Below are 57,671 nucleotides of genomic sequence, written 5' to 3'. Positions count from 1 at the left end.
CCAAACTTTAATGGAAGCTTCTAACCTGATTGAAGGTGAAAAAGTATCTATAGTTAACGTCAACAATGGCGAACGTTTTGACACTTATGTTATACCGGGAGCTAAAAATTCAGGTGATATTACACTCAATGGTCCGGCCGCCAGAAGAGTACACAAAGGCGACATCATCATCATCATGTCGTATGCTTTAATGGATTTCGAAGAAGCCAAAACCTTCAAACCTTGGTTGGTTTTTCCCAATGAAAAAGACAATTCTTTGACCTAAATCACTTGAAAAATCAAATTCGTAAATGGCTGACTATTCTTATTCCTCTTTTCATAGGAGTCGCTATTATTTACTATCAATACACCACGTTAAAACCTGACGAAATTGACAAAATAAAAGAGAGTTTTCAGAAAGCGAATTACTCTTATATTTTTCTGTCATTATTGGTTGCCTGTGTTGGCTACTGGTCAAGAGCTTATCGCTGGAAATTTGCCTTGAATCATTTGGGCTACCACACCAAATTTTACAACAATTTCTTTACCGTAAGTGTTTCTTATTTGGTCAACTTAACGGTACCGCGTTCAGGCGAAATCTCTCGTGCCGCTCTTTTGAAAAAATATGAAAATGTACCTTTTGACAAAGCTTTTGGAACCATTGTTGCCGAGAGAATTGTTGATTTGTTGATTTTCTTATTGTTTGTCTTTATTGGATTTGTTTCTCAGTTTGACGAAATTTATAAGTTCCTATTAAGTAAAAATGTCTCATTACAATCGTTAATCTATTACGGTGTTGCGGCTGTAATTTTAGGCATCATTTTTTTGCTGATTTGGATTTATGCTGAATGGCCAATCATCCTAAAACTAAAGAAGAAACTATCGGGATTGATTGAAGGCATGACAACTGTGGTGAAAATGAAATCAAAATGGGAATACCTTTTTCACTCTTTTTTTATCTGGATTTCCTACCTGACGATGTTCTACATTGCCATATTTGCTTTACCCGAAACTTCTGAAATCAGCTTTGACATCGTTATTATGGGCTTCATTTTTGGGAGTTTGGCTGTTGGTTTTTCCAATGGTGGATTAGGTGCTTATCCTTTTTCTATCGCTTTAATTTTCTCGCTTTACGGTATTTCAAATGATATTGGAATTGCCTTTGGTTGGCTGGTTTGGACCTCGCAAACTATCTTAGCCATTCTTCTCGGACTGATTTCCTATGTTTTGCTTCCGGTGTTCAATAGAAAAAAATAATTTACTATCTTGCTAATCATTTTAGCAACGATTTCTATTCAACCAAAAAAACCATTTTCATGAAACAACTGTTTTTTCTATTACTGTTTGTTTGTTCGGGCAATTTATTTGCACAAAGAACAATCACAGACACCATAACTTCCCAAAAATTAAACGAAGACCGCGAAATAAAAATCGGACTTCCACCATCTTATGACCAAAACAAAACGCAAAAATATCCTTTGCTAATCCTTTTTGACGGTGAATTTCTTTTTGATGCCTTTCAAGGTGCTTTGAGTTATGGCTACTATTGGGATGATTTGCCTGAAGTGATTGTTGTTGCTATTAGCCAAAACAAAAATAACGAACGCGAAACCGATTGTACTTTCGATGAAACTACCGGGTTGCCTTCTGAAAAAGGAGCTGATTTCTTTGAATTTGTCGGGATGGAATTGATTCCGAGTATCCAAAAAAACTTCCGCACTGCGCCATTCAGAATCGTAGCCGGTTTAGACACGACGGCAGCCTTTTTGAATTGTTATTTATACAAAGACCAACCCATATTTAACGCTTACATCTCTATGAGCCCTGAACTTCCGGCCGGAATGGAAGAACAAATTCCGGAACGATTGGCAGCGATGCAACAAACGACTTTCTTTTACCACTGTACAGCCGAAGGTGATATGAAAAAAATGAAAACCCGTATTCAAGCTTTAGATGCTGCGGCCAAATTGGTAAAGAATCCAAAACTAAATTATCTTTATGAAGAGTTCAAAGGCGCTTCGCATTACTCTTTAGTTTTGCATGCCATTCCGAGTGCTTTGTACCAAATTTTTGCGGTTTACCAACCGATTTCTACGGTTGAATTTCAGGAGAAAATTGCCGTATTACCTTCGGGTTATGTCAAATATTTAGCTGACAAATATGCGGTTTTGGAACAATCTTTAGGTCTAAAATTACAAATCAGGATCAATGATTTCAAAGCCATTGAAGCGGCTATTTTAAAAAACAAAGCGTATGTCGAGTTTGATGAATTGGCTCAATTGGCCCGAAAAAATTACCCGAAATCGATGTTAGCGGATTACCATTTGGCACAACAATATGAAAAAACGGGCGATTCCAAAAGAGCGATAAAAAGTTACCAAGCCGCTTTCCAAAAAGAAGAAATCGGTGATTTGACCAAAGACATGATGCTAGAAAGAGCCGATGCTTTGAAAGGCGCTTTGAAAAACAAAAAAGAAGAAGTAATTGAAGAAACTCCTCCAACAGAAGAAGTGCCAACAGATGCTCCGGCAGAAACACCAACCGAAGAGAAAAAATCAGAATAAATATAGCCTAAATGTCGAAACTCAAAACTACATTTTTTTGTCAAAATTGTGGTACCCAATACGCCAAATGGCAAGGCCAATGCAATTCCTGTAAAGAATGGAATACCATAGCCGAAGAGATTATTCAAAAAGAAGAAAAATCGAGCTGGAAACCCGATACTTCCGACTCAAAAAGAGTTTCAAAACCGCTTAGAATCAAAGAAATCGATTCGACGCAAGAAGTGCGAATGGACACGACTGACGGCGAATTAAATCGCGTACTCGGTGGCGGCATTGTTCCGGGTTCGTTGATCCTTTTAGGTGGTGAACCGGGCATCGGAAAAAGCACATTACTGCTTCAAATTTCTCTAAAACTACCTTATAAAACTTTATATGTTTCGGGCGAAGAAAGTCAGAAGCAAATCAAAATGCGTGCGGAAAGAATCAATCCGAACAGTGACAATTGCTACATCTTAACCGAAACCAAAACCCAAAATATATTCCGTCACATCGTAGAAACCGAACCCGATATTGTCATCATCGATTCAATTCAAACCTTGCACACGGATTATATTGAATCGACCGCCGGAAGTATTTCTCAAATCAGAGAAACTACTGCTGAACTGATAAAATTCGCCAAAGAAACCAATATTCCGGTGATCTTAATTGGTCACATTACCAAAGACGGCAACATCGCCGGACCCAAGATTTTGGAACACATGGTTGACACCGTTTTACAATTTGAAGGCGACAGAAATCACGTGTACCGAATATTACGTTCGCTCAAAAACCGATTTGGTTCTACAGCTGAATTGGGTATTTATGAAATGCAAGGTTCCGGTTTAAGAGAAGTTTCCAATCCATCAGAGATTTTAATTTCGCACCGAGAAGAAGAACTGTCCGGAACCGCGATTGCTTCTACTTTGGAAGGCATGCGACCGTTAATGATAGAAATTCAAGCCTTGGTTTCTACAGCAGTGTATGGAACGCCACAACGAAGTACGACAGGTTACAATGCCAAACGATTAAACATGATTTTGGCCGTATTGGAAAAGCGCGCCGGGTTCCGATTAGGCACTAAAGATGTTTTCCTAAATGTTACCGGTGGCATTTCTGTCGATGATCCTGCGATAGATTTAGCGGTTGTAGCGGCAATTTTATCTTCCAATGAAGATATCGCTGTGGGCAAGGATGTTTGCTTTGCGGGAGAAGTGGGTTTGTCGGGCGAAATTCGTCCGGTGAATCGTGTTGAACAACGCATTCAAGAAGCGGAAAAATTAGGCTTTTCGACCATTTTTGTGTCTAAATACAATAAAATTGCCACTAAATTTCCGGGAATCAAAGTGGTTTTAGTCTCTAAAATTGAAGAAGTCGTTGAGCAGTTGTTTGGGTAATTAATTATTCAAAATTATACTAAAATAATAGAAAACACGTTTATAAGTAAAGTAATCTATCGCTTATGAAAACCAAACTTTTACTCTTCTGTTTTCTATTTGTTATGTTAATATCTTGTGAACCATCAGGCATTTACAGTAAATTTTACAAATCAGCGGAAAACAACCGATGGCCTCAATCCGAGACTAAGACTTACGAATTTACCGTTGACAACGATACCCTTTTGTATGATATAAAATTTCATTTTAGTCATGTGTATGATTATCAATTTGCCAATGTTCCCATTAATTTCAGTATTGAAAGTCCGGATGGAAAAAAGGAAAATATCGCTATCGATTTGGCTATCAAAAATGACAAAGGAGAACAATTGGCGAATTGTAGCGGTGATATTTGCGACTTGATTTATAAGATTAAAGAAAAGATAAAACTCCTAAAAGGAAACTATAAAATTACTGTTTCGAACCGTTTTAAAGGCCCTTATTTGCCGAATGTCCTTGGTGTTGGTTTAGAAGTTGACAAAGCTGAGTAATGAAAACAAAAAAACAAAAAGTATTCCTTTTTCTTAAAATATGTGGTATTCTTATACTGCTTGGAATTGCTTTGGTTTTTGCTTTTCGAAATACCCTTTTAGAGAAAGTCATTCATCGCATTGATGCTAAAATGGAACGCGATTATCAATGCCGTTTAAACATTGCCAAAGCCGAATTTCACGGTTTAACGAATCTCGAATTCCAACGAATTACTTTAGTGCCAAAAGACGCAGACACTTTGGTTCGCATAGACGAATTGAAAACGAGTGTTAGTTTTTGGAAATTATTGGTCGGCGATATTCAGCTGGGCAAACTCGAAATCAATAAAGGGTATGTTCAATTGGTGAAAACCAAAAACGGTAGCAACTTTGACGCTTTTCTGCGTTCCAAAAAAGAGAAAAGTGTCAATTCGGAAATCAATTATGCCAAACTTTTAAACAGAATATCCTCTAATTTAATGGATTTGGTGCCAACGGACATGCATGTTAAAGGATTTGCTTTTAAGATTGATGATAAGGGCAATAAAGTAATTTTTGATTTCAATCAATTGGCTTTAGCCGATAAAAAACTCAACACTTTGATTCAAGTGACTTCTGATGGTTTTTCACAACAATGGGCGATTAACGGTTTTGCCGATCCGAGAGACCGAAAAGCCGATTTAGCGTTTTTCAATCCAAAAAGTGACACGATACGCATTCCTTATTTAGACAAAAAATTCAACCTGAAAGCCGGTTTTAAATCGATTCATTTCAACTTGGAAAATCTTTCAATGGACAGTGGTGAGTTACACATTGACGGTTATTCCTCTATCCAGAATTTGATGGTCAATCATCCCAAAATTGCCAGCAAAGATGTAGTAATTCAAAACGCACGATTTGATTATCGTTGGATTGTTGGTCCTCGATTTATGGCTTTGGATAGTACTTCGATTGTGCAATTGAACAGTATTAAATGCCAGCCTTATATTTCGTACACCAATGAAAAAGACAAAGTCTATGCGTTCAAATTGACCATTCCGAAAATGAAAGCGAATGACTTTATTACTTCTTTACCCACTGGTTTATTTCGCCATTTTGAAGGCATGGAAGCGCAAGGCAATTTCAGTTATGCACTGAATTTTGAATACAATGATCACAAACCGAACGATATCATTTTTGACAGCCGTCTAAAGCCCGAAGGTTTGAAAATTATCAAATATGGCGAAGCCGATTTAAATAAAATCAATGGCGAATTTACCTATCGTGCCATTGACAAAGGCGTGGCGCAAAGACCAATCGTTGTTGGGAACGCCAACTACAATTATACGCCGTTGTCGGCCATTTCGCCTTACCTTAGAAAATGCGTGTTGACTAGTGAAGACCCGTCTTTTTTTGAGCATCGCGGGTTCATCAATTCGGCTTTCAAACAGTCGATTGTGAAGAACATTAAAACCAAAAAATTCACCCGTGGCGCAAGTACGATTAGCATGCAATTGGTCAAAAATGTATTCCTAACTCGTGAAAAAACCTTGTCTCGAAAACTGGAAGAAATCTTATTGGTTTACATCCTGGAAAACAACCGCATCAGTTCCAAAGAACGCATGCTTGAAGTGTATTTCAACATTATCGAATGGGGACCAAATATCTATGGCATTGGTGAAGCTTCCCGTTTTTATTTTAACAAAATGCCTCAGGATTTAAATGTGAACCAGTGCTTGTTCTTGGCCAGTATTATCCCAAAACCTAAAGGCTTCATGTCGCGTTTAGAGAATACCGAAAAACTCAAACCTTATGCCCAACAGCAAAACGATTTTCTGATGCGATTGATGTTTAAACGAAATCTTATTACGGTCAGCGATACCATTGGCAATTTTGCCTTAGATATCTCAGGACCGGCAAGAATGTACCTCAAACAAAAACCCATTGCCGTTCAAAATGATAGTTTAAGCGTAGACGATTTTGATTTTTAAAAATTACAATACTAATTCCAACCTTTTTGCGTTATAATTGCTCTCAGTAATATGACCATAATTTAATTATCATGAAAAGACTAGTCTTATTAGCCTTCTTGGTTTCTGCCGTTGGCTTTGCGCAAAACCTCAAAGAAACCGTACTTTTTGATTATGATAAATTCTTTTTAACCGATAATGCAAAGTCAAAATTGGAAGCTGTCGTTTCAAAACTGGAGGTCAGCCAATTAAAATCGGTTGAGCTAAACGGCAATACTGATGCTGATGGTCATTCGAAATACAATATCACTTTGTCGAAAAACAGAGCGAATGAAGTCTTGAATTATTTGGTATCCCAAGGTATTCCTGGGGAAAAAATCCAATTAAAATTTGACGGAGAAAACAAACCTGTAGCCGAAAATGCAAACGAAACCGGCAAACAGCAAAACCGAAGAGTGGAAATCACTTTTGTCTTCACTGAAAAAGAATACACCAATACTATTTTTAACCAATTCGAAAAGGAAAGTCAATTTTTCACAGGAAAATCGAACGAAGTCATTACGATTACCGGTAAAGAAGGTACAAAAATTACCATTCCTAAAAATTCATTAAAAAAAGCCAACGGGAAATTTGCCATTGGTAAAATCGATATTGAGCTTCAAGAATTTTACAAAAAATCGGATGCTGTAGCGGCAAATTTACATACAATGTCAAACGGTATAATGCTCGAAAGTGGCGGAATGGTTTACATCAAAGCTACTTCCAAAGGCGATGAATTGCAACTTAAAAAAGGTGCTGAAATAACCCTTGAGTTTGCTTCTAAAGACAATCCGAATGACATGCAAACATTTTATGGTTACCCCAAAGAGGACAAGACAGTTGATTGGAATACAAACGATAACTTTGTAACAACAGAAGAAGAAAATTGGTCAACTTATGCTGTTTTCTATTCGGATGGCAGAACTCAAAGAGATACTGTATATGGAGAAAGCCCTAAAAAAAAATCTTTTAATAGAGCCACAACCGACACAGAAAAAGTAAAAGCGATAAGCACAACCATTTTAACCTCAACAAAATTAGGCTGGATCAACTGCGATCGTTTCTATGAAATAAAAGACAAAACCGATTTATTGGTCGACATCGATTTAAAATACAAACCCGAAATCAGATTGGTTTTTAAAGACATTAATTCTATCATGTCGGGTTACATCGATAAAAACAACAAACTAATTTTAGGTGGAATTCCCGTTGGCAGAAAAGCCACACTCATGGCTTTTAGTTGTGTAGAAAACGAAGTGTATTTTGCCACCAAAGAAATTGTAATTGATAAAGATGCTACTATTGGTTTAGAACTCAAAAAGACATCTGTAGCAGAATTTAAAACTGTATTACAACAACTCAATTAATATTTTTCATCTTAAACGCAGTCATTTCCGGTTGCGTTTTTTTATAACCTTTTGATTGTAATGGTTTTATTTCTAACTTTACCACTCGAGACCGAAGGTCGAACTGTATGAAATAAAAAACAACCTACTATGAAAAAGCTATTCCTTTTCTTTTTTGGTCTTCTGACCATTTGTTCTTTCGCCCAAACTATAGGGCTTCAAAGTTTTGCCACAGGGTTTTCTTCACCGGTTGAAATCGCTCATCCGGCCAATGATGCTCGATTGTTTGTGGTGCAACAAGGCGGTTTAATCCGAATTATAAATGCCAATGGAACGGTTAATGCAACGCCCTTTATCAATCTATCCACTATAATAAACAGTAGCGGTTTCGAGCAAGGTTTATTAGGTTTAGCCTTTCATCCCAATTATGCTACTAATGGTTACTTTTATGTGAATTATACTCGTGCCAGTGATGGCGCTACCGTAATTGCTCGTTATACGGTTTCAACTGATCCAAACATAGCGGATGCTTCCAGTGGAACAGTTTTATTGACCATATCGCAACCATTCGGCAATCACAATGGTGGTTCTGTAAAATTTGGTTCCGACGGTTATTTATATATAGGAACGGGTGACGGCGGTAGTGGTGGCGATCCGGGAAATAGATCACAAAACATCAATGAAAATTTAGGGAAAATGTTGCGAATCGATGTCGATTCGGCTTCTCCTTATGGAATTCCGCCAACCAATCCTTATGTTGGTATTGCCGGTAACGATGAAATTTGGGCAATAGGTTTGCGCAATCCCTGGAAGTTTTCTTTTAACCGTTTGAATGGTGATTTATGGATTGCAGATGTAGGACAAAATGCCATAGAAGAAGTTAATAAAACCGCTTCACCTTTACCCAATACGGCTTTAAATTATGGATGGCGTTGTTATGAAGGCAACGTTGCATACAACAATTCAGGAAGCTGTCCGACTTATGCCAATACCGTAGCACCTATTTCAGTTTACACACATGGTTCAACCGGCAGGTGTTCGATAACCGGTGGTTATTTTTATACCGGAGCTACTTATCCGAATTTTGCCAATAAATATTTCTTTGCTGATTATTGTACTGCAGAAATAGGATGGATTGATGCTTTGGGCAACCTCACTTGGGCTTACAATGCTCCAAGTACCATTACCACTTTTGGAGAAGACATAGACGGAGAATTATATGTCGCGAATGGTGGTACCATTTACAAATTGATTGATACTTCATTAGACACGGATACCTTTACTCAAAATAATATTCGCCTTTATCCTAATCCTGCTAAAACAGATTTGTTTCTGAAAAATGATAGTACTATCGGACTAAAATCAGTAAAAATAATCGATTTATCAGGCAAAACCATTTTAAGTCAAGATCTTATTGACAGCGAAATCAATTCCATAAATATTTCAAGTATAGCCAAAGGAATGTATTTAGTGGAAGTAAAAAGTCTAAATGGAAACTATTTTCAATCTAAATTGGTAGTCGAATAAATTTGGTATGAAGAAAATATTTCTGGGCTGTTTTACAATTATGGTGCTTTGTTTTGGATATCATTTTGGACTTAAAAAGAAGGTCAGTATGACTACATCAAATCATATTAAAAGTAACCTCACTAATGAAAGATTGAAAAAACAAGTTGACAGCATCAAGGCTTTTGTTTCAAAAAACACTCAGTACAATCAGGAAGTTGCCTTCTTTATCGACATGAAAATTAATTCGGGAAAAAATCGCTTTTTTATTTATAATTTAAAAGAAAGCACGATTGTAGACCAAGGTTTGGTTGCGCATGGTTCAGGTTCAGAAACCGGAATCGAAGGTCAACTGAAATTTAGTAATGTTCCCGATTCAAATACTACTTCTTTAGGTAAATATTCCATTGGACATCATTATGTTGGAAAGTTCGGGAAGGCTTATAAATTATATGGTTTAGACAAAACCAACAGCAAGGCTTTTGACCGTTATATCGTCTTACATTACTACAGTAAAGTGCCTTATGAACAATCTTTGGAACCTATTTGTAATAGTTTAGGTTGTCCAATGGTGAATGAAAAATTCTTCAACCGACTTGAAAAAATATTGGATGGTTCAGAGAAGAAAGTTCTTTTGAGCATATATTATTAAAGAGAATTGCTTTTCGAGCAGTCATTTTTTGCTTTGCAATTCAGCAATTTTCGCCAACAATTCTTCAATTTGTTTTTCCTTTACTTTATTGTCCACTATCAAAGCATTAATTTGCTCAATTATACGTTCCGGAAAATTGTTTTGCCAATCACTATTCGATAATCCATTTTTCTTTTGATCCTCAAACTCTGATATCTCTTCCAAAAAATAATTGAATCCTACCTTGAAATAGTGGCAAACTTTATTCATCAAGATAAAATCAATCGATTTATCTTCATTGCTTTCAATATTACAAAGTTTAGTTTGTGAAATCCCCAAAACCGTTGAAAGCTCCATTTGAGAAATTTTGGCACGTTCTCTTAACCGCTTAATCTTAATTCCAATTTCCATAATTTATTCATTTTCGGTTTAAAATTATTTAAAATTAAATAGAAATTTACTACAAATATAAATAATTTTGAGTGATTTAATTTGTTAAATCATAAAATATATGTAGGTGTATTTTTTATTTTTCTTTGCATAACTTGTTATCTTATTGAAGGATACAAATCTAAAGAATGAAAAATATAAGAAATTTATTTTATTTGTAATAATTTTCTACTATATTTGAAATACAAAATTTCAATTCAGTCCTTTTAAGACGTTTACCACTTTAGTCTTATATAGATCTATCATACTTATAGATAATACGATAAGATTGTTTACTCTAAACTACAATTCATTTAATGATAGAGATTAGAATTTTGTTTAAAACAAAATCTTATCGTTTGAGTGAATGAAATCATTTCGCTCACATAAACTTATTTTGATAACAGAATAAATCATTATTAACATTTAAACAATACCTATGAAAAAATTAATAACCTTATTATTACTCACTATTGTAGCGGGATGCTCCAATGAGGATTCAAACAGTAATCCAGAATCACTATTGCCTGAAATTACCCACACAGGAGCCAATACGTTTGGATGCTTAATAGACGGCAAACTATTTATTCCGAGAGATGGCACCGGAACTTGGTCTGGAAATGATCCTGGGCTAAGTTACTTAGGAGGTTATCCTGAGGGTGCTTATAATGAAATCGATATAAGAGATTACAAGAGTGAAAAAACAACTCGTATGTTAATACACCTTCATAATTTATATCAGATTGGAGTAGCAGATTATATTATTAACGAATCAAACGGAATGAGTAATGTTGACGGATTAAATCACACTTATTTACATTGTAAAGTATTTAATAAATCAACAAATAGTTATCAATATTACCGGTCTTTTGAAAACTCAGGAACAATTAAAATCACACGATATGATTTTACAAACGGAATAGTCTCAGGCACATTCAGTTGTCGTGTTAAAAACTCTAGTAATCCGGAAGATATTATAGAAATAACCAATGGTCGATTCGATATAAATGGCTACACTTTACCAAATATAGTTTTCCCATAAAAAAAGGGTTGCTAGTGGAATAGCAACCCGAAATTAGATTAATAAAACAATTTTACTAACCCAAAAGCAAACAAAAGTATGAAAAAATTCTATTATTTTCTGCTAGCTTCATTTCTATTTCTTGAAGCTAATTCTCAAACTATTCCTGCCGGAGAAAACATAAGTTTAGACCAGCAACTGTCGAACATCAATCAAACTAGTGTAACTAGTGGTATCATTTACGAAAGAGTTATACAAATAGCTAATATTTATAACTTTAATTCTACAACAAACTTTAATACTGCAAACTTTAATTATTTCCAACAAGCGCTTGATGAAATGAATCGCGCAAGTAATGGCACAAAATTCACGACACTCGATAATTTCAAAAATCTAATTGCCACAACTACTGCCGAAAATCAAGTTGATTTATCCATATTGAATACTCAGTATCACATCTTGAATTATAATGAAGACAATCCTAGTCAAGGAGGTTTAACATTCAATACTTCAACAAACAAATTTGTCCAAATTAGTGGTAAGGTTCCTTTTTACATGCTAAACACCAGTATTATAGCGCCAACCAAAGATTATGTTTCCGGTACCTCTGTAATTTATAAAATCAGGAATGATTTATACTTCAAGAATGGAACTAAAAACATCAAAACTTTAGTGGCTAATTTTGGTGATGGCATAAATAGAACTTTAATTAGCTCTCAACTACTAACCAATCAAAACATAACGGTGAACTACACGAGTAGTGGTGAAAAAATAAGCACGTTCACTATTACCTATTCTGATAATACGACTCTCACAACATATGGTAAAATTTTCTTTCAATTTGTTGATAGTACTTCAAGAGATGCCACGGCAGGCTGTTTCGCCACTGATCCTTACAAACAAGACTTTCAATTACAAGCTGATATTCCATTTACCGGTTATGTTGCCGGAGATCCAACAATAAAGGCAAAGATTGATTATCGTGTATTTTATGGCAATACCAATACGGATAAAAAAATAAGAAAACCAATAATCATTATTGATGGTTTTGATCCCGGAGACAAACGCAAGATTGAAGACTGTGATTGTGAAAATATTCCCGATTGTGCTGCAAGAAACACTACCAATGGTGTATTTGATTCAGAGAAACATAGAGCTATGGTTGATTTAATGGAGTATTATAACGGCCCATCTAAAAAGCTCCTACTCCCTGAGTTACGCCTTTTAGGATATGACGTAATCATGGTCAATCACCCAAAATACACTACAACCAATTTACAAAATGGTCAAACAGTTTCAATTGATGGTGGAGCCTACTATATAGAAAGCAATGCAATGGCATTAGTAAAACTATTAATTCAAACAAAACAATTATTAATCAATAATGGTAGCACTAACAATATTGCTGTTATTGGTCCTAGCATGGGAGGACAAATTTCAAGATATGCATTAGCATATATGGAGAAAAACAATATCCCCCACAACACTTATTTATGGGTAAGCATTGACAGCCCACATCTTGGAGCTAACATACCTTTAGGAGATCAAGCATTATTAAATTTAGTAAAAAACAGTAGTCACGAAGCTAAAGCTTTTTATGAAAAAGATTTGTCTTCACCGGCAGCACAGCAACAATTAATCGAATTCCACAGAGAAGGATCAAGCTATCATCTGGTAAATCAGAATTTTTTAAATGCGCAAACAACTTCTCAAGGAATGCCTAACAACAGAGGGAATTCATTTTTTCAAAGACATTATAACAATCAATTTTCAAACGGTCTCACTAATTCAAATGGTTGGCCAATGAATTTGAGAAAAATATCTTTGGTTAATGGATCGCTTTCAGGATCTAAAGAAACTATCACATCTAACGGACAACCATTTTATAATTTTGCCAATGATAATGAAAAGGTTTTAAACTTAAGAGGCTTTCAAAGAGTTAACATAAGTTCGCCATTTGGTTCAATAACTTTCAGAATTCATATTGCTTCCTTGGAAGCTAACTTTCTTCCAACAAGCGGTAGCGCAGATTCAAAAATAGCAAGATTCAAAAAGCTATTTAATGATAGAACTACAAAAGCACCAAATTATAACCCAAGAGGCAATATGGATAACGTTCCTGGAGGACATTTTGGTGCTCAAAGTGAAATTGCTAATCCGACTCAGAATACAAATCCGGTCCCGGGAACTTATCCGTTGACTAATTGGTCTTTAAACAATTTATCCATCAACAATTTTATTTATAGTATCAGCCAAATGTTAGGAGGATCAGAATGGTATTTACACGAATTTAATCCAATCCATTCTTTTATACCTTCTTTTTCAGCTCTGGGTCATTTACAACCTAATCAAAATTGGGCGAACCCTTTGAATACAAACTTAAAATGTCCGACAAATAACCTAACCCCTTTTGATAGTTATTTTGGTTTAAGCAAAAATACCCAACATACCTCATTTACAAAAGAAAGTGTCAATTGGCTTCTTAAAGAATTAGCGGGTCAACCTCAAGTGCCGTATTTCCCAGTAGAGCCCAATACATTGGTTGGTTTGGACAAAATTTGTTTAAATACCACCACTACCTATAGTTTTACAAATCCTTGCGCTGTTCCGAGTGCAGTAATTAATTGGTCGATTAGTCCAAATTTAGAATTGATTAGCCAATCAGATTATAATATTGTTGTCAAAGGGACGGAGAACGGTCAAGGTACCATAACCGCTGTTTTTCAAAATGGACAAATCTTAAACAAAACAATTTGGGTTGGATCTCCAACATTCAATGAAATTGTCTATGGAACTGCCAATACCATTCAAACTCTTTGCTTAAGTCCCGGAGGCGACTACAGTTATTCAATTCCTGAATTAAACGATTCTAACAAGATTAAAGCTGTATTTGGGGGCTTAACCTCCTCGGAAATTAACACCAATTCAAATTGGGAATGGGCTCCCTTAAACAATTTAATAATGCTTACCGGAACCAAAGACTCCCGCGAAATTTGTCCTATGGGCACTGGCCAAACCGGTTTAAGATTCCGAGCAAAAAATGCTTGTGGTTGGAGCGAATGGGTTGAATTTCCTTTTGAAATCGTTGAACTTCCTTTTTATCATAAACAAGGTCAATCCGTTTACAAGATTTATCCAAATCCCTCAAAAGATATTGTAAATATCGATTTAAGAACCAAAGAGATCCAACCAGAAAATGGAGCGATAATTTCGGGGGAATTGTTTGACGTTTTAGGGATTTCAAAATCAAAAGTTGAAATCAAAGAAAATAAAGCAACCTTTTCTGTTAATGGGCTGATTAAAGGCATTTACATTTTAAAAATTTATATAAATGATCAAATAGAAAGCCATCAAATAGCAGTTGAATAATAAGACTGAAACTAAAAAATATTATTGTCCTAATAATATATTTATGCTCATGAAACAATTAAATAATCAAGGCGCCGGATCAGGAATTACCGCTTGAATTTTGTTTATACCGGCAACAACTTCAGGAGATAATTGTACTTCAAAAGAAGCAATATTCTCCTGAAGTTGTTCCATTGTTGTAGCACCAATAATTGTTGACATCACAAAATCCTGTTGGTTCACAAAAGCCAAAGCCATTTGGGTCAAAGTTAATCCGTTGTCTTGCGCTAATTCTTGATAAAGCTTCGTTGCTTTGTGACAATTTTCATTAGAATACCGACTGAATTGAGGAAACAAACCTAATCTGGAATCCGGTTGAATCCCGTTCAAATGCTTACCGGTTAAAAAGCTAAATCCCAATGGCGAGTAAGCCATCAAACCTACATTTTCACGCAAACAAATTTCAGACAAACCCACTTCAAACAACCGATTCAACAATGAATAAGGGTTTTGAATGGTAGCGATTCTTGGTAAGTTGTGTTTTTCGCTTTCACTTATAAACTTCATGACACCATACGGATTTTCATTAGAAACACCAATGTGTTTGATTTTCCCTTCTTTGATTAAACCATCATAAACACTCAAAACTCCAAATAAATTATCTTGCCATTGAGTGTCAATTTTTGAAAGACCGCGTTGACCAAACATGTTCATCACACGCTCCGGCCAGTGCATTTGATACAAATCGATATAATCCGTTTGCAGATTTTTTAAACTCAAGTCTACCGCCTCGTGAATATTTTGCTTGGAAAAATTCAATGGTTTTCGAATGTATTCCATCCCACGATTCGGTCCGGCAATTTTGGTGGCTATAACCAAATCATCACGCTTTCCTGATTTCTTTAACCAAGTGCCAATATATTTTTCTGTTAAACCAAGAGTCGCTTGACGAGCTGCAATCGGATACATTTCGGCTGTGTCTATAAAATTAATGCCTTTTTCGACAGCATAATCCAATTGAGCATGAGCATCGCTTTCACTGTTTTGCTCGCCAAAAGTCATCGTTCCTAAACATATTTTGCTGACTTTTATATCGGTATTCGGTAATGTAGTGTAATTCATTCGTATAGATTTTTCGCAGGGCAAAAGTAAAATATTAGACTCGTTAATTTGGCGCGCTTAACACATTTTTTGGAAACGTTTACAACAAAAAAAGGTTCCGAGAAAATCTCAGAACCTTAGTTTCTTAGCACTTCCGCACCTTTATTTTAAAACTCATTCAACATTTTGGAAATCTCATCCAATTTTGGTGTCAAAATAATTTCTATTCTTCTGTTTTTGGCTTTACCTTCCGGTGAATCATTTGTCATAATCGGTGCATATTCACCACGACCGGCAGCAGTTAAATTCTTCTTCTGAATTCCGGTATTTTCACCTAAAATATTCACTATCGCTGTAGCTCTTTTAGTCGATAAATCCCAATTGCTTTCGATTCCGCCACCAATGCTTCCAAGGATTTTATCATTATCGGTATGACCTTCAATCAACACGGTGATATCAGGATTTTGTGCCAATACTTTACCCACTTCAACTACTGCTCTTCTACCTTCTGAACCTACAGCCCAACTTCCGGTTTGGAACAACAATTTGTTTTCCATCGAAACATAAACCTTTCCGTTTTTCTGTTCCACCGTCAAACCTTTACCTTCAAAAGCATTCAAGGCTTTCGACAAAGTTTCCTTTAGTTTTCTCATACTGGCGTCTTTGGCGGCAATCATGCTTTCCAATTCGTTTAAGCGTTGCGTGCTGGAAGCCAATTCGTCTCTCAATTTATTCAAACGGTCTTGCTCGGCAGCCAGCGCTTTTTCTTTGGCTTCCAATTGCGCTAACAATTCACGGTTTTTGCTCATATTGGTTTCCAAAGCATCATTACTGTTTTTCTCCAACGCTGAATAAGATTCTTGCAAAGTCTTTAAATTATTAGCAGTCGCTGTACAATCTGCTTGCAATTTATCTCTATCGGCTTTGAGCTTTGTCAACTCTGCGGTCAACGATTTGTTTACCGAATCAAACTCCGCATTTGCTTTGTGCAATTCATCTACTTCATCCGCTAATGAACGATTCTCTTTCTTTAAATCGGTGTATTTGTTCTCTAAATCATTGTAGATTTTTTTGGAAACACAGGAAGACATCAAAGTCAATGCGGCTACTCCTAAAACTATTTTTTTTATCATGCTACTATTTTTAAGTCTGTTTTCTTTATTCTTAATCAATTTCTACTAAAACCGGACAATGGTCTGAATGCTTGGCTTCGGGCAATATCACGGCTCTTTTTAACCTGTCTTTCATCGGTTCGCTAGCCAAACAATAATCAATTCTCCATCCTTTGTTATTGGCTCTGGCATTGGCACGATAACTCCACCAACTGTAATGATCAGGTTCTTTATTGAAAAATCTGAAGGTGTCTATAAATCCACTTTTCATAAATTTGTCTAACCAAGCACGTTCTTCCGGTAAAAATCCGGAAACGGTTTTGTTGCGAATTGGGTCATGAATATCAATCGCTTCGTGACAAATATTGTAATCGCCACAAATAATCAAATTCGGAATCTCCTTTTTTAATTCGTCTACATAATTTTGGAAGTCATCCATGTACATGAATTTGTGATCCAATCTTTCGAAATTGGTGCCGGAAGGCAAATACAAACTCATCACCGAAAAATCATCAAAATCAACACGAAGGTTTCTACCTTCAAAATCCATGTGCGCTATACCGGTGCCGAAAACGACATTATTCGGTTTTATTTTAGATAAAATGGCCACACCGCTATAGCCTTTTTTAGTCGCAGGAAACCAGTAGTGATAAGGATATCCTGAAATTTCAAAATCTATTAACGGAATTTGTTCCGGTGTTGCTTTTATTTCTTGCAGACAAATGATGTCGGGATTGGCTTGTTGCAACCAGTTCAAAAATCCTTTTGAAATAGCTGCACGAATGCCGTTTACGTTATAAGAAATAATTCTCATTAAGCTTTACATTAGTTTTTAACTTCATTCAATTCGGCAAAAAGGCCTTGGGTCAAAAGTAGCTAAAAACACAAACATTTGAAACCCAAAAAGCATAATAAAAAATTAAAGTTTAACGGCTGTTTTCTGTTTTTTCTCGAAGCTATTTCAGCAGAATTACTATCTTTGTTTCTTACTCAAAAACGAAAGGTATACATGGGTTTAGTTACTGCTAAAGAAGTTGCAAAAGCAATAAACGCTGATAAATATGGGGTTTTCGGCACTTTTTGTGGCTGGCTACTAATGAAAGCTTTGAAGATTTCAACCTTAAACAAAATCTACGACCGAAACAAACATTTGAGCGAAGTGGAATTTTTGAATGCTATTTTGGACGAGTTCCAAATCAAGTTCGAAATTCCGGAAGATGACTTAAAAAGATTGCCTAAAGACGGTGCTTACATTACGATTTCCAATCATCCGCTTGGTGGCATTGATGGTATTTTGTTATTGAAATTAATGCTCGAAAGAGAACCGAATTTTAAAATCATCGCCAATTTCCTTTTGCATCGTATCGAACCAATGAAACCTTATATCATGCCGGTCAATCCTTTTGAAAATCACAAAGATGCTAAATCTAGTGTGATTGGAATTAAGGAAACTTTACGTCATTTGAGTGATGGAAAACCACTAGGTATGTTTCCTGCCGGAGAAGTTTCGACTTATAAAGACGGACAATTGGTGGTTGATAAAGATTGGGAAGAAGGCGCGATTAAAGTAATCAGAAAAGCTCAAGTTCCGGTAGTTCCGATCTATTTTCATGCAAAGAACAGTCGCTTCTTTTACTTCTTGTCTAAAATAAATCCGACGCTCAGAACAGCTAAATTGCCTTCAGAATTATTGACCCAAAAAGACCGTGTGATTAAAGTTCGTATCGGAAAACCGATTTCAGTAGCCGAACAAAACGAACACAAAACCATAGAAGAATATTCAGAATTTTTACGTCGAAAGACTTATATGTTGGCCAATTCTTTTAATGAAGAATCTAAATTATTGAGTTCGCAAAACTTAAATTTAAACCTGAATTTAAAAACGCCTAAGAGTCCGAAACAGATTGTAAAACCAGCCAATCACGACAAAATTTTAGAAGAAGTTGAAGTGTTGAAACAAGGTGATTATCGTTTGTTACACAGTAAAAACTACATGGTTTTCTTGGTAACCGCCGATAAAATTCCAAATATTTTACACGAAATCGGGCGTTTGCGCGAAATCACTTTTAGAGCGGTTGGTGAAGGAACCAATGAATCCATCGACTTAGACCAATACGACAATTATTACCATCACATGTTTCTTTGGGATGATGAACACCAGCAAATTGCGGGCGCGTATCGCATGGGATTGGGTTCTGAAATATTTCCTAAATATGGCATCGAAGGATTTTATCTGCAAGACTTGTTCCGTTTTGAACCGGAATTGTATGGCATGATGGAGCAATCTATCGAAATGGGAAGAGCCTTTATTGTGAATGATTACCAACAAAAACCAATGCCGCTATTCCTGCTTTGGAAAGGCATTGTACACACAACATTGCGTTATCCGGAACATAAATATTTGATTGGCGGCGTGAGTATCAGTAACCAATTTACAGAATTTTCAAAATCGTTGATGATTGAATTTATGAAGTCGCATTATTACGATCCTTATGTGGCGCAATACATTCACCCGAAGAAAGAATTTAAGGTAAAACTAAAAGATGCCGACAAAGATTTTGTCTTCAATGAAACAGAATCCGATTTAAACAAATTCGATAAAATCATTGATGAAGTAGAACCTGGAAGTTTGAGATTACCGGTTTTGATTAAGAAATATATCAAGCAAAATGCCCGAGTGGTTGCCTTTAATGTTGACCCATTATTCAACAATGCGGTTGACGGATTAATGTACATAAGAATCGCCGATTTACCCGAAAGCACGGTAAAACCGGTTATGGAAGAATTCCAAGCAGAGTTGGAGCGAAAAGAGAAGAATTATAAATAGTGATAAAAAAAGGCAACTCAATGAGTTGCCTTTTTTGTTATTCTAATCTTACCTGTTCTTGAAAAGCTTTCCAATCTTTATCAGAAAGTGTGGCTTTACTTTTAAGCTTTTTGCCTTTGATGTATTCCAAAATATACTTGGCGCGTTCTTCTGATTCCGGATGATCTGAAATCCAATACATGGCTTTGTTTACATTACTGTCCATAGCCATTTGGTACATAAAATCGGCCATGGGCTTTGGATTAATATTCGCTTTTATCATATAGTCCACACTAGTAATATCGGCTTCTTTTTCCAAAGTTCTGTCATAAGCTGAAGACGTTAAGGTTTTTAAAATTTCTCTGGCTACCGCTCCGCCTTTGGCTCCAATTAATACAGAGTAACCCAATTCTTTAGAAAGCTTTTTCATCACATGGTTTTTTTCAATGTGAGCAATTTCATGACCTAATACGCCTTGCAAAGCTTCTTGTCTTTTACAATCTTCAATCAAACCCGTATAGACTACCAAATGGTTATTGGGTAACGCAAAAGCATTGATTTCATCTTTCTTTATGATGTGAACTTTCAATGAATCGCGTTCGATGTCATTGGCTTTGCATAACGGAATAATCAAACTGTCTAATGTTTTTACGATGGTATCATTGGTCACAATCTCTTCAGTATAAGAAATCTCACTCCAAATCATATCGCCTAATTTATTCTCAAGATTTGTTGTTCTCTCTTTCACTTGGAAAAACTTCATGAAATCGAGTTGGGAAAACCCAAACCATACTCCGACAAATCCCATTACTATAATTAATCCCTGAAAAATGGTTTTCTTTATCATTATGGTCTACAAATTAAGTTAGTAATATTGCCAAAGAACAAAAACTGCACGTGTTTCCCTTTTCGGGTTTGTACAGCAGCATAAATCGTTGAAAAAATCTCCAATAAGTTAAATAGGATTACGGTAAAAATATAAGCAAAGTACTCATTGCTGGCTTTTTCATCGGAAAACAAAATAGAAACAGTCCACCAAAAGCTGGCGCTGTTAATTCCCAATAAGGCTAATTGTGACAATAAGGCTTGCGTACAATGCCAACGCACAAAATATGTACCTTTTCTATTCGCTAAAAAGAAAAAGAAAGTGGCCAACAAGTTGATTATCGGCAAAGGCAATCCGGCGATTAAAGCTACTAAAGACATCAAGTAACTATTCGATGATTTTTCGCATTCGTGTTCGCCCGGTTTATAGGCAAAAGTGGTTTCTTGTATCATAGATTTTTATATAAATTCCAAATCCAATTAAGCAATACTAGCAGCATTAAAACTATGGCAATCCATGGTTTTCTGATAATAGCTTCTGTTTTTTTATACGCTGAAAAAAAGGTTTCTTTTTTTAAAACAATATCGGTGAAGACCCAAACTGGTATAACTGTCATGATAAATGCAACAATTATTCCAAAGGGATTGAGTACTAAAGATTCCGTTATTTTACCTTCCAAAAGCAAAGTTACAGCTCGAGTGGTACCACAAGACGGACAAGCATAACCGGTCACATTTTTAATGATACACACTCCAACTGTTTCTTGTTGTTCCTTTTGAATGGAGTAAAAAAGATAAATAAATCCCGCTAAACAAGCTATAAGCAACAAAGAATATAACTTATTCCGGGTCATTTATTAATAGAATGTATTTTGGAAAGCTTCCATGTTTTTCTCACGAGTAGCACCCATGATTAAAAACCAGTCCACAATCGCCCAAATTCCCAAACCTCCACACGTTAAAAGCTTGGCCACTCCCATTCCGGTATCACCAATCATAAAACGGTCAATGCCTAATTGTCCGCCTAAAAGCGATACAATTAATGACGTAGTTGGCTCTTTAAATTGAAGTGTTTGCACTAAACCCCATTTTGATTCGTCAAGGCTTAATAATTTTTCTCTAACAGCGTTCAAATGATGGCTTTCAAAATACTTTGCGTTCATCATCATAAACATGTCCACTTTCTGTGCTTCCATAATATTGTTTTGTTGGTTATGTTAATTGATGGGTCTAATATATAAAATTCTTATAAAATAATACTATCCCTAGAAAAACTATTATAAAAAGGCGGTATCGATAGGTTCCCAAAGCTCAATCTTGTTGCCTTCAGGATCTAATATCCAGCCGAATTTTCCATAATCATAAGTCTCCATTTCGCCTACAATTGTTACACCTTCTTCTTTTAAAATTTTCAGCAAAGCCTCTAAATCATGTACACGAAAGTTCATCATGAATGGTTTTTCGCTGGGATTGAAATAGTTAGTCTTGGCCTCAAAAGGCGACCACTGCGTTGAACAATCATTCCCGTCTTTGTCTTTCCACCAAAACGTCCAGCCGTACTGGTCCGTTGGAATGCAAGATGATTTTTATACCAATCTTTGATTTCGTTTGGATTCTCACTTTTAAAGAAAAACCCACCCAAACCCGTTACTCTTTTAAAATCATCCTTACTCATTTGCTTCTCTTTTATAAAAAATAGTGACTGCTAATAAAAGTAAAATCCCTTCCACAGTAAAGAAAAACAAAGGGTTAAAAACTTCCTGCGCTATATAACTACAGCCCAGTCCAAAGGCTAAAAAGCCGATGCTCATGTACAATACTTGCAATCTTGCCACGTGTTTGCCGTCTTTTATTGGCTTTGCCAAAAAGAACAACCAAATACTGGAAAGCAACATCATAATCGAAGAATATAGCCAAATCATTTGCATCCCTTGTGCGGCAACAGGCTGAATTTCTCCTTTTTTGATGTGCTCTAAAACGGCCGGCATTCCCATAAACGCATGAGGGAAAAATTGAATGAAAGTTAGAATTCCAACAATCAACACCAAGTAATAACTAGCTTTATTCATAATCAAAAGGGATTAGTTTATTATTTTCTTTTCTTCAAAAACGAGTCGTAATTTTTAATTCGTAATTCGTAATTGAATAATTTTATCTACGATAGTTTGCGCCAATTTCTCATGGCTTTCAAAGGTCCAACCGGCGATATGTGGTGTTAATAAAACATTTTCTGCTTGTAATAAATACTCAAAAGCTTTAGGCTTTTCACTATCGATGAAAAGATTTTCAAACGACAACTTTTCGTATTCTAACACATCCAATCCGGCACCCAAAATTTTGCCTGATGCTAAAGCCGCAACCAAATCATCGGTCACTACATTTTTACCTCGTGAAGTATTGATAAACCATAAAGGCTTCGCAAAAGCATTAATGAAATTGGCATTAACGATTTTATCGGTTTCCGGCGTCCATGGAATGTGCAAACTCAAAACATCGGCTTGGGCTTGCAATTCAGAAAGGGAAACTTGCCTGGCATAGACATCTCCTACATTGGGAAGAATATCATAACATAGCACTTCTACATCAAAACCTCTTAGTTTTTTCGCAAATGATTTTCCCATATTGCCATAACCGATGAGTCCAACAGTTTTGCCTTCAAGTTCATACCCACGATTGCCTTCGCGTATCCATTTGCCTTCGCGCACTAATTTATCCGCGCGATTGAGTTTGTTCATTACAGATAAAAGCATTCCCAAAGCATGTTCGCCAACCGCATTTCGATTGCCTTCCGGAGCTGCTATCAAATTAATGTTTTTAGAAATTGCATAATCACAATCAATGCTTTCTAATCCGGCCCCAACTCTAGCTATGAATTTGAGATTAGTGGCTTTGTCTAAAAAAGCCTTGTCAATTTTAAATCGACTGCGAATGACAACGCCATGATAGTGATGAATTTTAACTTCAATTTCGGCTTTGGAAGAGGAAAAATCGGCTTCATTTTGAAAACCTGCTTGTTCCAATTGTTCCCATAATAAGGGGTGATTGCTATCGATATGAAGTATTTTAATGTCTTGGGTAAGCATGATAGTGATTTGATAAAGTAAAGATAGTATTTATGTAGAATATTTTTAAAAAGTCAACTTGTTTCTATACTTTCTGAGTGCAAATCCGCTTTTTTTTCACTCTTATCTTTAATAACTCCCTTATAAAATCATCAGAAAAAGTTTCTTCCCAACTATGACTGTAATCATAAAATTAACAGTTGTTTAATGTCGAAATTTGTTTAAGAAATTTTAATATACCTATCATGAAAAAATTATTTTTAATTCCGCTCGCTTTTTCCCTTCTAATAGCTTGTGGGAAAAAGGAAAAAGAAACAGAAGAGTATAATCCGGCAGCTGACCCAAGTGCAACTGAGACAACCGCTACTGACCCATCAACTTATGACCCAAAAAGAGGCGAGGGTAAATTTACAACTGTAGAACTAGGCACTGCATTAGATGGGGCTATGGCTACCAAAGGTGAAGAAGTTGCCGGAGTTAAATGTACTTCTTGTCACAAAATGACCGATGAAAGATTAGTTGGTCCGGGATGGAAAGGGGTAACCGAAAGAAGAAAACCGGAATGGATTATGAACTTTATTACCAATCCTGACCCAATGATTGACAAAGATCCTGAAGTTCAGGCGCAATTAGAAATCTGTTTGGTCCGTATGCCAAATCAAGGACTTAGCGACGATGATGCGAGACACATCTTGGAATTCATGCGTAAAAATGATGGTGTAAAATAAACCAAAACCAAAGATTGGTTAACCCGTGAAAGTGCTGACCAATCTTATTAAAATCAATTATAATGAAAAATAAGTTTGTGAAAGCAATTTTTGCAATTGCTCTGGGAAGTGCTTTGTTAACTTCCTGTAAGCCAAAAAACTCGGGAGATGCCGTGAGTGGTGATGCTGCTCAAAAAGCCTACGTAGCGCCCGGGAAATATGATGAATTTTATAACTTCGTTTCCGGTGGCTTTAGCGGACAGCTGAGTGTCTATGGCCTTCCAAGTGGAAGATTGTTCAGAGTAATTCCGGTGTTCTCCGTTGACCCTGAAAAAGGTTGGGGATACAGCGAAGAAACCAAACCAATGTTAAATACTTCCAACGGATTTGTGCCTTGGGACGATTTACACCATACCGAAATGTCACAAACTAATGGTGAAGTTGATGGTCGTTGGGTTTTTGGTAATGCCAATAATACCCCACGCATTGCTCGTATTGATTTGAAAACATTCAAAACTGCAGAAATCATTGAGCTACCTAATAGTGCCGGAAATCACTCTTCTCCATTCATCACGGAAAACACCGAATATGTGGTAGCAGGAACTCGATTTAGTGTGCCACCGGATTATGTTAATGGAGATGTAGCTATTAATACTTACAAAGAAAACTTCAAAGGTCATATCAGTTTTGTCAAAGTGGGAAAAGAGGGCGAAATGGACTTAGCTTTCCAAATCGTAACGCCAGGGGTAAACTTTGACCTTTCTCACGCAGGGAAGGGAAAATCACATGGTTGGTTCTTCTTCTCTTGCTACAACACTGAACAAGCCAATACTTTGCTAGAAGTAAATGCTTCGCAACGTGATAAAGACTTTATTATGGCTGTAAATTGGAAAAAAGCTGAAGAATACATCAAAGCCGGAAAAGGGAAAAAACAGTCGGTAAAATATGTTCACAACAAATGGGATGATAAAACCCATACCGCTACCTCTGTAATGAAAAATGAAGTATTGGTGCTAGATGCCGCTGCCTTAAAAGATATTTGTTACATGATTCCTTGCCCGAAATCACCACACGGTTGTGACGTAGATCCAACAGGCGAATATATCGTAGGTTCCGGTAAATTGGCCGCTTTGATTCCGGTATTCAGTTTCGATAAATTGATGGGCGCCATCAAAAACAAACAATTCGAAGGTGACTATGGTGGAATTCCGGTAGTAAAATACGAAGCTGCGTTACACGGTGAAGTTCAAAAACCCGGTTTAGGACCATTACACACTGAATTTGACGGAAAAGGAAATGCTTATACTACTTTCTTTGTCTCTTCTGAAGTAGTCAAATGGGATATTAAAACACTTAAAGTTTTAGACCGAGTACCGACTTACTATTCTGTAGGACACTTGTGCATCCCTGGTGGTGACAGTAAAAAACCATTTGGAAAATACTTAATCGCTTACAACAAAATTACCAAAGACCGCTATTTACCAACTGGTCCTGAATTAGCTCAATCGGCTCAAATTTATGACATCAGTGGCGATAAGATGAAGTTAATCTTAGACTTTCCCACCATCGGTGAGCCACACTATGCACAAGCCGCACCAGCCGATTTGATTCGAAATAACGGTCAATTGAAATTCTATAAAATTGCCGACAACAACCATCCTTTTGTAGCCAAAGGTGAAAAAGAAGCCAAAGTAGTTCGCAAAGGCAACAGAGTCGATGTTTGGATGACTTCAATACGTTCTCACTTTGCACCCGACAATATTGAAGGTATTAAACTGGGTGACGAAGTGTATTTTCACGTAACCAACTTAGAACAAGACTGGGATGTCCCACACGGATTTGCCATCAAAGGAGCCGACAACGGAGAGTTGTTGATTATGCCGGGTGAGACCGCAACCCTGAAATGGATTCCTAAAAAAACGGGGATATGGCCTATGTATTGTACCGATTTCTGTAGCGCATTACACCAAGAAATGTCAGGATACATTAGGGTTTCTCCAGCCGGAAGTAATGTTCCCATCACCTATAGTGTTGGAACCAACATACCAAAGGCTACCAAATAAAATTAACCAAAGGGAACAGATTTTATTTGTTCCCTTTTTTTCTCCAATGCTATGAAAAATTTAAAAATTTCTGGTTTGTCCAAAACATTGCTTTTGATAACAGGACTATTATTTACGGGCGCATTATTTGTTCCAATGTGGCAAATCCAACTCGAAGCACCACAATATCCTGAAGGACTCGTTCTCAAATTACACGCCAATAAAATAGGCGGTGATGTAGATATCATCAACGGATTGAATCACTACATCGGCATGGCAACTTTGCACACCGAAAACTTTTTTGAGTTTAAGATTTTGCCTTACATCTTTAGTGCTTTTGCCCTTATTTCAATCTTGTTGATTTTTATAGCCAAAAGAAAAGCGGTGCTGGCTTTCCTAATTTCATACATAGTTTTTATTGCCTTAGCCGCAGTAGATTTCTACCGATGGAATTACGAGTACGGCCACAACCTCGACCCAAATGCCGCTATCAGAGTACCGGGAATGGCTTATCAACCACCACTTATTGGTTATAAACAACTGCTAAACTTCGGTGCCTACTCCATCCCCGACACAGGTGGTTGGATGCTGACCGCAGCAGGCGTTTTATTATTATTGGTAGTACTAAAAGAATATAAGTTTAATAAAAACAAAAAATCATGAAAAATATAGCCTTTGCATGTATCACATTATTAACCTTGATTTCATGCAGTTCCAATGAACCAAAGCCTATCAAAATCAATACAGATACTTGCGATTTCTGCAAGATGACGATTTCAAATGGTAAATTCGGAGCTGAATTAATCACCAAAAAAGGTAGGTATTACAAGTTTGATGACTTGACTTGCATGGTGCAATTCGCCAAATCTAATACCGTTGTTCCTTACCAGTCTTTCTTTGTCAATGATTATTTGAAAGACAACACACTCATTCCTGCCGAAACCGCTCATTTCATCATAGGCGGAAAAATTAATTCGCCCATGAGAGGTAACATAGCTGCCTTCCGTTCAGCGCAAGAACAAAACGAATTTGGCAAAAAACTCGAAGCCCAAACCACCACTTGGTCTGAAGTGTACAACGCTAATAAATGAAAAATTTAGTTTATATATTATTCTTTTTTTGCCTAATCAGTAATGCCAAAACCATTACCGTAGGGAAAACCTATCCTGTCAAAACTATCAAACAAGCTTTGGCATTGGCTAACGATGGCGACACCATCATCGTTACCCAAGGAGTTTATAAAGAAGGTAATATTATCATCACCAAAAAAATTGCTTTTTTAGGAAAAAACTATCCGACACTCGATGGACAAAACAAAGCAGAAGTCCTTTCGATTACCGCCGATAGTGTCATTGTAAAAGGATTCAAAATCATTAATTCAGGCCACGCCGCTTTAGACGACCCATGTGGGATTAAAGTCTACGACCGAAGTTTTGTTAGAATAGAAAATAATATACTTGACAACAATTTTTTTGGTATTTACCTGCAAAACTGCAAAAATAGTGTCATCAAAAACAATACAGTTAAAGCTTATGGTAAACAAGAACAACTCATTGGAAACGGCATTCATTGCTGGAAAAGTGAGCACTTGCAAATCATAGGCAACAGAATCTCTGGTCATCGCGACGGCATTTATTTTGAGTTTGTAACCCAATCCGTCATTTGGAGAAATATTGCCAACTATAACATTCGCTACGGTTTGCATTTTATGTTTTCCAATGATGATTCTTACATCACCAATGTTTTCAAAGGAAACGGTGCCGGAGTTGCCGTAATGTTTACCAAAAACGTAAAGATGTTCAATAATTATTTTGAGGAAAATTGGGGTGATTCTGCTTACGGTTTATTACTCAAAGAGATTGCCGACAGTTACATTTTCAACAATCGTTTTGCACGAAACACTTCAGGAATATACATGGAAGGTACTTCCCGAGTTAAAGTCGAAAAAAACCTCTTTGAAGCCAATGGTTGGGGCATGAAAATCCAAGCCAGTTGCATGGAAAATGAAATAGTAAACAACAATTATATTGGCAACACTTTTGACATCAGCACCAACGGAAGTTTAGTGCTCAACACCTTCAACGGCAATTATTGGGACAAATATGAAGGCTATGATTTAAACAAAGACGGAATTGGTGATGTGCCCTATCATCCGCTAAGTTTGTTTGCCGTTCTCACCGAAAACAATCCATCGGCCATGATTTTATTCCGAAGTTTTATGATTACGCTTTTAGACAAATCTGAAAAAGTTTTACCGAGCATAACCCCTGATAATTTTATAGACAATAAGCCATTAATGAAGTCACTTCCATTATGATTGACATACAAAACATCGATAAAAAATTCGGCAAGTTAGCCGTACTCCAAGACATCAACCTATCGTTTCAAAAAGGTCAATGCATTGCACTAATCGGCCCAAACGGTTGCGGAAAAACAACTTTAATCAAGGCCATTTTAGGCATGGTTTTACCCGATAACGGTTCGATAATAGTCAACGGAAAATCCATCCTCGGGGAATATTTGTACCGAGAAAATATCGGCTACATGCCGCAAATAGGACGCTATCCCGACAATATGACCATCGGTCAAATTATCGATATGATTAAAAAAGTGCGAAACACTTCTACCACATTAGACGAAGATTTAATTCACGCTTTTGAATTGGACAAAATGTTCGACAAACAAATGCGTACTCTTTCAGGCGGAACTACACAAAAGGTCAGCGCAGTTTTGGCTTTTCTCTTTAATCCAGAGGTGTTAATTCTGGATGAACCAACAGCCGGTTTAGATCCATTGGCTTCCGAAATTCTAAAAGAAAAAATCATCCGAGAAAAAGAAAAAGGAAAACTAATTCTCATCACGTCGCATTTGCTCAGCGAGTTAGACGATTTGATTACCGAAATCATTTTTATGCAAGAAGGCAAAGTACATTTCCACCAAAAAATAGAAGACTTAAAAGCTTCTACTAAAGAGGATAAAATCTCCAGAGCGATTGCTAAAATCTTAAAAAACAACCAACATGAACCGAATCATTAAAATCGTCTTACTCGACATACTGAAGAACAAAATCGTGTTGGCTTATACTTTGATTTTGGCCGCACTTTCTTGGAGTTCTTTCGCCTTAGAAGACAATGCTGCCAAAGGGTTATTGACCATACTCAACGTGATTTTATTCACCGTGCCGTTGGTTTCCATTTTGTTTTCCACCATTTACCTGTACAACTGTTCAGAATTCATCGAATTATTACTGAGCCAACCCATCAAACGCCGCAAAATTTGGACGAGTTTGTTTCTTGGTTTATCACTTTCCATGGTTTTAGCATTTGGTATTGGTGCCGGAATTCCGTTACTGGTTAATGCACCCGACAGTGTTGGACTGATGATGATTGCTATCGGCTGTTTGATTTCGGTCATTTTTGTGGCTTTGGCATTTTTAAGTTCGATACTCACACGCGACAAAGCGAAAGGCATCGGCATTGCCATTATGACTTGGCTGTTTTTTGCCTTGCTTTTTGACGGTATTGTTTTGTTTTTGTTGTTCCAATTGGCCGATTACCCTATTGAAAATGCAATGGTAGCTATAACCGCTTTGAGTCCGATAGACTTGGCCCGAATTCAGATTTTGATGCACTTGGATGTATCGGCTATGATGGGTTACACCGGCGCGATTTTCAAAGACTTCTTCGGCACAAATGTTGGTTTGGCAGTTTCATTCTCACTGCTCTGTCTGTGGGCGATTGTTCCGTTTTTTATTTCGCTTAAAAAATTCAATAAAAAAGATTTGTAACATGAAAACCGATATCAAAAATAGAAAAGACATAGAAAAATTGGTCAACACCTTTTACGAAAAAGTAAAAACAGACGATACAATTGGCTATTTATTCAACGATGTCGCCCATGTCAATTGGGAAACCCATTTGCCCAAAATGTATAACTTTTGGGAAAATATTCTTTTCTTTACCGGAAATTATGAAGGCAATCCGATGGCGAAACACAAAGAGTTACACCAAAAAAGTGCAATGAACCCTAATCATTTCGGACATTGGAACAAATTATTTACCGAAACCGTTGACAAGCTTTTTGAAGGATCAAAAGCCGAAGAAATCAAAAACCGCGCACTAAATATTTCAGCCGCCATGATGTTTAAAACGTTGAGCTAATGCTACACCAGATTATCTTAATTTTTCACTTATTGGCTGCAACCGTTTGGGTTGGTGGACATCTATTTTTGACTATTCGGTATTTACCCGAAGCTTTGAAAAAGAAAGACGCTTCAATTTTAATTAATTTTAAAAATAAATTCGAACCCGTTGGTTTACCTTCTTTAGTGATTTTACTATTTAGCGGAATTGCAATGGCGTATCATTATGACGTTACGTTTACCCAATGGTTTTCATTTTCCAATGGCATTGAGAAAATTGTATCGCTTAAATTATTGTTGCTTTTTATTTCAGTCGGAATGGCGATTAATGCCCAACTGTTTGTCTTTCCAAAAGTCAAATCCGAACATTTGTTACCTGTGGCCGTTCAGATTGTAACGATTACCTTTATTGGTGTTGCCATGTTAGTTTTGGGCAGCTGGGTTAGAATTGGAGGTTTATAGTTTTGCCTTCTTTAAAAAAACTTCCTCTGTTTTGGGTTCGTTTCAGCGAATAAGCCACAATCGGAATACTCACTTCTATACAATTTTTCAGTTCCAAAAAATCTTTAGTGACAGAATGCTCTTGTTCTATTTTTCGACATTCATTTTTCCAAGCAAGCAACTGCTTTAAAGTATTTTTTAAATCGGTGTCATTTCGAACAATCCCGGCATTTTGTTGCATGACATTTTGCAACTTTTCTTTAATTATTTTGGTAAAATCGGACGCTAACAAATTTCCTTTTCGATAAAAAAAATCCTGGAAATCAACTTTAGTTTCTTTTAGATTAACCTCCATTTCGCTTAAATAGTTGAAAATTTGATGTGCATAAACTAACGCTTCTAAAAGTGAATTGGAAGCCAATCGATTGGCACCATGCAAACCGGTTCGGGAACATTCACCACAAGCCAATAAATTTTCGATTGAGGTTTGCCCATGACGATTTACTACAACACCGCCACACAAATAATGTTGGGTCGGAATCACCGGAATCCAATCTTTTGCTACATCAAAGCCTTCTAATAAACAGTTCTGATAAATAGTTGGGAAATGTTTTTGGAATTCAATTCTGTCTAAATGCGTACAATCCAAGTAAACACAATTGTCCGCTGATTTTTTTAATTCGGTTTCAATGCTTCTCGAGACAATATCGCGTGAAGCTAATTCGCCTCGAACGTCATAATCAAACATAAAACGATGACCATTTTTGGTTTTCAAATGTGCTCCAAAACCGCGAACCGCTTCCGATATCAAGAAAGTTGAAACCGAATTAGGCGCATACAAAGCCGTCGGATGAAATTGAATGAACTCCATATCTTTGATAATCGCTTTAGCCCGAATCGCCATCGCAATACCATCGCCGGTGGCAACTTTCGGATTGGTCGTTTGCTGGTAAACCTGACCTATACCGCCGGTAGCCAAAACGGTAAAACGAGAACGAATCGTGATAATTTCATTGCTTTTTTCGTCCAAAACATAAGCACCGTGACAAACATCAGCACGCATCATTAAATCAATCGCAAAATGAAAATCAAGAATTTCGATATTTTTTCCCTGATGGGCTTTTACCAAAATAGCTCTTTCTATCTCCAGTCCGGTTTGGTCTTTAAAATGGACCACACGATTATTGGAATGACCGCCTTCTTTGCCTAAATCAAATGTTCCTTCGGCAGTTTTATCGAATTGTGTTCCCCATTGGATTAATTCTGCTAAACGTTTTGGCCCTTCTTTTACTACCATTTCAACTATGTTTCGATCACATAAACCGTCTCCGCAAAGTAACGTATCGTTGATGTGTTTTTCAAAATCATCGGTTACGTTGTCAATCACTACGGCTATGCCACCTTGTGCATATTTAGTATTCGATTCGTCTTCATTGGATTTGGTGACAACCAACACTTTTCGATCCGGAAATTGTTCCGCCAGTTTGATGGCTACCGTCAATCCGGCTATACCCGAACCTAATATCAGATAATCAGTTGTTATCTTCATTATTTGGACAATTCAAGCATTCGTTTAATAGGAATAATGGCTTTGTCTGCAATTTTTTTGGGCACTTTAATTTCCGGAGATTCTGTGAGCAAACAATCGTAAACTTTGCGAAGCGTATTGAGTTTCATGTAGGCACATTCACTGCAAGCACATGTATTGTCCTCTATTGACGGCGCAGCAATTAGTATTTTATTCGGTACTTCATCCTGCATTTTGTATAAAATTCCGGCTTCGGTGGCGACTATGAATTTGTTTTTCGGACTTTGCTTCGCATACGCAATCATGCCTGAGGTAGAACCGATATAACTCGCCGTTTCCAAAATATGTGCTTCCGATTCCGGATGTGCAATGATGGCAGCGTCCGGATGTTCTTTGTGTAATGCAATTAATTTGTCTAAAGAAAAGGCCTCGTGAACAACACAACTTCCATCCCAAAGCAACATTTTTCTGCCTGTTTTTTTATTGATATAGTTCCCTAAGTTTTTATCCGGCGCAAAGATTATAGGAATGTTTTCGGGAACTGAATTCACAATTTTTTCCGCATTGGAAGAAGTACAAACCAAATGACTTAAGGCTTTAATTTCGACCGAACAATTTACATATGTAATTACAATATGATTGGGATGTGCTTCGATAAATTTTTTAAAAATCTCCGGTGGACAAGATTCCGCCAAAGAACAACCTGCTTCTAAATCGGGTAATAAAACCTTTTTCTTTGGATTAAGTAGCTTGGCGGTTTCAGCCATAAAATGAACTCCGGCAAATACGATAATATTAGCATTTACCTTTTCGGCTTCTTGCGATAATCCTAAGCTGTCTCCAACATAATCGGCGATTTCCTGTATCTCGGGTTGTTGGTAATAATGAGCCAAAATCACGGCGTTCTTCTCCTTTTTTAGTTGGAGAATCTTCTCTTTTAAATTTTCCATGCCTTTTACTTAAGTAACCACAAAATAAGGACTGAAAAAGTAAATTTTCTATGACTTTAATCATATGTCAGTACCCAATTATGGTCTTACTTTTGAGAAACCTTAATTTTTAAAATTAAACTTAAAACATAACGAATATGAATACTTTAGAACAAATAACCATAGGAGAATTTGTTGCAGACGATTTCAGAACGGCTGCCGTTTTTTCCAAATATGGTATCGATTTTTGCTGTAAAGGCAACCGAACTTTAGAGGAAGTCTGCGAAAAAAAAGGGTTAGATCCAGCCGATATCCAAGAGGAACTAAATGCCGTTTTAGAATCAAAATCAGATAACAATATCGACTTCAAATCATGGCCAACCGACCTACTTATCGACTACATCGAAAAAACGCACCACCGTTATGTGGAAGAAAAATCAACTGCTCTTCTTTTCTATCTTGATAAACTTTGTAAAGTACACGGAGAAAGACATCCGGAGTTGTTTGAAATTGCGCTTCACTTTAAAATTTGCGCAGGAGAATTAGCCCAACACATGAAAAAAGAAGAGTTGATTTTGTTCCCATTCGTCAAAAAAATGTATTACGCACTAAGAGACAACACTTCGATTGAACAACCTCATTTCGGAACCGTAGACAATCCAATTGCTATGATGCAGGAAGAACACGAAAATGAAGGCGAACGCTTCCTAAAAATAGCGCAATTGACCAATGATTACAATCCGCCGGCAGATGCTTGTGAAACATACAAAGTCACTTTTGCGATGCTGAAAGAATTCGAACAAGATTTGCACAAACACATCCATCTCGAAAACAACATCGTGTTTCCAAAAGCCAAAGCCATGGAAGCCAAATTCAATATTTCATAATCAATGCTAACCTAAAAACCACGCTCATCATGGAAAAATATGTCATCAAAAGAAATGGCGAATACAAACCTTTTGAACCTTTTAAAATAAGGGATGCCATAGTCAAGAGTTTTAATAGTGTCTCGCTTCCGTTTGATGAGCGTGTTTTTGAAAAAGTTATATTGGCGATAAATGCCAAAGAAACTTGGGCTGTTGAGGAAATTCAGGACATTATTGAGCAAACGCTTTTTGAAAACCGGTATTTCACCACAATGCGTTCTTTTATGTTGTTCCGGCATACGCGAAAGTTACAACGGGAACATATCCAAGGATTAAATGACGACACCACTTATGTTGACAGTACACAAACCATAGAAGAATACATTTCACAAACTGACTGGCGTATCAATGCCAATGCCAATACTTCTTACTCCAATGCGGGTTTGGTAAACAACGTAGCCGGAAAAATCATTGCCAATTATTGGTTGGATAAAGTGTATTCCAAAGAAGAAGGTTATGCGCACCGCAACGGAGATTTGCACATCCACGATTTAGATTGCCTAACCGGATATTGCGCCGGTTGGAGTTTGCGGGTTTTACTCAATGACGGTTTCAACGGCGTTCGAGGTCGTGTGGAAAGCAAAGCACCATCGCATTTTAGAGAAGCTTTGGGACAAATGGCTAACTTTCTGGGGATTTTGCAAAGCGAATGGGCCGGCGCACAAGCGTTCAGTTCGTTTGACACATATTTGGCGCCATATGTTTTCAAAGACAATTTGTCTTTTGACGATGTTTTAAAAGCCGTTCGCAGTTTTGTCTATAACCTGAATGTGCCCGCGCGTTGGGGACAATCACCTTTTACCAATATTACTTTGGATTGGGTAGTTCCGGCGGATTTAAAAGAACAAATTCCGACCAAAAATGACCATCATTTATTTGAAACGATTACCAACGAAAGTATTTTGTCGCGCGCCAAAGAACGTGGCGTGGATTCACTCATTGAATTGCGCTACGAACATTTCCAACCCGAAATGAATCTCATCAATAAAGCCTATTATACCGTAATGACGGAAGGCGATGCCAATGGTCAACCATTTACGTTTCCAATTCCAACAGTAAACATCACCGAAGATTTTGATTGGAACGGCGAAAATACCGAACTGTTGTTTGAAAACACAGCTAAGATTGGTTCGTCCTATTTCCAGAATTTTATTGGAAGCCAATATCTTTTGGATGAAAACGGCAATAAAGTCGAAAACCCGAATGCTTACAAACCTAATGCCGTTCGCAGCATGTGTTGTCGTTTGCAACTCGATTTAAGAGAATTATTAAAGCGAGGCAACGGTTTGTTCGGTAGTGCCGAAATGACCGGAAGCATCGGAGTTGTGACCATCAACATGGCACGTTTAGGTTATTTATACGAAGGCAATAAAGAAGAACTGTACAATCAATTAGACCGATTGATGGCATTGGCGCAATCGACTTTGGAAAAGAAACGACAATTCATCCAAGAGATGTATGACCGCGGTTTGTATCCTTACACCAAAAGATATTTGCCGCATTTCCGGAATCACTTTTCTACCATTGGTGTCAATGGAATGAATGAAATGGTACGCAATTTCACTGAAGACAAACAAGACATCTCAACAACGTTCGGACATGAATTCTCTATGGAAATTTTAAACCATATTCGCAACCGCATGAAAGAATTTCAGGAAACCACTGGTAATCTGTACAACCTGGAAGCCACTCCGGCGGAAGGCACTACTTATCGCTTCGCCAAAGAAGACAAAAAACGCTATCCAAATATCTTGCAAGCCGGCATGGAAGAAAATATTTATTATACCAACAGTTCCCAAATTCCGGTAGATTTTACCCAAGATCCGTTTGAAGCACTCTTAATGCAAGACGATTTGCAATGTCAATACACCGGCGGAACGGTACTGCATTTGTATATGAACGAAAGAATCAGCACTTCGGAAGCTTGCAAAAACTTTATCAAAACGGTCTTGTCTAAATTCAAATTGCCTTATATCACAGTCACACCGGTATTCAGTGTTTGTCCGGTTCACGGTTACCTCAACGGTGAACACGAATTCTGCCCAAAATGCGACGATGTTTTAATAGAAAACCAAAAAAATATTACATATGAAAACAAAAACTAATGAGATTTTAAAAGAAAACCAACATTTGAGAACCAAATGCCTCGTTTACACCAGAGTGATGGGATATCATCGCCCGGTAGAAAGTTTTAATATCGGTAAGAAAGGAGAGCACAAACAACGAATCCATTTTAAAGAATGTCCAAATGGTTAAACCAGTGAGTAATATAACTCCTTTTACCCTTTTGGATTATCCGGACAAAAGCGCTTGCATCCTTTGGTATGCCGGTTGCAATATGCGGTGTTTGTATTGCTATAATCCTGAGATTGTTTTCGGGAAAGGAAAATTCTCCTTTTCCGAAATGATCTCTTTTTTAGAAACGCGAAAAGGCCTGCTCGATGCAGTAGTTTTCAGTGGTGGCGAATGTTTAATTCACAAAGATATAATAGAACAAATCAGTCTTGTGAAAGCGATGGGTTTTTTGGTAAAAGTGGATACCAATGGTTCCAAACCTGAAGTCCTTAAACATCTGATAGAACAACAATTGATAGATTATGTAGCACTCGATTTTAAGTCTACCAAAGAGTCGTTTTCGTTTATCACACAATCCGATTTATTTGACCAATTTGAAAAATCCATGCAATTGCTTTTAAATGCTGATATTGCTTTTGAAGTCCGTACCACTTATCACTCCGAATTGCTGGCCAAAGATGAACTCAACGATATGATTGACTATCTGAAATACAATGAATATACCGGAACTTATTACATTCAGCATTTTAGAAACCAAGTAGAAACCATTGGAAAATTACCCAATTCTTACTGTCGTTTGGAAAACACTTTGCCTATAAATCCTGCGGTAAAAATTACACTTCGATAAGTTATACATTCTCCAAAACCGGAATAGCAATCTGATTCACTTCCGCTTTATAAAACTGCAATTGTTTTCGGATAGTATTCTTTTCCTTGGTAAAGGAATTAGTTGTTTCAAACAAATCCAAATAATAATCAATTCCCGTCAACACATTACTTTTAAAGGCATTCCATTTTTTGAGTTGGGCTGTGGTGAATTCCTCGGTATAGTTTTCCAATTCGTTTTTCAAATAATCCACATACATTTTCAGCTCTTTAACAAACATATTTGGGCGATTGATATCCGACAATACATTGGCATTGCCATAAATATGCTTTACCATTTGAGCCAAAGAAACCACTTTGTCAAAATAAGCTAAATTTGGTCCCGGACAAATCACAATACCTTGTTGTTGGCCTTTAACTTCAATATCATTTTCTATATATGAAGCATTAGCCAAGCCCACGCACAGACACGATTTTTCAAATATTTTGGCTTGCTTTTTCTGTATGTCTGATTCAGACAGATTGTCTTTCTGAACTTCTAATTCGGCTAATTTAATATCCTGGTATTTTTTAGAAGCCGTACACATGCCTTGCGGATCGTATTCTTTACTCAATGCTAACAATTTTTTCGGACAAGAACTTCCGGCTTTATTGTCGTCAATTCTTTTTTGTTTCCAAAGGTCATTACTCATCCCTTTCACCGAATTAAAGGGAACACCCAGTGGTGAAATATCACTCAAATAAAAATCAGCTTCTTGAGCTTTCGCCAAAAGTGATCTGGTTTCATTATCGACTGAAGTGGCTTCGGGAACCAATAGGAATGGTGAACCCCAACCTACGGAATCTAATTTGTAATTTTCGATTAAAAAATCATGTTCTTCTCCTGTCCCAACACCGCCTTGAGCTGTGATTTTTAAACTGAGTGGCTGAGTCGGAACAGCTAGATTTTTAGCTTCTAAAGCCTTCACCATCAATTCATGAGCTGACTGCACCAACTGTTCTTTTTTGGCTTTAAATTCTTCTAAGATTGGCCCCATCAAAAAACCGTCTGTTGCAAATGCATGTCCGCCACAATTCAATCCCGATTCGATGCGGTATTCCGAAACCCAAAGCCCTTTTTTGGCCAAAAAATTCCCTTGAATCATCGCCGAACGAAAGTCGCTCACTTTCAGAATAATTTTCTTTTGCAGTCGTCCTTTCGCATCAGGATAAAACACAGGAAATTTTTCAAAATAGCTGTACAGCCTTGGATTCATCCCTGCAGAAAGCACTACAGAAGAACTCAAACTACTCTCAGCAAAACCACGCAAAGAAGCATGAGCATCATTGAATTCAACCGGTAATTGTTCGTTTTTATTAAAATTATCTTTGTCCACTTTAGTCATGATATTCACATCGATTTCTCCGGGGAAAAAATGTTCAGCCAAGTAACTTTTAACGGATTCTTTGATTAACAATCCTTCCTCGATGAATCTTTGAAGTCCGTTTTTCAATTCGGATTTATTGGGCAACATAGCGATGTAATTTTCCAAAGCCGTTTTGTTCTCGGCCAGTTCATTTTTGAAAATTTCAAATTTGTCTTTGACTATAGTATCAACCAAATTCAGATAATGCTTAATTCGCTCCGCACGGTAATCATGGCATTTTTGCGTAATCTCATGGTAAGGCAGACTGAATTTTTTACTGTAAAAAGCCCGCATTTTTTCTATCAGTTCGTCATCGGTGATGGATATTACGGAGGAAATACCAAATTGTGCTACACGAATCGGACTGTCAATGGTATAAGCCAATCCCATTACGGGTATGTGAAAAGTATGGATATTGTTTGTAGTAGTCATGAGGTAACGTTTTTTAATAAGGGGCGAATTTTGTGAAATCATTCCATATAAAGTATGATATATGTCATACCAAGGAAGAAGAGAGATGTTTTTTGATGTTTATCAGCAGTTCAAAGACAATTAGATACAATCCTACCAAAATACCTAGGCCGAAAAACACAAATAGGACATAAAACCAGTGCATAGAATCCTGAAATTGGGCAAAAGAAATCGCTTGATTAAAGTGTGTCCTATGGGCCTTTTTTATGCCCATCAACAACAAACTGATCCAGAAAAGAAAAAACGAAATGTTGAAAATCTTGAGCCCAATTTGGATTCTCTTTACGGGAACCAAACAGTTATTCAACTCCAAAATATAAGTGACTGAAGATAACAATATCAAAGTATTAATGCCAATGGTAGTTCCCATCGAATGTGCCACCGTAATATGCGTGCCATGTGTAAATAAATTGATAGCCGGAATAGAAATCAACAGCGCCAAAATAATATTCAAAAACACCCAAAAATCAGCTAAGCGCATGAATTGATAAGCCAAAGCAAACTCGTTTTTTTTCTTCTGAGACAAATTCTTTTTCCAGTCATAAATAATCGAAAAGAGTATAATCCATTCAGTCATGCTAATGCCGTAAGCGAGATACCTTATCCATGACGCTGTCGGGATAATATAAACGTGATGCGCCCAGCCAAACATCAAATTAGTCAATCCTAAAAAGAAAAAGAAAAACGCTTTCCCTGACTTTGCATAACGCTCCTCTTTGCTGATTTTGGTCATAACATAAATCGCCGTGCCGTAAACCAACATGTTCCAAGAACCTACATAAGAACCGCCGGCCTTCCATTGCATGGCTACATTTTGTACAAAATGCGCTTTGAAATAGGGCAGTAACCACAAATGCGCTTCGGTGAAATGGTAAATCATCAACACAATACCTGTGGCCCACATCCAGTAATACACCGGCCAATTTTTGAAAGTCGGAACTAACGTTTTGAAATAAGTAAGACCAAATAGAATCCAACCTAAGACAATTGGAAAATAGAAATAGCTTGGGAATTCGAGGTATTCTTTTCCGGCAAAATTTTTAAATAAATAAGATATTGCAATTCCCAATCCGCTAAGAATAAATACCCACAAATGAGTTTTAATCAGATTTTGATTGGGTAATTTGGCTTCGTTATTTTGACCCAAATAATAGTAAACACCGCCTGTCGCCGTTAGTAAAACCCATGAAACGACAAATAAAGTATGTAATGGTCGAAGTGTCTGAAACGGTAGTGTTTCTTTGATAAATTCGGGAATAACATATTGGAAACCGCCAAGCAATCCGCAAAACAACCCCAATAGTAAAGAAATCAATCCGGAAGCAATAAAGTAAAAAGGATAATGGGTATTATTCATGCGTTTCATTTTGGTTTTGAATTTTGACCCAACCATCAGCCTCAATCTTGGCTTTGGTATTCGGATACTGTCCGGTTTGGTCTATTTCTTTGAGATACTGTAACAATTCTTCTTTTTCAGTTTCATTGAAATCAAACCTCGGCATGGTTTTAATACCACTGTTGAACATTGATTTCAAAAACTTCTCATCCCGCTTTCTAAAGGAATATACATTGGTCAAATCGGGTCCGAGATAACCGCCCAAACCATAAATTTGATGACAGGAATTACAATTGTTTTGTAGCCAAAGTTTCTCGCCCTGAAGCGCCTTTTCTGACAATCGTACATTTCCATAAGCCGACGTATCGGTATAAATAATATAATTGTAACTTGAAAATAAAGCCAACAATAGCAGCAATAAGAATAGGTATTTTCTCGGTGGAATCATAGCCGAAAGACATTGAATTTGTATTGCAAATAGAGGAAAATAAAATACCTTTGTTTATGATTTTAATCACAAAAAAGGCGTGAATGACAACTTCCACGCCTTTTCCCTTTCAAAAAAGAAAAACAAGATTTGAATTAATAATTATCCTATTTTGGAAGTAAGACGTCTCCGATTACGTGAATAATCCCGTTGGAAGTTTCAATCGAAGCTACAATTTCAGAGCCGTTTACAAAAGTTTTTTCGCCTTGCTTGGTGATTTTTACTTTGCCTCCATAAACCATGTCAAACTCTTGTCCTTCTTGCATGTATTCTACCTTCAAGGTTCCCACATAAGTGTGATAGCCTAAAATGTTTTGCAAATCGGCTTTTTTTTCCGGTTTTAATAAATCATCAACGGTTCCGGCCGGTAATTTATCAAAAGCGGCATTGGTTGGCGCAAAAACGGTAAAAGGTCCGGCATTGCTTAAAGAAGTTACTAACTCAGCCGCTTTTACAGCCGCTACTAATGTAGTGTGGTCTTTACTTCCGGAAGCCACCTGAACAATATTTGGATTGGAGGTTTCGTCTTGTACACCTTCCTGACCTACATTTTGGGTCTCTATGGCTTCGGTGGTTTCAACTGGAGTTTCGCTGTTTTGTTTGCAACCAACAGTAGCAAAAAAACAAGCTAAAAGCAAAATTTTAATGGAATTTTTCATAATATTAAATACTTGGTTTATACACACAAAGTACCTAACTATGAAACAGTTATTTTATGATTCAACTCATAAAACTGTAGGGATTTTAACTTTTTTAATCGAATAAAAAGCAGTGATACCAATGCCTGAAACAAGTATCAATGCTATACCAAAAAGCATCTCATTTACGTACGGAATTACGGTATAACTAAACGATGCAATCCCTTGAATGGCCAACAATAATTCGTTTAAAAAAACGCCGATAGAGAAAAGTGTAATCCCAAATTTGATGGATTTATGGATAAAAAAGAAATGATTGGCATAAATGTAAAACAACAAAAACAAACTGATAACCGCTAATAAAACTAAATGCAAATAGGCAATAACAATAGGTCGAAAACCAAAAGCCATTTGACTAAGTGCCGGAACAGTTGAACCCAATTGCAACAACAACTTCATACTAAAAGCCATGGCTACAAATAGGATGATGTATCGCAGAAAGAAAGGATAGTTTTCAAGAACAGTTTTTTTAGTTTTGACCAAAATAACTAAAAATGGAAACCACGCAAAAACTTGAAGAAAAGCGGAAATTACGGTTAAAATATAAATCCACAGTGGCAAATCTAACCAAAGTGTGGATAAGAAATAAGCCGGAAGACAAGCGATGAAAAACAGCCAAAACACCTTTTTAATAAAAGGCGAATCAGTGGTTTTTAAATCGAGAAAACATACCAGCAATCCCATACAGGCAAAGAAAAACCAACCGTTGTATTGAAAATGCAGGTAGTAATAAATTGAGGCTAAGTATTCATTTTGATGAATATTTTTACTAACCATCATATACGCTAAAGCAAAAGTGCCCAAGGAAGAAATAACATTAAAAAAAATCGCGCCTTTAAACCAATTAACAGAAAGCGATGTTTGGTCAACCTTTTTTAAATCTTTCCAATATTGATATGCAAAAATATACGCCACAACTATAGAAGCACTAGAAAACACGATTGACATGGCTCCATAACCTTGAATAATAAAAAAGACCAACATGCCATAAGCGCAAATCAAATTGGCTATAAAAATCTTATTATAAATCATCAACCTTATCCCTTTTCCCTCTTCCCTTATCCCCTTTTTGTCAGTCTGAGTGCTGTCGAAGAGCCTTCCTCCTCTTTTCTCCAAAAACCCAACCATCAGCACCATCAATGTATGGCTAATCCAACCGGCAAAGGCAAAATGAGAATGGGAATGTTGAAGATTTTTTTGGTTAAAGAATGGAAATTCGAAACCAATTTTATATCGCATCAAAAGCCCAAGAAACGCAACTATCAACAAGTTAATGAGAGAGAATTTTAACCAAAACTTACTATTGAAGTTCATTAGTAAAATATTTTGTGGTTGATAATGTCAACTTTTTTGGCTTTGGCCATTTTTGATAAAGCCCTGATTACGGTTTCAACTCTCAAGCCTGTAAAATTGGCTATCTCTTGTCGAGTAAAAGGCACTTGCTCTTTTTCACATCCGAGTTTTCCTTTTTTATTTGCATTTAAAAAGGCCATTATTCTGAATTCGGGTTTTTGATTGATAATGTCCTTAGAGGTAATTGTCTTTGAGTGAATGCGACGACACATCAAGTTTAAAAATTGTTTTTGTATGGATGGATATTCATCCAAGATTTTTAAAAACTTGTCCTTGGACAATTTAATTATTTTACTGTCTTGAAAAGCTACAGCGGTCGAAGGATAAATTTCATTGATAAACACAGGTGGCTCTCCAAAACTTTGACCTTCCGAAAAATAGCCTTGTGTAAACTCTTTGCCTTCGTCATTGGAATTGTACATCCTAATACTTCCTTCGATAATTTGAAAATAAAAGTTGGCCATCTCATCTTCACAAAAAATCATTTCGCCCTTTTTATATTCCTTAGCTATAGCGCCCCAAGTGAAGAGTAAATCTAAGTCTATTTGCATTTTGATTTTGAGTATTTTATGGAGCTAACTGCCTTTATGAACAGTAATCTCTACTATATGTTACAAAATTAGTTTTTATAAAAATACTAAAAATATGACCATAATCATATAAAAAGCCGCCTTTTCCTGCTTAAATTTGTCTCGTGAAAAACTTAGTAATCATAATAGCACTTGTCATGTTCCTGAAACCGATACTTCCGGTAGCAGATTACATCATTAACTATGATTACATCTCAAAAGTACTTTGTGAAAACAAAGCCAAACCTGAACTGAAGTGTAACGGAAAGTGTCAGTTGATGAAAGAATTGGCCAAAGCTTCAGAGCAAGAAAAACCCCTTTCACCCACAAAAAAAATACAACTTCACGAAACAGAAGTGTTGTTTTTTGAGGAAATCCAACCGCTTATTGCAAGACAATCTTATTGTCAGCCTAAAAACACTATTGGCGACTACTATTCCAATCTTTACTTTCACTTGAATGGGTTTGCCGTTTTTCATCCGCCAACTTTCTCGGCTTAAATTTTAAATTTTTATCAATCTTACTGAGATTGACTGGACGATTCTTGTCCAAAAACTATTGGAAGTTGTTCCAATGAAATTCTTATTATCTAAAATTTACAAAAATGAAAACCTTATTAAAATATACGCTTGCCTTCTTTTTATTGGCCATTACAATGACATTTACCGCTTGTTCTTCTGATGATGACAACACGCCAACCGATGAATTAGCCGAACTCACAAAGTTCAAAGAATTCTCTAACGAAACACACACTATTGAACTGTATTCTCATTTAGGGAGTTTGGAGCAAGGCTTCAACGAAATTTCCCTTAGAATCAAAGACAACACTAGCGGTAATTATGTTACAAATGCCGAAGTAAACTGGATGCCAATAATGCACATGGCTATGATGAGCCATTCTTGCCCGAAATCGACGGTGGAAAAAGTTACTACTAACGGCACTTTATATAACGGTTACATTGTTTTTCAAATGGCTCAAAACGCAACCGAATACTGGGATTTAAAAGTAGACTACACCATCAATGGAACGGATTTCACCGCTACTTCTGTGATTGATGTTCCGGCTTCAGTTAAAAGAAGAGTGAATACTTTTACCGGTACTGATGGTGCAAAATACATCGTGGCTTATGCCGAACCACACCACCCTAAAGTCGCTGTTAATGATGTCGTTTTTGGCGTATGGAAAATGCAAGATATGATGAACTTCCCGGTTGTAAATGGTTATACCGTAAAAATAGACCCAAGAATGCCAAGCATGGGCAACCACAGTTCACCGAATAATGTTGACGCTACTCAAAAAGCAGACGGCGGCTTATACGAAGGCAAACTTTCCTTAACCATGACCGGTTATTGGAAAATCAACTTGCAATTGTTGAATGCCGAAGCCACGGTTTTAAAAGGCGAAGCCATTACCGAAAGCGTTTTGGAAAGCAGCATTTTCTTCGAAATCGAATTCTAAATCCACTCAAAAAGGTCTTGCTGACAAACTAGTGAGACCTTTTTAAATCTAACTGTGATGAAAAAAATTATCCTATTGCTATTACTCAATGGCTTCATCTCCTATGCTCAAGAAGCAAAAGACTCTTTGTTGCCCAAAGATTTAAAAGAAGTAATTGTCATTGGCAAAAAAACCCAAATCCACGAAAAATTAACCAAATCTCTTGCTACTATCGATGAGTTTTTAGACAAAGGAAGTAAAGTCGATTTGGTCAAACGCGGCGCTTATGCTTGGGAACCCATTATCAATAGCATGGCTACTGAAAGAACCCTAATTACCATTGACGGGATGCGAATTTTTGGCGCTTGTACGGATAAAATGGATCCAATCACTTCTTATGTAGAAGTGTCGAATCTTTCTCAAGCGACTGTAAATTCAGGACAACAAGGCAGCTGTTTCGGTTCAACCATTGGAGGCGCTATTGATTTGAAACGCACCCAAAGCAAATTCGGAACACCAAATTGGAATTTCGCACTAAACACCGGTTTTGAATCTAACAATCGTCAAAAAATAATCGGTTCGTCTGTCAATTTTGCCGACAGTACTTACTATTTTGATACTGATATTATGTTTCGAGAAGCCGAGAATTATAATGCCGGAAACAATAGAGAAATATTGTATTCCCAATTCAGGAAACTCAATTTCTCCGGTACTACGGGTTTTAAATTCCGTCAAAACCAATTGATTGAAGCTTCAGTGATTTATGATAAAGCTACTGATGTTGGTTATCCGGCTTTGCCTATGGATGTTTCTTTGGCAGAAGCCTTAATCACTTCGCTGAAATATGTAATATTGCCGAAATCACCTTTGTTAAAAGACTGGGAAACCAAAATTTATTTCAACACCATAACACACCGAATGGACGATACCACTCGACCATCAGTTCCCATTCACATGGACATGCCGGGTTGGAGCGAAACTTTTGGGATGTATTCCAAAATCAGCGGTTTGAAAAACAACCATCACTTTTTAGCCAATCTGAATTCGTTTTACAACAAGTCAGTAGCAGAAATGACCATGTATCCTGCTGACCCTAATGAAAACAGCATGTTCATGTATACTTGGCCCGATGTGCGCACTTTTTTCACCGGTTTGTTTGTTGAGGACAATTGGGTATTTAATTGCCATTCCGGTTTAAAAATTTCGGTTTCTATTGGCAGTCATACCAATGAGGTTGCGAGTGATTTCGGATTGCAAAGTCTGCAAATTTTTTATCCCGAAATGGAAGCCCAAAAATCGCGTTTCTTAAAAAGCATGGCGGTCAATTACAACTACAATAAAAACAATTGGGAATATGGCTTTGGGGGTGGATATGGCGAAAGAGCACCATCGGTTTCCGAAGGCTACGGATTCTATCTTTTCAACAGCTCCGACCGCTTTGACTATATTGGCAACCCGAACTTGAAAAACGAAAAATCATTCGAAAGCAATATTTTCTTTGGTTACAAAAAAGAAAAAATCAGTACCAAAATCACTTCTTCCTATTTTCATATCACTAATTACATCATAGGAACTCCTGATGATATTTTAGTCCCGATGACCATTGGTGCCAATGGCGTAAAATTGTATACGGCTTTGGATTATGCAACCATTTTCAATGTCGATTTTAACGCGGAATGGACTTTTAGCAAAAAGTGGAAATGGAACGTAAACTTATTGTACAGCCGAGGAAAAGACAGCAATAACAATGATTTGCCACTCATCAATCCTTTGAGTTACAAAACGGCTTTGAGTTACACTCAATTGAAATTCAATGCCACTTTGGAATGTGTTGGTAATGTTACCCAAAACCAATTTGGCGCTGTTTATGGAGAAACTAAAACACCTGATTTTGCCTTGCTGAATGCTAATTTCGGGTACAAATTTTCGTTTGCAGGAAGTAAATTATATACAAAAATAGGTGCCGAAAATATATTGGATAACTATTATACGACTTACTCCGACTGGAATAAAATCCCGCGTATGGGAAGAAATATTTTCGTTAATTTAACTTTTAGCCTATAAGATAAAACTGTTATCGATTAAGAATTTGCTGTACCGTTCCTAATAAAACATTAGCACCAATCGCCAAATCTTCGTACGAAGCATATTCGAGTGGATTGTGACTGATGCCATCTTTGCAACGCACAAATATCATTCCGTAATCGCAGACATAAGACAACGCCAACGCATCGTGAAACGGGCCGCTCATCAATTCGATTTCGTCTAATTGTAGTTTTTGACATTCGGCGTGGATGATTTCTTTAATCCAATCAGCACAATATCTTGGATCGCTTTTGGTGTCTTCAGAGATTTCGTAAGTGAGTTTATGTTTAGCACAAATGAATTCTATTCTATCGCGAAGTTGCTTTTCATAACGGTTTCTTCTTTCCAAATCGATGTCGCGCAAATCAACCGTAAAAGTTACTTCCTCGGGAATAATATTTCTGGATGCCGGAAAAATATTCAGCGTTCCAACGGTTCCAACGGTTGGATTTCCGGGAACTTGATTGGCTATTTCATTAACGGCTACAATGATTTCGGCGGCACCAACCAACGCATCTTTCCGAATCGGCATCGGAACAGAACCGGTATGCCCAGCCATTCCTTTGAGCTTGACGGTCCACCAAAGCGGTCCAGAAATTCCGGAAACGACTCCGATAGGTTTATTGGCCAAATCTAAAATCGGTCCTTGCTCAATATGCAATTCTAAAAAGCAAAAAATGCTTCCGGGTTGGTATTCTGAATCTTTGAATTTGGTGATGTCGCAACCAAAAGCTACCAACGCTTGACCGCGAGTAATCCCTGCTGCATCAGCGCGTTCTAATTCACCTTCTTCGAGTTTTCCTAAAATGCCGCGCGATCCGAATAAGCCTTTGTTAAAGCGCCACCCTTCTTCATCAGCAAAAGAAATGACTTCGATACTTCTTTCCGGAACGATGCCGTTTTCATGTAAAGTTTTCACTACTTCAATCGCACAAAGCACTCCGGCAACGCCATCAAAACGACCACCGTAAGGTTGGGAATCGAGATGCGAACCCATCATCAAAACAGGTAAGTCAGGATTTTTGCCTTCGAGTCTTCCGATTAGGTTTCCGAAATTATCGATGCGAACGGTCATACCGGCTTCCTTCATCCAAGAACCGGCGATTTCAAATCCTTGTTTTTCCAACTCAGTATGCGCAGGACGACAAGTGCCGGTTTCGCCAATTTTGCCGATTAAGCTCATGGCTTCGAAGTATTGCTCTAGTCGAGCGGAATTTATTTTCATTTTATGTTGAATTTATTCCGCGGCGCTCCATACAATTCGGCTGCGCCTCGGGTTTGAATGCTAAATGTTGAATGATTTTACAGTTTTTCATTCAACATTTAAAATAATTTCTAGTGGTCATTTAACGGCAAACCTCTTTCTTGCCAATCTTTCCAATTCACATATTCGGGAGCCACTCGGTGGACTTCCATCGTGATACATTCATCAACCGGACAAACTAATTTGCACAAATTACAGCCTACACATTCCTCTTCTTTAATCGTGTAATTGTTATATGGAATACCTCTTTCGATGTTAATGGATTGGTGTGACGTGTCTTCGCAAGCGATGTAACACAAACCACAATGAATGCATTTGTCTTGGTCTATTTTGGCAATGTGGTGGTAGTTGATGTCCAAGTCTTCCCAATGGGTGATTTTTTCTACAGATTTGCCAATGAAATCGGTGGTTTTCTGATAGCCTTTTTCATCCATCCAGTTGTTTAGACCTTCGCACATGTCTTCTACTATTCGGAAACCATGCGTCATGGCTGCGGTACAAACTTGTACTGAAGTCGCGCCTAACAACATGAATTCAACCGCATCTTTCCAAGTACTAACACCACCAATTCCGGAAATCGGCACTTTGTTGGTTACTTCATCTTGCGCAACAGTCGTAAGCATTTTTAAAGCAATCGGCTTCACCGCCGGACCGCAATAACCACCAAAAACACTTTTTCCGGCTACGTAGGGATTGGGCACTAAAGTATCCAAGTCAATTCCGGTGACACTTTGTATGGTATTGATTAAACTCAGTGCGCTGGTTCCGCCTTCAACCGCTGCTCTTCCGGTTGGAACAACGGAATGCACATTGGGCGTAAGCTTAGTAATTACAGGAATCGTGGCTTTTTCCATTACCCATTCGACTACCATTTTGGCAATTTCCGGGTCTTGGCCAACGGCGGCGCCCATGCCTCTTTCGGTCATACCATGAGGACAACCAAAATTTAATTCAAAGCCCATCGCTCCGGCATCTTCACACTTCATGATTAAATCGTGCCATGATTTTCGGTCGTTATCTGCCATCAGCGAAACAATCATCGCTCGGTCGGGGAACATTTTTACGACTTGGGTGATTTCTTTGAGGTTGATTTCTAAAGGTCGGTCGCTGATCAATTCTATATTATTGAAACCCATGATGCGTTTTCTTCCATATTCCACAGAAGAGTAACGCGAAGACACATTTTTGACTTGGGAACCTAAAGTTTTCCAAACCACGCCGCCCCAACCTGCTTCAAAAGCACGGACAACATTGATTAATTTATCGGTTGGTGGCGCACTGGCTAACCAAAACGGATTTGGAGATTTTATGCCTAAAAAATCGGTTGATATATCTGCCATAATTTTATTATGTTAAATTTTGAATGTTGAATTTTGAATGTTTCTTATTGTAAAGACGTTTGACTTGTTTTTACAATCTTGGTTATGATGTTGATGATGTGCTCAATCTGTATTAAAATGTTGAATAATCTAAGGGAACCAGCTTACTTTTATCTAAAAGCCGTAACCAATATTTTGTTTCTCTGGCCTCTTTTGAAGCAATCGACATTTTCGCAATAAAATCTTTCTTAGTTTGAGCGGCATTGGCTTCTTCCACATTCGCTCCGATGCTAGTGGTGCTTCGAAGTAATTGTTTAGAAATCACACACTCTTTTTGATCTAATAAAGTTTTATACAAACCAATAATGGCAATAGAAAAATCAAAAGTTAAGGTTACTATTTTGTTCTCTGTTTTCATTCCATTCAACATTTAACATTTAGCATTCATCATAAATTTAGTTATTAAAAGTTGGTTTTAATTCGGATTCGATGATATAATCCGGACTGATGATGTATTTTAAAATAGCGGCGGCTCCGTCTTTTCCGGCTTGTACCGCATCGACCACTTCTCTTCCGCCGTTGACGCAATCGCCACCGGCAAATACACCGGCTATCTTAGCGGATGATTTTCCATCAACGACAATTTTGCCGTTGTTGTTTTCGATATTATTGTCATTCACCAAAGATTGGAAAGGCATTTGCCCGGCAGCTTTGATGACCATATCTACATCTAGCGTAAAAGTTTCTCCCGAAACTACCGGACTTCTTCTGCCGCTGGCATCGGGTTCGCCGAGTTTCATTACATCGCAAACCAGTTGAGAGACTTTACCGTTTTCGCCTCTGATTTCTTTGGGAGATGCCAACCAGATTACTTTACAACCGTCGAGTTTGGCAATGTCCAATTCTTTTTCAGTACAAGGCATTTCGGATTGTGTTCTTCGGTACACCAAAGTCACATCGGAAGCACCTAATCTCTTGGCTTGCGTAGCGGCATCGATAGCAGTCATTCCCATTCCGATTACGGCTACTTTATCGCCTACGGCAATTTTGGAATAATCATTATCGCGTAATTCGTAAATGAATTTAATCGCATCTTCAACACCTTGTAAATGTTCGCCTTCAATGTCTAATTGACGCGCCAATCCAACTCCGAACGCCATATAAACCGCATCGTAGTTTTGTTGTAATTGTTCCAAAGTGACGTCTTTGCCAAATTCTTGATTGTATTTGATGTCGATGCCACCAATGGAAGTGATGTAATTCACCTCCTCTTCGCAAAATTCAGGCGTTACTTTATAAGCGGCAATACCGTAAGTCATCAAACCACCGCCTTTGCTTTCTTTTTCATAAATGGTCACATCGATTCCTTCACGGCTCAAAGTATGCGCACAACTCAAACCCGCAGGACCGGCACCAACAATAGCGACTTTTTTGCCTTTTGATGGCTTTCTATCGAAGAGTTGCCAATTGTTTTCCATCGCTTTTTCAGTCGAATAGCGTTGGAGTTTGGCTATATTAATAGGCGTTTCGTGCATTAAATTATAGACACAAGCGCCTTCGCATAATTTTTCTACCGGACACACTTTACTGCATCCCGCGCCCATAATATTGGAAGAAAAAATGGTATGTGCTGAGCCTTTAATATTATCCGTCGTGATTTGTCTGATGAATTTGGGTACGTTGATAGACGTCGGACACGACTTCATACATGGCGGATCGTAACAAAACAAACAACGGTTGGCTTCCACCACAGCGGCATCTCTGGTTTCAAATGGCGGATGAATATCAGTGAAGTTCTCCTGGTATTCGGCCGGGGTTAATCGGTTATTTTTTATGCTCATATTTTTTCTATGTTAAATTTTGAATTTTGAATGTTAAATGCCTTTCATTCAAAATTTAGCATTTAACATTCAACATAATTATTTTCTAAGGTGCTGTAATTTCACCATAAGTTTCGGGTCTCCGGTCTCGGTAGAATTGCCATTTGGCTCTGATTTGTTCTATTAAATCCAAATCGAATTCGGCTACCAACAACTCATCTTTATCTTCAGAAGCGCAGGCGAAAATTTCACCCAACGGATTCACGAAATAAGATGTACCATAAAAGCGTCCCAAGTTCCAAGGTTTTTCAATGCCTACTCGGTTGATACAACCCATGAAATAACCATTGGCCACGGCATGTGCCGGTTGTTCGAGTTTCCATAAATTTTGGGATTGTCCAACGGTTGTGGCGGATGGATTGTAAACAATTTCGGCACCGTTCAATCCCAAACATCTGGCACCATCAGGAAAATGTCTGTCATAGCAAATGTAAACGCCGATTTTAGCGTATTTGGTTTGAAAAACAGGATAACCTAAATTTCCCGGTTTGAAGAAAAACTTCTCCCAAAAACCACCCGTTTGCGGAATGTGATTTTTGCGGTATTTACCCAAATACGTTCCATCAGCATCAATAACCGCAGCAGTGTTGTATAAAACGCCGGCTTGGTCTTTTTCATACACCGGAACAACAATCACCATGTCATATTTCTCGGCGTAAACCTGCATTCTTTCTGTCGTTGGACCGGGCACACTTTCTGCCGAAGCATACCAAGCGCTGTCTTGTCCGGGACAGAAATAAGGCGTATTAAAAATCTCCTGAAAACACAAAATCTGAACGCCTTGTCTTCCGGCTTCTTCGATATAGGGAATGTGCTTTTGCAGCATCGCTTCCATAATTTCGGAAATCGTGCCTTCGCCTTCGGTTTTGGCCAAACTCAATTGGATTAAGCCTGATTTTACTATCCTCATCTTTTATTATTTTGAATGTTGAATGTTGCATGTTGAATGCCTTTTCATTTAGCATTTAAAATTTAAAATTCAACATAATTATATCTTCCCGTCCACTTTATTTCGTTTCACAAATTGGCCGTAGCCTTTTTGCACTTTACATTCGTTATTGTCAATTACTACTTTGCCTCGCAACAAAACGGTTTTTACTTTTCCGGTCAGTTCCCAACCTTCATAACCACTGTAATCCACATTCATGTGATGCGTTTTGGCGGAAAGCGTGTGTTTTTCATGGGCATCAAATAAGACTATATCCGCATCGCTTCCTATGGCAATGGTTCCTTTTTTCGGGAACATGCCGAAGATTTTGGCTGCGTTGGTTGAAGCGACTTCTACATATTTATTCAACGTGATTCTGCCTTTGTTTACGCCTTCGCTAAATAATAACTCCATTCGGTTTTCGATTGCCGGATGGCCATTTGGGATTTTAGAGAAATCGTCCTTTCCCATTAATTTTTGTTCCCACATAAACGGACAATGGTCGGTTGCCACAACATTGACTAAACCTTGATTCAATCCGGCCCAAAGCGTTTCTTGGTCTTTCTTTTCACGCAAAGGCGGCGACATAACCCATTTAGCTCCTTCAAAATTTTGTTCATACAAACTCGCATCCAAAATCAAATATTGAATACAGGTTTCTACGAATACGTGTTGGTTTCTGCGAGTCGCAAATCGCACTGCGTTTAACGCACCTTCACAAGTTAGGTGAACAATATAACCGGGACAACCGGTGTAATCCGCCATATCGGCAAAGCGACTGCTGGCTTCCGCTTCGGTGACTTCGGGTTGGGATAAATAATGGTATAAGGGTGATAATTTGCCTTCTGATTTGTGCTTGGCAATCAAGAAATCAATCATATCGCCATTGGTGGCGTGAACGTTGATTAAGCCGCCGCGTTTTTTAACTTCTTGCATCAAGCCGACCATTTGGCGGTCATCAATCATCAATGCGCCTTTATAGGCCATAAATGTTTTGAAAGAAGTGATGCCTTCGACTTCAATAAAATGCTGGATTTCTTTTTTGGTTTCGTCATTGAAATCGGTCACCGCCATGTGAAAACTGTAATCGCCTACCGCATTGTTATCACTTCTGCCTTTCCATTCTTGTAACGCGGATTGTAGGCTTTTGCCTTGGGTTTGCAGAATGAAATCAATCACAGTTGTCGTTCCACCATACAATGCGGCTCGGGTTCCGGTTTCATAATTGTCACTGCTGTACGTTCCCATAAACGGCATATCCAAATGCACGTGAGGATCAATTCCACCCGGCATGACTAACTTTCCTGAGGCGTCGATTACTTCATCGGCTTGAACGTTAAAATTTTTACCTATGGCTGAAATTGTTTCGCCTTCTATAAAAATATCTGCCACATAATCATCGGTAGCGGTTATGATTCTTCCGTTTTTAATTAAAACACTCATTTTCTTTTTATGTTAAATGCTGAATGTTGTATGTTGAATGGGTTTTCATTTAGCCTTCAACATTTAACATTCAACATAATTTTATTTTTTTCTCATTAAAACATAATACACTAGTCCACTAATCCCAAAGCCTACAAACCAAGCATAATGATACAAGCCTGAAATCCATTCCGGGAAAACGGAGTTATCTACTACTTTGATGGTTAAGAAAAAGCCGGGAACATTAGGGAGAATTCCGAGGAGCAATGCCCAAATCGCTTTGGTGTTGAACCCTTTGGAAAAACTGTAAATGCCGTTTTTATTGTATAAATCATCCACGACCAAGGTCTGTTTTCGGATGAAATAATAATCGACTATCATGATACCACCAACCGGTCCTAGCAAACTCGAATAGCCTACCAACCAAGTAAAAATATAACCCGTTGGGTCGGCAATTAATTTCCAAGGAAAAATCATAATTCCGATAATCCCTGTGATATAACCGCCTTTTCTGAAATCGATTTTACTTGGAGATAAATTGGCGAAATCGTTCGCCGGACTGACAATATTTGCGGCAATATTGGTTGCTAAAGTTGAAATTGCTACGGCTATCATGGCAAGACTTACCAATAACTTACTATCAAACTTCCCAGCCAATATCACCGGATCCCAAATCGTTGTTCCGAAAACAATCGTCGTAGCCGAAGTCACAACAACACCAACGAAGGCGAATAGCGTCATCGACGTTGGCAACCCGTAAATCTGTCCTTTGATTTGTGCTTTTTGCGAAGTCGCGTATCTGGTAAAATCGGGAATGTTTAAAGACAATGTTGCCCAAAAACCTACCATTCCAGTCAGCGCCGGAAAAAAGAAATGGAAGAAATCAACGGAGTTGGTGAATTTAGATTGGGTTTCCAAAATCGGTCCCAAACCATTCGCAGCGCTAATCGCCCAAAACAATAAAGCTAAAGCCGCCATCGGTAAAAAGATGGCTTTGAATACCAACAATTTTCGAATGCTATCAACGCCCAAATACACCACATACATATTCAGCAACCAGAACAGCAAAAAGCATATCGCCGGTCCGGTTTGCAAACCCCAAGAATCAGGAAATATTTGCGGCAACGTTTCTATGCTTGGTATCCACAAACGCATCATTTGATAAATGGCAAAACCACCAATCCAAGTTTGGATACCGAACCAACCGCAAGCAACTATCGCTCTGAGTAATGCCGGAATATTGGCACCCATTGTTCCGAAACTCGCTCTGGCAAAGACCGGAAAAGGAATCCCATATTTGGCTCCGGCATGACCGTTTAAAATCATTGGGATTAAAACAATCGTGTTTCCTAAAAAGATAGTCAATATCGCTTGCCACCAATTCATGCCGCCTTCTATCAGCGAACTCGATAACATATAGGTCGGAATACAAAGACTCATGCTGATCCAAAGGGCAGCATAATTCCATGTGGTCCAAGTTCGCTTTTCGGCTGAAACCGGCGCCAAGTCTTCACTATACAAAGACGAATTTGTATGATTTAGGTTTTCGGACATGTTGGGTTAGAGTTTGTTTATACTAAGGCTGCGTCTGATATTTTTAAAGCTTCACTGATAATCGCTAAACCTTCATCGATTTGCGCTTCCGTGACGCACAATGGCGGTGCAATAAAAATGTAACCCCAACGTACGAAAGTGTACAAACCTAATTCGCGAACCTTGCCCGCAATAGCGTTCGTTACTTTTAAATCATCGCCTGCGGCGTTATAAGGAGCGATTAATTCGCCTGTGCTTTTATTTTTTAAGATATCTAAACAACCCAACAATCCGGTGTTTCTGAACGTTCCCATACTAGGATGTTCACTTCTCATCTCTTCGATTCTGGATTCTAAATACGCTCCCATTTTACGAGTATTCTCGATTAATCGGTCGCTTTCGTAAATGTTGATTACAGCCAAAGCAGCAGCCAAAGCTACAGGATGACCGTTATACGTTAAGCCAATCATCATGGGCGTCGTTTCAAATTTGGCGGCTATTTTATCCGAAACCATCAAACAGCCTAACGGCAAATAAGACGCGGTTAATCCTTTCGCCATACAAACCATATCAGGAACAATGTCGTGGTTTTCGAAACCAAACCATTTTCCGGTGCGGCCAAAACCGCTCATGACCTCATCGGCTACGAATAGGATTCCATATTTTTCACAAAGTGCTTTTACGCCTTTTAAATACCCTTTCGGATAATGCAAACAGCCCGAAGAACCGCTTTCGCCTTCAAAAATGAACGCTGCGATATTGGTTTTCCCTTCGAGATGAATCACTCTTTCTACGTATTCCAAACTTAAATTCAACTTGGTCGTTTCATCTAAATCTTTCATGCCAAAGAAATAATACGGGTCGTCTAAATGCACCGCATTTGGCATTTGTTGGGAATCGTTGGCTAATTTTCTTGGGTCGCCACCAACGGTCATGCCGCCAATGGAACCGCCATGAAACGCGCGATATCTTCCGATGATTTTATGTCTTCCGGTGTACAATCTTGCCAATTTAATCGCGTTGTCAATGGAGGAAGTTCCGCATAAAGTATAGAACGCCTTATTCAAATCGCCCGGACAGATTTCGGCCAACTTTCTTGACAATTTCGCTCTGATTTCCGTCGTGCAACTTGGCGTTACAAAACTTACTTTCTGCATTTGTTCTACGACTGCCTCGGTAACTCTTTGGTCACCATGACCGATATTGACCGACATCAAGCCCGAAGAAAAATCGATGATTCTATTGCCGTCGTAATCATATAAATAAACGCCTTCAGCTCTTTCTATTGCTATGGGATTGACACTTCCTTGTGCTGACCACGAGAATAAACTAAATTCTTTGCTATCGCTTATGATTTGTTCTTTGGTCAGGGTTTGTTCTTTTGTAATCATCTTTATTTTTTATTTTGAATGTTGAATGTTGAATTTTAAATGAGATTTTCTAGCCCCGATTGCAACGGAAATCCTTTTGTGCCGTTTTTCGGCATAAAAGATTGAAGTGAAAAGCGGGATTAGCTCCTAAATAATTTAACATTCAACATTTAACATAATTTTTCTAGCTCATCCAATTCACACCGGCTTCCGCATTCCATTTTATCGTGCTCTTTTTCAATTTGGTCCAAAACTCTATCGAGCTTTTTCCGGTGATGTCGCCTACGCCGAATTTACTTTCGTTCCAACCGCCAAAACTGAACGGTTCTCTTGGTACGGGAACGCCAACGTTTACGCCAATCATTCCCGCACTGGCTTTGTCGATGATGTAACGCGCCATGCCACCATTTTGGGTGAAGACACTCGCGGCATTTCCATACGGATTTTTGTTTTCAATAGCCAAAGCTTCGTCAACTGTTTTGGTTCTGATGATAGAAATTACAGGTCCGAAGATTTCTTCTGTTGCCACACTCATTTCGGGTGTTACGAAGTCGATTACCGTTGGCCCAACATAAGTGCCGTTTTCCTTTCCGGCGACTTTGGTGTTTCTGCCGTCGACTAATATTTTGGCACCGTCTTTTTCAGCTTGGGTGATATAGTTTTCGATTCTATCTTGAGATTCTTTATTAATGACCGCCCCAAGATTTTGTCCCGGAATTATTTTGCGCGCTTCGTCACATATTTTGGACACAATGGCATCCACATTGCCTACGCCAATCATAGCCGAAGCCGCCATACAACGTTGTCCGGCACACCCCGACATCGATGCTGCTACATTCTGCGCCGTCATATCCGGAATCGCATCGGGTAAGACCATTAAGTGGTTTTTGGCACCAC

At 37.8% G+C, this 57,671-nt stretch carries 55 protein-coding genes and 1 pseudogene (2 of these 56 running past the window's edge); 28 read left to right on the top strand and 28 right to left on the bottom strand.

Translation table 11 applies throughout. From position 1 onward, the window contains the following. The 9 genes from panD to C8C84_RS04395 all read left to right on the top strand — a co-directional run. Nucleotides 1-265: the 3' portion of an aspartate 1-decarboxylase gene (gene panD / locus C8C84_RS04435; RefSeq protein ID WP_121312386.1), read on the top strand. Its footprint begins 86 nt before the window's first position; only the last 265 of its 351 coding nucleotides appear in the window; its start codon lies beyond the left edge, outside the window; its stop codon occupies nt 263-265. A gap of 5 nt (nt 266-270) precedes the next feature. Beyond that, nucleotides 271-1,236, top strand: coding sequence for a lysylphosphatidylglycerol synthase transmembrane domain-containing protein (locus C8C84_RS04430; RefSeq protein WP_121312385.1), 966 nt, complete (start codon nt 271-273; stop codon nt 1,234-1,236). A gap of 59 nt (nt 1,237-1,295) precedes the next feature. Further along, the gene (locus tag C8C84_RS04425; protein WP_121312384.1) at nt 1,296-2,543 is read left to right on the top strand and encodes an alpha/beta hydrolase-fold protein; all 1,248 of its coding nucleotides are present in this window, start codon (nt 1,296-1,298) and stop codon (nt 2,541-2,543) included. A gap of 11 nt (nt 2,544-2,554) precedes the next feature. Continuing rightward, entirely contained in the window at nt 2,555-3,916 is a 1,362-nt protein-coding gene (radA, locus tag C8C84_RS04420; protein ID WP_121312383.1) for a DNA repair protein RadA, read from the top strand. A 65-nt stretch (nt 3,917-3,981) separates the two neighbouring features. Continuing rightward, complete coding sequence (locus C8C84_RS04415; RefSeq protein ID WP_121312382.1) at nt 3,982-4,446, top strand: hypothetical protein; 465 nt, start codon at nt 3,982-3,984, stop codon at nt 4,444-4,446. Further along, the gene (locus tag C8C84_RS04410; protein ID WP_121312381.1) at nt 4,446-6,395 is read left to right on the top strand and encodes a transglycosylase domain-containing protein; all 1,950 of its coding nucleotides are present in this window, start codon (nt 4,446-4,448) and stop codon (nt 6,393-6,395) included. Before C8C84_RS04415 ends, C8C84_RS04410 begins: the two co-directional genes overlap by 1 nt. 71 nt (nt 6,396-6,466) lie before the next feature. Further along, nucleotides 6,467-7,780, top strand: coding sequence for an OmpA family protein (locus C8C84_RS04405; RefSeq protein WP_121312380.1), 1,314 nt, complete (start codon nt 6,467-6,469; stop codon nt 7,778-7,780). A 129-nt stretch (nt 7,781-7,909) separates the two neighbouring features. Beyond that, on the top strand, nt 7,910-9,286 hold the full coding sequence (locus C8C84_RS04400) for a sorbosone dehydrogenase family protein (RefSeq protein ID WP_121312379.1): 1,377 nt from the start codon (nt 7,910-7,912) through the stop codon (nt 9,284-9,286). Nucleotides 9,287-9,374: 88 nt separating this feature from the next. Beyond that, on the top strand, nt 9,375-9,917 hold the full coding sequence (locus tag C8C84_RS04395) for a murein L,D-transpeptidase catalytic domain-containing protein (protein WP_233549726.1): 543 nt from the start codon (nt 9,375-9,377) through the stop codon (nt 9,915-9,917). A gap of 21 nt (nt 9,918-9,938) precedes the next feature. Here C8C84_RS04395 and C8C84_RS04390 read toward each other — a convergent pair whose 3' ends face one another. Then, a complete protein-coding gene (locus C8C84_RS04390) occupies nt 9,939-10,307 on the bottom strand; it encodes a helix-turn-helix domain-containing protein (RefSeq protein ID WP_121312377.1) in 369 nt (122 codons plus the stop codon). A 457-nt stretch (nt 10,308-10,764) separates the two neighbouring features. Here C8C84_RS04390 and C8C84_RS04385 point away from each other — a divergent pair, with 457 nt between their 5' ends. Next, nucleotides 10,765-11,367 carry a hypothetical protein gene (locus C8C84_RS04385; RefSeq protein ID WP_121312376.1) on the top strand — a complete coding sequence of 201 codons (603 nt, stop codon included), beginning with the start codon at nt 10,765-10,767 and terminating at the stop codon, nt 11,365-11,367. A gap of 78 nt (nt 11,368-11,445) precedes the next feature. After that, the gene (locus C8C84_RS04380) at nt 11,446-14,715 is read left to right on the top strand and encodes a T9SS type A sorting domain-containing protein (RefSeq protein ID WP_121312375.1); all 3,270 of its coding nucleotides are present in this window, start codon (nt 11,446-11,448) and stop codon (nt 14,713-14,715) included. 66 nt (nt 14,716-14,781) lie between these two features. On the opposite strand, the gene C8C84_RS04375 is transcribed toward C8C84_RS04380, so the two are convergent. The 3 genes from C8C84_RS04375 to C8C84_RS04365 form a co-directional block, all read right to left on the bottom strand. Then, nucleotides 14,782-15,816, bottom strand: coding sequence for an NADP(H)-dependent aldo-keto reductase (locus C8C84_RS04375; protein ID WP_121312374.1), 1,035 nt, complete (start codon nt 15,814-15,816; stop codon nt 14,782-14,784). Nucleotides 15,817-15,962: 146 nt separating this feature from the next. Then, a complete protein-coding gene (locus C8C84_RS04370; RefSeq protein WP_121314966.1) occupies nt 15,963-16,928 on the bottom strand; it encodes an OmpA family protein in 966 nt (321 codons plus the stop codon). A 31-nt stretch (nt 16,929-16,959) separates the two neighbouring features. Next, nucleotides 16,960-17,721, bottom strand: coding sequence for an exodeoxyribonuclease III (locus C8C84_RS04365; protein WP_121312373.1), 762 nt, complete (start codon nt 17,719-17,721; stop codon nt 16,960-16,962). 195 nt (nt 17,722-17,916) lie between these two features. On the opposite strand from C8C84_RS04365, the gene C8C84_RS04360 reads away from it, so the two are divergent. Next, nucleotides 17,917-19,734, top strand: a complete 1,818-nt coding sequence (locus C8C84_RS04360) for a lysophospholipid acyltransferase family protein (RefSeq protein ID WP_121312372.1) — start codon at nt 17,917-17,919, stop codon at nt 19,732-19,734. A gap of 37 nt (nt 19,735-19,771) precedes the next feature. On the opposite strand, the gene C8C84_RS04355 is transcribed toward C8C84_RS04360, so the two are convergent. The 7 genes and pseudogenes from C8C84_RS04355 to C8C84_RS04325 form a co-directional block, all read right to left on the bottom strand. Further along, nucleotides 19,772-20,560 (bottom strand): M48 family metallopeptidase, encoded by a 789-nt coding sequence (locus tag C8C84_RS04355; protein WP_121312371.1) that lies wholly within the window; start codon nt 20,558-20,560, stop codon nt 19,772-19,774. After that, nucleotides 20,560-20,991 (bottom strand): DUF4870 domain-containing protein, encoded by a 432-nt coding sequence (locus tag C8C84_RS04350; protein WP_121312370.1) that lies wholly within the window; start codon nt 20,989-20,991, stop codon nt 20,560-20,562. The genes C8C84_RS04355 and C8C84_RS04350 overlap by 1 nt, the downstream gene beginning before the upstream one ends. Then, nucleotides 20,988-21,392 carry a DUF2752 domain-containing protein gene (locus C8C84_RS04345; RefSeq protein ID WP_121312369.1) on the bottom strand — a complete coding sequence of 135 codons (405 nt, stop codon included), beginning with the start codon at nt 21,390-21,392 and terminating at the stop codon, nt 20,988-20,990. Before C8C84_RS04345 ends, C8C84_RS04350 begins: the two co-directional genes overlap by 4 nt. Before the next feature lie 3 nt (nt 21,393-21,395). Further along, nucleotides 21,396-21,734, bottom strand: a complete 339-nt coding sequence (locus tag C8C84_RS04340) for a TM2 domain-containing protein (protein WP_121312368.1) — start codon at nt 21,732-21,734, stop codon at nt 21,396-21,398. 81 nt (nt 21,735-21,815) lie between these two features. Continuing rightward, a pseudogene (locus C8C84_RS04335) lies at nt 21,816-22,213 on the bottom strand (VOC family protein). Further along, nucleotides 22,206-22,607 (bottom strand): hypothetical protein, encoded by a 402-nt coding sequence (locus C8C84_RS04330; protein WP_121312367.1) that lies wholly within the window; start codon nt 22,605-22,607, stop codon nt 22,206-22,208. The pseudogene C8C84_RS04335 and the gene C8C84_RS04330 overlap by 8 nt, the downstream one beginning before the upstream one ends. Before the next feature lie 54 nt (nt 22,608-22,661). After that, nucleotides 22,662-23,621 (bottom strand): 2-hydroxyacid dehydrogenase, encoded by a 960-nt coding sequence (locus tag C8C84_RS04325; RefSeq protein ID WP_121312366.1) that lies wholly within the window; start codon nt 23,619-23,621, stop codon nt 22,662-22,664. 224 nt (nt 23,622-23,845) lie between these two features. On the opposite strand from C8C84_RS04325, the gene C8C84_RS04320 reads away from it, so the two are divergent. From C8C84_RS04320 to C8C84_RS04280, 9 genes are all read left to right on the top strand, one after another. After that, nucleotides 23,846-24,328, top strand: a complete 483-nt coding sequence (locus C8C84_RS04320) for a cytochrome c family protein (protein ID WP_121312365.1) — start codon at nt 23,846-23,848, stop codon at nt 24,326-24,328. A gap of 62 nt (nt 24,329-24,390) precedes the next feature. Then, on the top strand, nt 24,391-26,370 hold the full coding sequence (gene nosZ, locus C8C84_RS04315; protein ID WP_121312364.1) for a Sec-dependent nitrous-oxide reductase: 1,980 nt from the start codon (nt 24,391-24,393) through the stop codon (nt 26,368-26,370). Between the two features lie 51 nt (nt 26,371-26,421). Further along, nucleotides 26,422-27,012 (top strand): hypothetical protein, encoded by a 591-nt coding sequence (locus tag C8C84_RS04310; RefSeq protein ID WP_121312363.1) that lies wholly within the window; start codon nt 26,422-26,424, stop codon nt 27,010-27,012. After that, nucleotides 27,009-27,440, top strand: coding sequence for a nitrous oxide reductase accessory protein NosL (locus tag C8C84_RS04305; RefSeq protein WP_121312362.1), 432 nt, complete (start codon nt 27,009-27,011; stop codon nt 27,438-27,440). The genes C8C84_RS04310 and C8C84_RS04305 overlap by 4 nt, the downstream gene beginning before the upstream one ends. Then, nucleotides 27,437-28,666, top strand: a complete 1,230-nt coding sequence (locus C8C84_RS04300) for a nitrous oxide reductase family maturation protein NosD (protein WP_121312361.1) — start codon at nt 27,437-27,439, stop codon at nt 28,664-28,666. Before C8C84_RS04305 ends, C8C84_RS04300 begins: the two co-directional genes overlap by 4 nt. Further along, the gene (locus tag C8C84_RS04295; RefSeq protein ID WP_121312360.1) at nt 28,663-29,385 is read left to right on the top strand and encodes an ABC transporter ATP-binding protein; all 723 of its coding nucleotides are present in this window, start codon (nt 28,663-28,665) and stop codon (nt 29,383-29,385) included. The genes C8C84_RS04300 and C8C84_RS04295 overlap by 4 nt, the downstream gene beginning before the upstream one ends. After that, on the top strand, nt 29,369-30,136 hold the full coding sequence (locus C8C84_RS04290) for an ABC transporter permease subunit (RefSeq protein ID WP_121312359.1): 768 nt from the start codon (nt 29,369-29,371) through the stop codon (nt 30,134-30,136). Before C8C84_RS04295 ends, C8C84_RS04290 begins: the two co-directional genes overlap by 17 nt. A gap of 1 nt (nt 30,137) precedes the next feature. Further along, on the top strand, nt 30,138-30,509 hold the full coding sequence (locus C8C84_RS04285; protein ID WP_121312358.1) for a group III truncated hemoglobin: 372 nt from the start codon (nt 30,138-30,140) through the stop codon (nt 30,507-30,509). After that, nucleotides 30,509-30,952 (top strand): copper resistance protein CopD, encoded by a 444-nt coding sequence (locus C8C84_RS04280; protein ID WP_121312357.1) that lies wholly within the window; start codon nt 30,509-30,511, stop codon nt 30,950-30,952. The genes C8C84_RS04285 and C8C84_RS04280 overlap by 1 nt, the downstream gene beginning before the upstream one ends. On the opposite strand, the gene nadB is transcribed toward C8C84_RS04280, so the two are convergent. Further along, complete coding sequence (gene nadB / locus C8C84_RS04275) at nt 30,933-32,480, bottom strand: L-aspartate oxidase (RefSeq protein WP_121312356.1); 1,548 nt, start codon at nt 32,478-32,480, stop codon at nt 30,933-30,935. The two genes, C8C84_RS04280 and nadB, sit on opposite strands and share 20 nt — an antisense overlap. After that, nucleotides 32,480-33,409: a quinolinate synthase NadA gene (nadA, locus tag C8C84_RS04270; protein ID WP_121312355.1), complete on the bottom strand. Its 930-nt coding sequence runs from the start codon at nt 33,407-33,409 to the stop codon at nt 32,480-32,482. Before nadA ends, nadB begins: the two co-directional genes overlap by 1 nt. A 137-nt stretch (nt 33,410-33,546) precedes the next feature. Between nadA and ric the strand changes: the two genes are divergently transcribed. From ric to C8C84_RS04250, 4 genes are read left to right on the top strand one after another with little or no spacing between them, the layout of a single operon-like run. Next, nucleotides 33,547-34,275 carry an iron-sulfur cluster repair di-iron protein gene (gene ric, locus C8C84_RS04265; protein ID WP_121312354.1) on the top strand — a complete coding sequence of 243 codons (729 nt, stop codon included), beginning with the start codon at nt 33,547-33,549 and terminating at the stop codon, nt 34,273-34,275. Nucleotides 34,276-34,304: 29 nt separating this feature from the next. Further along, a complete protein-coding gene (locus tag C8C84_RS04260; protein ID WP_121312353.1) occupies nt 34,305-36,419 on the top strand; it encodes a ribonucleoside triphosphate reductase in 2,115 nt (704 codons plus the stop codon). Next, nucleotides 36,403-36,570 (top strand): anaerobic ribonucleoside-triphosphate reductase, encoded by a 168-nt coding sequence (gene nrdD, locus C8C84_RS17225; protein WP_121312352.1) that lies wholly within the window; start codon nt 36,403-36,405, stop codon nt 36,568-36,570. The genes C8C84_RS04260 and nrdD overlap by 17 nt, the downstream gene beginning before the upstream one ends. Nucleotides 36,571-36,574: 4 nt before the next feature. Then, the gene (locus C8C84_RS04250) at nt 36,575-37,237 is read left to right on the top strand and encodes an anaerobic ribonucleoside-triphosphate reductase activating protein (protein ID WP_233549724.1); all 663 of its coding nucleotides are present in this window, start codon (nt 36,575-36,577) and stop codon (nt 37,235-37,237) included. A gap of 1 nt (nt 37,238) precedes the next feature. Here the strand turns inward: C8C84_RS04250 and C8C84_RS04245 are convergent, their stop codons facing one another. The 6 genes from C8C84_RS04245 to C8C84_RS04220 all read right to left on the bottom strand — a co-directional run bounded on the left by C8C84_RS04245 (nt 37,239) and on the right by C8C84_RS04220 (nt 43,517). Further along, nucleotides 37,239-39,053: a hypothetical protein gene (locus C8C84_RS04245; protein WP_121314965.1), complete on the bottom strand. Its 1,815-nt coding sequence runs from the start codon at nt 39,051-39,053 to the stop codon at nt 37,239-37,241. A 64-nt stretch (nt 39,054-39,117) separates the two neighbouring features. Then, nucleotides 39,118-40,449, bottom strand: coding sequence for a cbb3-type cytochrome c oxidase subunit I (locus tag C8C84_RS04240; protein ID WP_158592546.1), 1,332 nt, complete (start codon nt 40,447-40,449; stop codon nt 39,118-39,120). Further along, complete coding sequence (locus C8C84_RS04235) at nt 40,442-40,876, bottom strand: cytochrome c (RefSeq protein ID WP_121312349.1); 435 nt, start codon at nt 40,874-40,876, stop codon at nt 40,442-40,444. Before C8C84_RS04235 ends, C8C84_RS04240 begins: the two co-directional genes overlap by 8 nt. Before the next feature lie 146 nt (nt 40,877-41,022). Next, a complete protein-coding gene (locus tag C8C84_RS04230) occupies nt 41,023-41,574 on the bottom strand; it encodes a fasciclin domain-containing protein (protein ID WP_121312348.1) in 552 nt (183 codons plus the stop codon). Nucleotides 41,575-41,640: 66 nt separating this feature from the next. Further along, nucleotides 41,641-42,927, bottom strand: a complete 1,287-nt coding sequence (locus C8C84_RS04225; RefSeq protein WP_147406811.1) for a hypothetical protein — start codon at nt 42,925-42,927, stop codon at nt 41,641-41,643. Beyond that, entirely contained in the window at nt 42,927-43,517 is a 591-nt protein-coding gene (locus C8C84_RS04220) for a Crp/Fnr family transcriptional regulator (protein ID WP_121312346.1), read from the bottom strand. The genes C8C84_RS04225 and C8C84_RS04220 overlap by 1 nt, the downstream gene beginning before the upstream one ends. A 143-nt stretch (nt 43,518-43,660) precedes the next feature. Between C8C84_RS04220 and C8C84_RS04215 the strand changes: the two genes are divergently transcribed. From C8C84_RS04215 to C8C84_RS04205, 3 genes are all read left to right on the top strand, one after another. Continuing rightward, nucleotides 43,661-44,035 carry a hypothetical protein gene (locus C8C84_RS04215; RefSeq protein ID WP_233549723.1) on the top strand — a complete coding sequence of 125 codons (375 nt, stop codon included), beginning with the start codon at nt 43,661-43,663 and terminating at the stop codon, nt 44,033-44,035. A gap of 104 nt (nt 44,036-44,139) precedes the next feature. After that, entirely contained in the window at nt 44,140-44,994 is an 855-nt protein-coding gene (locus C8C84_RS04210) for a FixH family protein (RefSeq protein ID WP_121312344.1), read from the top strand. A gap of 57 nt (nt 44,995-45,051) precedes the next feature. Continuing rightward, nucleotides 45,052-47,037: a TonB-dependent siderophore receptor gene (locus C8C84_RS04205; protein WP_121312343.1), complete on the top strand. Its 1,986-nt coding sequence runs from the start codon at nt 45,052-45,054 to the stop codon at nt 47,035-47,037. Nucleotides 47,038-47,047: 10 nt separating this feature from the next. On the opposite strand, the gene C8C84_RS04200 is transcribed toward C8C84_RS04205, so the two are convergent. From C8C84_RS04200 to C8C84_RS04160, 9 genes are all read right to left on the bottom strand, one after another. Then, nucleotides 47,048-48,283, bottom strand: coding sequence for a M20 family metallo-hydrolase (locus C8C84_RS04200; protein ID WP_121312342.1), 1,236 nt, complete (start codon nt 48,281-48,283; stop codon nt 47,048-47,050). Between the two features lie 110 nt (nt 48,284-48,393). Further along, nucleotides 48,394-49,662 carry an NAD-dependent dihydropyrimidine dehydrogenase subunit PreA gene (preA, locus tag C8C84_RS04195; RefSeq protein WP_121312341.1) on the bottom strand — a complete coding sequence of 423 codons (1,269 nt, stop codon included), beginning with the start codon at nt 49,660-49,662 and terminating at the stop codon, nt 48,394-48,396. A gap of 112 nt (nt 49,663-49,774) precedes the next feature. Next, nucleotides 49,775-50,059: a four helix bundle protein gene (locus tag C8C84_RS04190; RefSeq protein WP_233549721.1), complete on the bottom strand. Its 285-nt coding sequence runs from the start codon at nt 50,057-50,059 to the stop codon at nt 49,775-49,777. 37 nt (nt 50,060-50,096) lie between these two features. Continuing rightward, a complete protein-coding gene (locus C8C84_RS04185) occupies nt 50,097-51,482 on the bottom strand; it encodes an NAD(P)-dependent oxidoreductase (protein WP_121312340.1) in 1,386 nt (461 codons plus the stop codon). Between the two features lie 85 nt (nt 51,483-51,567). Beyond that, entirely contained in the window at nt 51,568-52,431 is an 864-nt protein-coding gene (locus C8C84_RS04180; RefSeq protein WP_233549719.1) for a nitrilase-related carbon-nitrogen hydrolase, read from the bottom strand. A gap of 78 nt (nt 52,432-52,509) precedes the next feature. Next, complete coding sequence (gene hydA, locus C8C84_RS04175) at nt 52,510-53,892, bottom strand: dihydropyrimidinase (RefSeq protein ID WP_121312339.1); 1,383 nt, start codon at nt 53,890-53,892, stop codon at nt 52,510-52,512. Between the two features lie 81 nt (nt 53,893-53,973). Then, on the bottom strand, nt 53,974-55,425 hold the full coding sequence (locus tag C8C84_RS04170; RefSeq protein ID WP_121312338.1) for an NCS1 family nucleobase:cation symporter-1: 1,452 nt from the start codon (nt 55,423-55,425) through the stop codon (nt 53,974-53,976). A 17-nt stretch (nt 55,426-55,442) separates the two neighbouring features. Further along, the gene (locus C8C84_RS04165) at nt 55,443-56,795 is read right to left on the bottom strand and encodes an aminotransferase class III-fold pyridoxal phosphate-dependent enzyme (RefSeq protein ID WP_121312337.1); all 1,353 of its coding nucleotides are present in this window, start codon (nt 56,793-56,795) and stop codon (nt 55,443-55,445) included. 163 nt (nt 56,796-56,958) lie between these two features. Next, nucleotides 56,959-57,671, bottom strand: partial view of a CoA-acylating methylmalonate-semialdehyde dehydrogenase gene (locus tag C8C84_RS04160; protein WP_121312336.1) — the 3' end only. Its footprint extends 745 nt past the window's final position; the window shows 713 of its 1,458 coding nt (coding positions 746-1,458); the start codon falls outside the window, past its right edge; the stop codon is at nt 56,959-56,961.

The sequence above is a fragment of the Flavobacterium sp. 102 genome (assembly GCF_003634615.1).
Lineage (GTDB): Bacteria > Bacteroidota > Bacteroidia > Flavobacteriales > Flavobacteriaceae > Flavobacterium.
This window is presented reverse-complemented; position numbering and strand designations above follow the sequence as displayed.

Excerpts from the sequence above, each read along its gene's own strand:
- nadA (WP_121312355.1), bottom strand. The coding sequence starts at position 33,409 with ATGGAAAATTTAAAAGAGAAGATTCTCCAACTAAAAAAGGAGAAGAAC.
- C8C84_RS04405 (WP_121312380.1), top strand. The coding sequence starts at position 6,467 with ATGAAAAGACTAGTCTTATTAGCCTTCTTGGTTTCTGCCGTTGGCTTT.
- C8C84_RS04345 (WP_121312369.1), bottom strand. The coding sequence starts at position 21,392 with ATGACCCGGAATAAGTTATATTCTTTGTTGCTTATAGCTTGTTTAGCG.
- C8C84_RS04290 (WP_121312359.1), top strand. The coding sequence starts at position 29,369 with ATGAACCGAATCATTAAAATCGTCTTACTCGACATACTGAAGAACAAA.
- C8C84_RS04410 (WP_121312381.1), top strand. The coding sequence starts at position 4,446 with ATGAAAACAAAAAAACAAAAAGTATTCCTTTTTCTTAAAATATGTGGT.
- C8C84_RS04390 (WP_121312377.1), bottom strand. The coding sequence starts at position 10,307 with ATGGAAATTGGAATTAAGATTAAGCGGTTAAGAGAACGTGCCAAAATT.
- C8C84_RS04180 (WP_233549719.1), bottom strand. The coding sequence starts at position 52,431 with ATGAGGATAGTAAAATCAGGCTTAATCCAATTGAGTTTGGCCAAAACC.
- hydA (WP_121312339.1), bottom strand. The coding sequence starts at position 53,892 with ATGAGTGTTTTAATTAAAAACGGAAGAATCATAACCGCTACCGATGAT.
- C8C84_RS04235 (WP_121312349.1), bottom strand. The coding sequence starts at position 40,876 with ATGATTCCACCGAGAAAATACCTATTCTTATTGCTGCTATTGTTGGCT.
- C8C84_RS04360 (WP_121312372.1), top strand. The coding sequence starts at position 17,917 with ATGGGTTTAGTTACTGCTAAAGAAGTTGCAAAAGCAATAAACGCTGAT.
- C8C84_RS04220 (WP_121312346.1), bottom strand. The coding sequence starts at position 43,517 with ATGCAAATAGACTTAGATTTACTCTTCACTTGGGGCGCTATAGCTAAG.
- C8C84_RS04425 (WP_121312384.1), top strand. The coding sequence starts at position 1,296 with ATGAAACAACTGTTTTTTCTATTACTGTTTGTTTGTTCGGGCAATTTA.
- C8C84_RS04395 (WP_233549726.1), top strand. The coding sequence starts at position 9,375 with ATGACTACATCAAATCATATTAAAAGTAACCTCACTAATGAAAGATTG.
- C8C84_RS04350 (WP_121312370.1), bottom strand. The coding sequence starts at position 20,991 with ATGATACAAGAAACCACTTTTGCCTATAAACCGGGCGAACACGAATGC.
- C8C84_RS04310 (WP_121312363.1), top strand. The coding sequence starts at position 26,422 with ATGAAAAATTTAAAAATTTCTGGTTTGTCCAAAACATTGCTTTTGATA.
- C8C84_RS04170 (WP_121312338.1), bottom strand. The coding sequence starts at position 55,425 with ATGTCCGAAAACCTAAATCATACAAATTCGTCTTTGTATAGTGAAGAC.
- C8C84_RS04340 (WP_121312368.1), bottom strand. The coding sequence starts at position 21,734 with ATGGAAGCACAGAAAGTGGACATGTTTATGATGATGAACGCAAAGTAT.
- C8C84_RS04280 (WP_121312357.1), top strand. The coding sequence starts at position 30,509 with ATGCTACACCAGATTATCTTAATTTTTCACTTATTGGCTGCAACCGTT.
- C8C84_RS04210 (WP_121312344.1), top strand. The coding sequence starts at position 44,140 with ATGAAAACCTTATTAAAATATACGCTTGCCTTCTTTTTATTGGCCATT.
- nrdD (WP_121312352.1), top strand. The coding sequence starts at position 36,403 with ATGAAAACAAAAACTAATGAGATTTTAAAAGAAAACCAACATTTGAGA.
- C8C84_RS04415 (WP_121312382.1), top strand. The coding sequence starts at position 3,982 with ATGAAAACCAAACTTTTACTCTTCTGTTTTCTATTTGTTATGTTAATA.
- C8C84_RS04165 (WP_121312337.1), bottom strand. The coding sequence starts at position 56,795 with ATGATTACAAAAGAACAAACCCTGACCAAAGAACAAATCATAAGCGAT.
- C8C84_RS04400 (WP_121312379.1), top strand. The coding sequence starts at position 7,910 with ATGAAAAAGCTATTCCTTTTCTTTTTTGGTCTTCTGACCATTTGTTCT.
- C8C84_RS04385 (WP_121312376.1), top strand. The coding sequence starts at position 10,765 with ATGAAAAAATTAATAACCTTATTATTACTCACTATTGTAGCGGGATGC.
- C8C84_RS04230 (WP_121312348.1), bottom strand. The coding sequence starts at position 41,574 with ATGAAAAATTCCATTAAAATTTTGCTTTTAGCTTGTTTTTTTGCTACT.
- C8C84_RS04330 (WP_121312367.1), bottom strand. The coding sequence starts at position 22,607 with ATGAATAAAGCTAGTTATTACTTGGTGTTGATTGTTGGAATTCTAACT.
- C8C84_RS04370 (WP_121314966.1), bottom strand. The coding sequence starts at position 16,928 with ATGATAAAAAAAATAGTTTTAGGAGTAGCCGCATTGACTTTGATGTCT.
- C8C84_RS04365 (WP_121312373.1), bottom strand. The coding sequence starts at position 17,721 with ATGAGAATTATTTCTTATAACGTAAACGGCATTCGTGCAGCTATTTCA.
- C8C84_RS04225 (WP_147406811.1), bottom strand. The coding sequence starts at position 42,927 with ATGAACTTCAATAGTAAGTTTTGGTTAAAATTCTCTCTCATTAACTTG.
- C8C84_RS04300 (WP_121312361.1), top strand. The coding sequence starts at position 27,437 with ATGAAAAATTTAGTTTATATATTATTCTTTTTTTGCCTAATCAGTAAT.
- C8C84_RS04185 (WP_121312340.1), bottom strand. The coding sequence starts at position 51,482 with ATGAGCATAAAAAATAACCGATTAACCCCGGCCGAATACCAGGAGAAC.
- C8C84_RS04375 (WP_121312374.1), bottom strand. The coding sequence starts at position 15,816 with ATGAATTACACTACATTACCGAATACCGATATAAAAGTCAGCAAAATA.
- C8C84_RS04295 (WP_121312360.1), top strand. The coding sequence starts at position 28,663 with ATGATTGACATACAAAACATCGATAAAAAATTCGGCAAGTTAGCCGTA.
- C8C84_RS04325 (WP_121312366.1), bottom strand. The coding sequence starts at position 23,621 with ATGCTTACCCAAGACATTAAAATACTTCATATCGATAGCAATCACCCC.
- C8C84_RS04355 (WP_121312371.1), bottom strand. The coding sequence starts at position 20,560 with ATGATAAAGAAAACCATTTTTCAGGGATTAATTATAGTAATGGGATTT.
- C8C84_RS04260 (WP_121312353.1), top strand. The coding sequence starts at position 34,305 with ATGGAAAAATATGTCATCAAAAGAAATGGCGAATACAAACCTTTTGAA.
- C8C84_RS04320 (WP_121312365.1), top strand. The coding sequence starts at position 23,846 with ATGAAAAAATTATTTTTAATTCCGCTCGCTTTTTCCCTTCTAATAGCT.
- C8C84_RS04285 (WP_121312358.1), top strand. The coding sequence starts at position 30,138 with ATGAAAACCGATATCAAAAATAGAAAAGACATAGAAAAATTGGTCAAC.
- C8C84_RS04240 (WP_158592546.1), bottom strand. The coding sequence starts at position 40,449 with ATGAATAATACCCATTATCCTTTTTACTTTATTGCTTCCGGATTGATT.
- C8C84_RS04305 (WP_121312362.1), top strand. The coding sequence starts at position 27,009 with ATGAAAAATATAGCCTTTGCATGTATCACATTATTAACCTTGATTTCA.
- C8C84_RS04205 (WP_121312343.1), top strand. The coding sequence starts at position 45,052 with ATGAAAAAAATTATCCTATTGCTATTACTCAATGGCTTCATCTCCTAT.
- radA (WP_121312383.1), top strand. The coding sequence starts at position 2,555 with ATGTCGAAACTCAAAACTACATTTTTTTGTCAAAATTGTGGTACCCAA.
- nosZ (WP_121312364.1), top strand. The coding sequence starts at position 24,391 with ATGAAAAATAAGTTTGTGAAAGCAATTTTTGCAATTGCTCTGGGAAGT.
- preA (WP_121312341.1), bottom strand. The coding sequence starts at position 49,662 with ATGGCAGATATATCAACCGATTTTTTAGGCATAAAATCTCCAAATCCG.
- nadB (WP_121312356.1), bottom strand. The coding sequence starts at position 32,480 with ATGAAGATAACAACTGATTATCTGATATTAGGTTCGGGTATAGCCGGA.
- C8C84_RS04380 (WP_121312375.1), top strand. The coding sequence starts at position 11,446 with ATGAAAAAATTCTATTATTTTCTGCTAGCTTCATTTCTATTTCTTGAA.
- C8C84_RS04190 (WP_233549721.1), bottom strand. The coding sequence starts at position 50,059 with ATGAAAACAGAGAACAAAATAGTAACCTTAACTTTTGATTTTTCTATT.
- ric (WP_121312354.1), top strand. The coding sequence starts at position 33,547 with ATGAATACTTTAGAACAAATAACCATAGGAGAATTTGTTGCAGACGAT.
- C8C84_RS04200 (WP_121312342.1), bottom strand. The coding sequence starts at position 48,283 with ATGAAAATAAATTCCGCTCGACTAGAGCAATACTTCGAAGCCATGAGC.
- C8C84_RS04245 (WP_121314965.1), bottom strand. The coding sequence starts at position 39,053 with ATGACTACTACAAACAATATCCATACTTTTCACATACCCGTAATGGGA.